The sequence below is a fragment of the Microbacterium sp. MPKO10 genome, from assembly GCF_026107415.2.
GTDB lineage: Bacteria > Actinomycetota > Actinomycetes > Actinomycetales > Microbacteriaceae > Paramicrobacterium.
The window spans coordinates 683606-740460 of sequence record NZ_JAPCHX010000001.1; the positions used below are offsets into that span (position 1 = coordinate 683606).

Consider the following 56855-nt stretch of genomic DNA (forward strand, 5'->3'; position numbering starts at 1 on the left):
GGCGCCCGCACCCTCGACGCACACGCGACCACCGGCGGTCGTTCAGCAAACCGGCTCTACGCTGACGGCATGGCACGGCGTCCCGACCTCACTTCGCTCGAGCGGCGCATCGATGACGCGGCGAACCGCCTTCTGGAGCGCGCTTCCGACAACCGGCTGTGGGGCGCACTCGTCGAGTTTCTGGTGTTCGGCGCGAAGCAGGCGTGGGCGTGCATCTTCGGCGGGCTGCTGCTCGCGGTGATCCTCGTGGCCCGCGTGGCGTATCCCGATGACGCGTGGCTCGCCCGCAATGACGCCCTCACAATTGCCGCAATCGTGATCCAGATTGCGATGGTCTGGTCGGGCCTCGAAACGTGGCGCGAACTGCGCGTCATCGTCCTCTTCCACGTCGTCGGCACGGCGATGGAACTCTTCAAGACCGACGTCGGATCGTGGGCGTACGATCCGGGCGGGGTGCTGCGCGTACTCAGCGTGCCGCTGTTCACCGGGTTCATGTACGGCGCTGTCGGCTCGTACATGGTGCGCGTCTACCGGCTGTTCGACCTGCGGTTCACGCGCTACCCTCCGATCTGGCTGACGGCAGTGATCGCGGGCGCGATCTACGTCAACTTCTTCTCGCACCACTACATCGTCGATCTGCGCTGGGTTCTCCTGGCCGCCGTGCTGCTCGCGTTCGGCTTCTGCACGATGCACTTCCGTGTGTTTCGGCACACGCTGAGGATGCCGCTTGTCATCGCATTCGCGCTCGTCGCGTTCTTCATCTGGATCGCCGAGAACATCGGCACCTATTCCGGCGCCTGGCTCTACCCGGGGCAGGTCGATGGCTGGCACATGGTGTCGATCTCGAAGCTCGTGTCGTGGTTCTTACTGATGATCATCTCGGTGGTGCTCGTCACGTGGGTCTATCCACCAAGACGCCCGGATGCTGTCGCGGCAGCGCCCGCGCCCGCATCCTGATTTCACCTCGAGTGCCTTCGTCTCCGCTCTTACTGGCGAAGGCCTGACCCGTCTTCACCCCTCAGACCAGATCGTAGGTGGGGATCCGGTCGTCGGTCGCGAAGCGGTCTGTCATCCACAACATCGACCGATACAACAGCGGATTCGTGAAAATTCGATTGCGCATTCGGATGCCTGCCTCTGTGCGCGGTGCCAGAAACAGTCCGGCGTTTCCACTGCGTGCGGCCTTGGCCGGTTTGGCCATGCGTCGGTTGTAGCTGGCGAATGCTGCCTCATGGTCCCCGCGGTTGCTGGCCAACTCACCGGCGAGCACGTACGCGCCGACGAGAGCGAGCCCGGTGCCGAACCCACCGAGGGTGTTCGCATAGCCAGCATCTCCGACAAGAGCAGACCGTCCCGTCGTGAACGAGCGCATCCGCGAGCGTGTCAGTGAGTCGAGATAGAAATCGGATGCTGTGAGGGCCGCATTCAGCGCCGCCGGTACGCGCCACCCGACATCGCCGAACGCCGCTTCGAGCAGGGCTCGCTGCGACTGTTCGTCACGGCGATCGTAGGTGAGGTCTCCCGCTCTGAACACGAACAGACTCGGCGCCTTCTGCCCGCCCAGAAGGGCAAACCTCCCCGGTACGTTATAGCCGTACGCAATACCCCGGTCGCCTCGAGTGGTCTCCAGATCATCCAGCGGCGCACGTCCGCCGGCCACGGCGTAGCAGTACCCGAGGTTCTCAACGAACCGCTCCTCCGGCCCGAAAGCCAGTCGTCGCACCGCTGAATGCACGCCGTCGGCGCCCACAACGATGTCGAAACGTTGGCTCGGACTCTGGGCAAACGACACATCGACCCCGTCGGTCGTTTCGCGCAGTGCGACAATCTCATCGTCGAAGATGTACTCGGCAGCGTTCTCTGAATGTCGATACAAGATGTGCGCGAGGTCTCCGCGCAGGATCTCCAGGTCTCCTCCAATGAACTCGCCACCGATCACGGCCTTCACGTGATCCGTCTCGTCAACGATTCGCCAGTCCGTCCGCCCGGTCTCGTGCGCCACGAGTTCGTCCCACAGCCCCATGTGGTCAAGAATCTGGCGATGTGTCCGTCCCTTGACGTCGACGGCTTGTCCGCCGGGGCGGAGTTCGGCTGCCTTCTCCACTACCGTGACGTCGAAACCGTTGTGTCCGAGCCATCGTGCGAGGGCGGGACCGGCGATGCTCGCTCCCGAAATCAGTACCCGTGTAATTGCCATGTCACTGTCCTTTGTTATTTGCGTCTCTTGGACACAATACACAAACGCGTACAATGGACACAATTCACGAGGAGGGTCGCATGACAAATCCGGATGCCGCGTCAGGAGCCGACGCGGCAGCGCTGCTGTGGGGCGCCCCGGGTGCAGCCGTGAAACGCGGGCCGAAGCCTCGATTCACGCTCGAGGCCATTGTCGACGCGGCCCGTCAGATCGCCGACGAAGACGGACTCTCACAGGTCACGATGCAGAACGTCGCCGATCGGCTCGGGGCGGCGAAGATGGCGCTCTACCGATATGTTCCCGGTCGGGCCGAGCTCGATGCTGTCATGCTCGACACGGCGTTCGGCAGCCCCGATGAGCTCAACGCTGGCGATTGGCGCGCCGCTCTCACCGCATGGTCGCTCGCTCTCTATGACCGTGCCCTGCAGCATCCGTGGGTCGTCGAGCTCGCGGGCAGGCCGCACACTCCCGGACCCGCCGAGATCGGGTGGTACGAGGCGGGCCTCGAGGCGCTGTCATCGCTTCCGCTGGCAGAGGCCGACAAGCTCGACGCACTTGCCCTGTTGTCTGGTCATGCGCTGTCGATGGCTCGCCGGGCCGCGGATGCAGAGAACACGGAGGAGCTCCTCGCGGTCCGGCTCTACCCTCACCTCATGGCAAACGCCCACCGCTTTCCGCGCACCGCGGCGGCATTCGCTGCCTCCTCATCGGGCGACCGCGATCATGCCCTGCGGTTCGGCATCGACCGCATCATCGATGGCCTCGCGGCCCACGCATAATGGGTGGCGCGAGGGTTCTCAGGCGGGCACCCCCTCGCCTCGAATGAGCGAATCTTGCGCCCGGGGTTCGCGTCACGAGATTCTGGAAGGTACGCCTCACGAATTCGTCACCGCAAGGAGCCGCCATCATGGACTTAAGAATCGGAATCATCGGCTTCGGAATGCGAGGAACCGAGCTCACCCGCGAAGCACATCGTCCTGGATCCGGCAGCCATGTCGCCGCCGTGTGCGAGGTGTCCGAGCGCGGGCGCGCCGCCGCAGCATCCGCGTACCCTGATGCACTCATCACCGCCGATCTCGACGAACTGCTCGCCCACGACCTCGACGCCGCCATGGTCTTCACACCTGACGACATGCACGCGCGCACGGTGATTCCCGCTCTCGATGCTGGGCTCGCGGTGTTCAGCGAGAAGCCGCTCGCCACGAGCATCGCCGACTGCGACGCGATCCTCGAAGCCGCGCACCGCAACAAGAGCCGCCTGTACGTCGGGCACAACATGCGGCACATGCCTGTTGTCACGCTGATGCGCGACATCATCGCCCGCGGCACGATCGGCGAGGTCAAAGCCGTGTGGTGTCGGCACTTCGTGGGGCACGGCGGCGACTACTACTTCAAAGACTGGCACGCCGAACGGTCGAAGTCGGTCGGGATGCTGCTGCAGAAGGGTGCCCATGACATCGACGTGATCCACTGGCTCGCGGGGCGCTACACCACGCAGGTGCAGGCCATGGGCGAGCTCGCGGTCTACGGCGACGTCACCGACCGCCGCGACCGCTCGGGCGAACTCATGGGTGATTGGTTCAGCGTCGACAACTGGCCACCGACCGCGCAGACCGGACTCAACCCGGTGATCGATATCGAAGACATCTCGCAGGTGAACATGCGCCTGGGCGGCGGCGTGCTCGCCTCGTACGAGCAGTGCCATTTCACCCCCGACTACTGGCGCAACTACACGGTGATCGGAACACACGGGCGGCTCGAGAACTTCGGCGACGAATCGGGCTCCGAGGTGGGCGTCTGGACGCACAGACTGCGAGGGTCTGGTTCGCCAGACGAGACACACGTCGTACCGGATGCTGCCGGCGGGCACGGCGGCGCTGACGCCCTCATGATTGAGGAGTTTCTGCGCTTCGCACGCGAGGGCGGCCCGACGACAACGTCGCCCGTTGCGGCACGCAATGCTGTTGCAACAGGGGTGGTTGCGACGCAATCTTTGCGCGGACGTGGCGAAACCCTTGCTATTCCGCCCATTGACGCTGATATTGCCGCATACTTCGATGCGGACCACTCTGTCCGCACCGCACCATAGCCGCGGAGCCCCACAAGCGTTCCGCGCGCACACCACCCCACAAGGGAAAGGAGCGAGGACGCCAATGAAGGCACTCTACAAGTCCGCCCCCGAGGCCGGATTCGACCTCGTCGACAGGCCAGAACCCGAACCGGCACCAGACGAAGTGAAGATCCGCGTGCTCCGCACGGGCATCTGCGGAACCGACCTGCACATTCAGCGATGGGACGACTGGGCAGCATCCGCCGTCACTCACCCACTGATTCCCGGCCATGAGTTCTGCGGCGAGGTCGTCGAGGTGGGCGACCTCGTGAAGGGCGTCGCGGTCGGCGACCTGGTCTCCGGCGAGGGCCACATCGTGTGCGGTGTGTGCCGCAACTGCCGCGCCGGGCGCCGACAGATGTGCATTCGCACACAGGGCATCGGGGTGAACCGCGACGGCGCCTTCGCCGAGTACATCACCCTGCCCGGCACCAACATCTGGACGCACAGCTCCGACATCGACAAGGACGTCGCCGCCATCTTCGACCCGCTCGGCAACGCTGTGCACACCGCCCTGTCGTTTCCCGTCGTCGGCGAAGACGTGCTGATCACGGGCTGCGGCCCCATCGGACTCATGGCCATCGCCGTCACCCGCCACATCGGGGCACGCTTCATCGTCGCTACGGACGTCAGCGACGAACGCCTCGACCTCGCCCTGGCGATGGGCGCCGATCGCGCCGTCAACCCGGCTCGCGAGTCGATCCACGACGCCTTCACATCCCTCGACATGCACGAGGGGTTCGACGTCGGGTTTGAAATGAGCGGAGCATCCGCCGCCATGCGCCAGATGATCGACAACATCAACAACGGCGGCCGCATCGCCATGCTGGGGCTGCCAAGCGAACCGTTCGCGATCGATTGGGGCTCCGTCGTCACCCGGATGCTGACGCTGAAGGGCATCTACGGCCGCGAAATGTTCGACACGTGGAACGCGATGACGGCGATGCTGCAGAGCAGCGAGACTCTCGCAGCATCCATAGGTTCGATCGTTTCTGACCGCTTCGACGCCCGCGACTGGCAGGACGCGTTCGACACCGCGGCGAACGCGGGTGGTGGCAAGGTCGTCATGGACTGGACGGAGGTCTGATGTACACGTCGTTCAAGAATCATCTGCAGGGCGAACTCGACGCGATCGACGAGGCCGGGCTCACCAAACGTGAGAATGGTATCGCTGGCGCGCAAGGGGCTCGCGTCGAGACCGGCGGGCGCGAGGTGCTGAACTTCTGCGCCAACAACTACCTCGGGCTCGCCGACGATCCTCGTGTGCGGGATGCCGCACGCGCGGCACTCGAGGAGTGGGGGTTCGGCATGGCCAGCGTGCGCTTCATCTGCGGCACGCAGACGCAACACCTCGAGCTCGAGCGCCGCATGTCGGAGTTCCTCGGCACCGAGGCGACGATCCTGTACTCGTCGTGCTTCGACGCGAACGGCGGGCTCTTCGAGGCTCTGCTCGGGCCGGACGACGCCATCATCTCCGACGAGCTCAATCATGCGTCGATCATTGACGGCATCCGCCTGTGCAAGGCGCAGCGGTACCGCTACCGCAACCGTGACCTCGCCGATCTCGAGGAACAGCTGCGTGCAGCATCCGGCGCCCGCTTCCGCGCGATCGTCACTGACGGCGTGTTCTCGATGGACGGCTCCATCGCGCCGCTTGAGGGCATCTGCGACCTGGCCGAAGCGTATGACGCACTCGTGATCGTCGACGATTCGCACGCGACAGGGTTCATCGGCGAGCACGGCCGCGGCACGCCCGAGCTGTGCGGCGTCGAGCGGCGCATCGACGTTTACACCGGAACATTCGGCAAGGCGCTCGGCGGTGCATCCGGCGGGTATGTGTCGGCGCACCGAGAGATCGTCGACCTGCTTCGGCAGCGCTCGCGCCCCTACCTGTTCTCGAATTCGCTCGCGCCGTCGGTGGTGGCGGGAACGCTTGCCGCGCTCGATCTGGTTCAGGATGCTGGTGAGCTGCGTTCTCAGCTCAGGGACAACGCCGCCGAGTTCCGTCGCCTCATGACCGAGGCGGGCTTCGACCTCGTGCCGGGGGAGCATCCGATCATCCCTGTGATGCTGGGCGATGCGAAACTGGCCGTCGACATGGCTGCGCATATGAATGCCGCGGGGATCTACGTGACGCCGTTCAGCTTTCCCGTCGTGCCGCGGGGGAAGGCGCGCATTCGCGTGCAGCTGTCTGCCGCGCACACGATTGAGCAGGTGCGCCGCTGCGTCGACGCCTTCGTTGCGGCCCGGGATGCTGTGGCCCACAGCTCCTCCGCCGAGTAGCGAAGCGCTGCGGGAGCGCGCGCCGCTGCCCTCGCCCGGTGTCTCGCCAGCGGCACGAACCGCCTTCCCGACACCTCTGCAACCCTCCGGCACCTCTGCGCCTATCCGGCACCTCTGCGCCCATCCGGCAGCGCTGCGCCTATCCGGCACCGCTGCGCCCATCCGGCAGCGCTACAGTTTCGGACCTGCGCTCCTGAATTTTCTGTAGCTCGGGGCCGAAACTGTAGCCCACCCGCCATTCAGCGTCGCGAATCAGCCGGTGATGGCTTTCAGTGCTGCGACATGCGCCTGAAGCACCTCGCGGCCGCGCGCGGTGATCGACAGCCACGTCTTCGCATACCGCCCGGCGCGGCCCTTGGCGATGTCGACGTAGCCGGCGTCCGAGAGTCGCGTGATCTGCCGTGAAAGCTCGGCATCGGTAGTGTCCACGGAGTCGCGGATGGCCGAGAACTCGGCCTTGTCCACACCCGCGAGAGCAGCGACGATCGAGAGTCGAAGCGGAGAATTGAGTTCTTTGTCGAGTCCTGTGCGCGGGTGGCTCATTTGACGGCCTTCCCCGACGAGGTGATGGCGAACCATGCTCCCGGCACCGCAACGAGCACGGCACCGATGATCCAGACCACGGCTGGTGCCTGTTCAAAAGCGACCCAGCCGACGAGCAAAGCGGCGACGTAAATGATCGCCCAGCTGAAGATCGCGATCAGGTAGCGGCGGGTGAAGTCGCGCGATCGGGCCCTGGCTGTGACACCGACAATCGAGAGGCTCACTGCCGCCCCGACGGCGAAGAACGTCCCGCCGATGATGCCACCGGGTAGGGGAACGAATCCGAACATCAGCATTGCGATCGCCGAAGCCAGAGCGAAGCAGGCCATAGCGACGCGGACTCCGATCGTGTGTTTGCGCAGCGCGGCAGAACTTGACTCTGCCCGCTCAAGCGCGGCTGCGGCATCCTGACTCTGTGGGTTCTGCGTGTCATTCATCTCTCGTCCTCCTCGTGCTGTGTTGTGATTTCTTGTAAGTAGTTACAACTATCGCATCTACTTGGCAAATATGCAAGTAGCTAGAAACTACGCATTTGGAGGAAGTCCCCGCCCAGGTCTTCGTGCCAAACTGGGGTGATGATCTCCACGCCGCTTGCCCAGCAATTGCGCGAGGCCGGGTTGACGTGGACGCCTGTGTCGGGCGATGCCTTTCAGGTCGCTGGGCACGAGTTCGAGGGCGACGTGTTCACGGTGAGTGACATGACCATCGAAGCGCACACGTTCTCGACCGGTACAGTCTTGGGCTTCAATGGCACAACGGAATGGGCCCTCGACTCGGTCGCTCTCGATGACGTCGTGTGGCTGCCGCGCGAAGACCAGCTACGTGATGCGCTTGGCGCCGCGTTCGTCGCGATGGAGCGCGTCGATGGCGCGTCGGGAGTGGAGTACGACGTCACCGTCACGGTCGACGGCGACTCGGTGATCTTCGTGAGCGAAGACCCCGCCGAGTCGTACGGCATGGCGCTGCTCGCGCTGCTGCAGAGCGTGCGCTGAGCGACACCCGATGCCGCGCCCGACGGGGGCATCCACGAGTCAGGATCCTCGGCCCGGTCCGCGCTTCTCATTCTTCGGCTGCCGACCTGCGCACCTGAATGCGGTTCAGCGCAATGTGGTGCGGTTTAGTGCAGCTCAGATCGGTTCAGCGCGTTGGGGAGGCACGACGTCCAATGTCGAGTCGGCGCGACGTCATGGCGCACGCGCCGGCTCGACTCTGCCAGCGGTTCAGGCGGCACGTGCAGCAACCGCCGCACGCGCCTCCGCCATCACCAGGTCGCCGTTGATCGCGCCACCGGCCATCGTGCCCTGCGCCGCCGCGGCCGCCACAACAGCGCCGAGTTCGCTCACGTTGCCCGCCGCCCAGACACCGTCCAAGTCGGTCTTGCCGGCGAAGTCTGTCTCGACGAAGCTGCCCATGGGGTTCTCGCTCAGCGTTCCGCCCAACTGCTCGTAGATGTCACTATTGGCGACAAAGCGCGGCGCCACCGTCAGAGCATCAATCGCGAACTCGTGGCCGCCCTCGAGCACGACAGCGTCAATCTCGCCGCCCTTCGCCCGCAGCTCAGCAACACGCCCCGAGACCACCTCAACGCCCAGTGCCGCGAGGGTGTCCCAGTCATCGTCCGACAGCTCAGGCATGGTGTGTGTGAAGAGGGTGATGTGCTCGCTCAGCTGGCGGAACAGCATCACCTGGTGCACCGCCATAGACGTCGTCCCGAGCACGCCGATTCTCTGCCCGCGCACCTCCCACCCGTGGCAGTACGGGCAGTGGAGCACGCGGGTGCCCCACAGGTCGGCGACGCCGGGCACGTCGGGCAGCTCGTCATGCAGGCCGGTGGCCAACAGGATGCGGCGAGCGCGCAGCTCGCCGCCGCCAGCGAGCTCGAGCACAACGTCGCCCCCGTCACGTCGCGCGTGTGTGACGCTGTCTGACAGCATCCGGGTGCCGTAGCCTTCGGCCTCGGCACGCCCCTGAGCGATGAGGTCGCGTGGGGAGATTCCCTCGCGCCCGAGCAGGTTGTGCACGCCGGGCGATGGCGCGTTGCGCGGCTCGCCCGCGTCGATGACGACGACAGATCGCAGTGACCGTGAGAGTGCGACAGCGGCGCTCAGGCCAGCGGCTCCGCCGCCGATGATGGCGACGTCGGCCCGTGATTCGGCGGTGGTTGCTGCACCTGTGGTCTCGGTGAGTGAGGTGTGATCGTTTGTCATGATCGTCTCCTTCGTGATGTTTCGTGTGCGCCGCTCGCAGCGGCGATTGATGGCTGAGTGGGCGGTGTGAGATGCCGGACGGCGCCCGCACACTGATGGCCGCCTGTGCTGTGTTCGGTTGTCGGAATTCGGGTACCGGTCATGGTGTCCTGAGGGCGGGAGCGTCCGTCGCGGGGCGGCGGGCAAGCAGCGCCGCACGAACCCCGCGCACCGTCGTCGCGACGCGTTCGAGCTCGCCCTCGTTTGAGAGAAGCGCCTCCAGTGCCGTGGCGTCGCGGGGGTCGAGGGGCCCGGCCGGTGCTGCGTCGCGGGCATCGAAGGGCCCGGTCGGCGCTGCCTCGCGGGCGTCGACATCCTCAATCGACGCCTCCTGCGGCACGTCGATGCCCCCAGCCAGTGGTTCCTGCCGCGCGTCGACCCGTCTGACCTGTTTGGCGGCGCCGGCCTGTTCTGGGGCTCCGGTTCGTTCTGCGGCACCGGTCTGCTCTGCAAGCTCGGTCTGCTCTGCAAATCCGGTCTGCTCAGGGCGCCCGGCGTCCGTACGACTGATCAGCGCGAAGGCCACCTTCGACAGCCACGATCGCGCATACGTAACGACGTCGGCACCACTCGCCTCCGAGGTGAGACGCGCGCGTTCACGCAGATCGAAGCCGACCTCGCCGAGGACCGGCTCCCAGTCATGGTGTGGATTCCAGCCGAGCGACGCGAGCGCGGCGCGCAGTCGCTCTTCGAGTCCGGGGCGCTCAGACGGGTAGTTCGCGGGGAGGAAGCTCGGAAGTACATCCATCTCCAGCACCGCGATGAGGCCAGAGGGCCGAAGCGCTGCATACGCGTCACGCAGCACACGCTCCGGATGTCGAAGTTCGTGTAGTGATGACGAGGCCCAGACGAGGTCGGCTCCGGCGACAGCATCCGGCCATTTTTCATTCAGATCGCACTCCACTGTGCGCACGCGGGACGCGAGCCGTTCGTCGTGGGCGCCGCGAGTCACGTGCTCCAGCATCGTGGGCGAAGCGTCGACAGCGATGACCTCGGCTTCGGGGAAGGCCCGGGCGAGCGCGAGTGTGCCCGCGCCGGTGCCAGCCCCGAGGTCGACGATCGTCTGAGGTGCGCGGTCGTACTCTGCCGCGATCATGCGCACCGCATCGTCGAGATAGGAGCCGGCGAGCGCCGCGTCGAGCGCGAGCGTCTCAGCGAGCGTCGCGGCATCGTGGTGCGCGTGTCGTTGGTGCGCATCGTGAGCGTCGTGGGAGTGCTTGGCTGTGTGAGGTGCGTGTGGTGCGGGCATGCATTCATGGTAGACGCGTTATGCGTGGATAGCATACACTTTTGCTTATGAAGCAAGACGATGCAATTGAGCCCGACGTCGATGTGCTGATCCGCCGCCGCATCCGCGGCCTCAGGGCAGCACGTGGTTGGTCGCTCGACACCCTGGCCGAACGTTGCTTCATGAGCCCCTCCACGCTCAGCCGCATCGAAACCGGGCATCGCCGCATCGCCGTTGATCAGCTCGTCACGCTGGCGCGGGCGCTCGGCACCTCTCTTGACGAGCTCGTGGAATCCCCCGACGCTGGCGACGTGGTGATCCGTCCGGAGCCGGAGGAGACTCCGGGCAGGACGACCTGGGTTCTCTCGCGCGAGAGTCAGGGCGTCACGGTAGCGAAGATGCGCATCACTCCCGAGTTCGACCCGGGCGACGAGCCACGACTGCATCCGGGAAGCGACTGGTTCACGGTCCTCGAGGGTACGGCGACGCTGTGGCTCGGCGACCACACGCACGTGATTGAGACGGGCGAAGCCGCCGAGTTCTCAACGATGGTGCCGCACGCGATCACCGCGCCCGACGGCCCCATCGAGATCCTCTCGATCTTCGACAGAGACGGCGAGCGCGCTCACCTGCACGAGGGCTAGGTGCCGGGGGCACGCGAATGCGGGATGCTGCCACGGGTCTACGCTCGTGGGCAGCATCCTCGTTGGCTGTGGCCTACCAGGGCACCCGCGTGCCGTCCCACGACCAGAGCGCACCGGTCGGGCCGTCGTCCGGAAGCAGTGCGAGTCGCAGTGCTCCTGTCGCGGCCTCGGCTGGGTCGCCGCCACCTGTCATTCCAGCAATGAGGTTCGTCTGTCGCCGGCCGGGCGCGAGCGCATTCACTCGAACGTCGTCGCCTAGAGTCTGAGCCATCAAAAGAGTGACGGCGTTGACCGCGGTCTTCGAACTCCGGTAGGCGATTCCGCCGCCCTGCACGCGCTCCCATTCGAACTGCGGGTTCGGGCCGCTGTTCCACGTCAGTGACGCCGTACCGCTCGATACGTTGACGATGCGCGGATGCTGGGAGCGACGAAGCGCCGGTAGCAGTGCCTGGGTCACCGCGATGAGGCCGAAGACGTTTATCTCGTAGGCAATCCGCAGCTGCTCGAGGTCCGTGCTCGTGATGTCTTCGCCGCCGGGGTTCACCCCCGCGTTGTTGACGAGAATGTCGAGGTCGCCGATCTGGGATGCTGCCGCCGCGATCGACGCCGCATCGGTGACGTCCAGCTGAACGACGTGCACACTCGGCCCGAGCTCTGCCGCCGCCCGCCGACCTTTGTCGATGTCGCGCGCTCCGATCCAGACGTCGACGCCGAGATCGAGCAGCTGCCGAGCAATGTCGAATCCGATCCCGCTGTTTCCTCCGGTCACCAGTGCGACCGTGGGCGATTCGGGGGATGTGATCCTCGTGGGGAGACGGTCAATCTGTGTCATAGGCAAAATCTCCAACTCCAACGGTGTGTTTGTAATACCGTACACCCCGCGACTCTCAATTCCAACTCTTAAGTTGGTACCTTGGGTTCATGGCTTGGGACACAGAGGGAACGCGGCGCCGACTGCGCGATGCCGCTTTGGTCGAGTTCGCCGAACGAGGCTTCGACGGCACGACTGTCGCGGCAATCGCGCAGCGTGCCGGCGTGAACAAGGAACGCCTGTACAGCTACTTCGGCGATAAGAAGGCGCTGTGGGAACTCGTTCTCGCGACCGAGCTGGAGCGGCTCGCCGCATCCGTCGGTCTGACCGGTGTCGGCCTGAACGACATCGGGGAGTTCGCCGGGGCAACGTTCGACTATCACGCAGCGCACCCCCAGCTGGGCCGCCTGCTGCAGTGGGAAGGCCTGCAGGGCGGCCAGCCCGCCGATGCCGCGCAGCGAACGACGCACTACCGCGACAAGGTCGACCGGTTCGCCGCCGCCCAGCGCGAAGGGGTTCTCGATGACGGCCTCGACCCGGCCCACCTCGTCTTCGCACTCATCGCCCTCGCCGCCTGGTGGCAGACGGTTCCGCAACTCGCCGAGATGATTACCGGCGCCGGGGCGAACGACACACACGAGCGGGCCCGCCGCCGCCGGTTCGTCGTCGAGGCAGCGCGCCGCATGGCGTCGCCGGGTCGCGCCTGAGCAGGGTCTCGCACATAATCAGGATGCTGACGCGCTGCGTGCGCGACAGCATCCTGATCACCTAGCTGAACAAGCCGACAATGATGTCAGCGAGCTTGTAGATCGCCAGGCAGATGAAGAGCACGGCCGTGATGACCAGCGCCACGTTCGTGTACCACTTGTTGCGCCATTCCTTCGGCACGCGGTCGGTGTTGAGCATCGGCAGAAGTGTGATCGCGAGGAACGGCAGGAACAGGGCGCCCAGAACCCCGTAGGCGATCACGAGCGCGATCGGCTTGCCGATGAGCAGGAGCAGCATCGGCGGGAACGTCAGCCAGAGCAGGTAGAAGCGGAAGTACTTGCCGTTCTCGCGGGAGTCCTTGTGGTCGGGGCCCTTGCCACGCACATTTCCCCAGAAATCGGCGAACATGAGCGACACACCGTTCCAGACGCCGATGAGCGACGAGAACGACGCCGCGAAGAAGCCGATGAGGAAGGCGACGCCGATGACGTCGCCGTACTTGTCTTTCAGGACGTCGGTCAGCTGCAGCAGCCCCTTCGAGTCCGCGCTCAGTGTCACGCCCGCCTCGGCGACGACGGTCGCGCCCACGATGAACATCGAGATTACGAAGATGCCGGTGATCACGTAGGCCATCGTGTTGTCGATGCGCATGACGCGCATCCACGACGGGTGCGACCACCCCTTCTCACGCAGCCAGTACCCGTAGGCCACGAGGGTGATGGTGCCGCCGATGCCGCCGGCCATCGCCAGGGTGTACAGGACTGAATCGCCGGGGAGCCGCGGGACCAGGCCGGCCAGCAGATCGGGCAGACTCGGAGCCGCGATGATCGCGAGGCCGACGATCACGACGAACATGATGCCGACAAGCGCGGCGGTGATCTTCTCGAACACCGCATAGCGGTTGAACCACACAAGCACGAGGCCGACGAGACCGCAGATGACGGCGATCAGATTCAGCGGGACACCGGGCAGCAGCGCGGCGATCGGCATCGCCGTCGTCACCATTGCCGTTGCCCCGTAGATGAATCCCCAAATGATGATGTAGGGCGCGAAGTACCACACCGGCCACCGTCCGAGCGAGCGCCAGCCCTCGAAGATCGTCTTTCCCGACGCGAGGACGTAGCGGCCCGCGCCCTCGACGAGCACGATCTTCAGAATGACGCCGACGATGATCGCCCACAGCAGGGCGAACCCGAACATCGACCCCGCGACGAGCGTCGACACCATGTCGGCTGCACCCACGCCGGTTGCGGCGACAACGAGCCCTGGCCCGATGACCTTCCATTTCTTACGCGGTTCTGCTGTGAGATCCGGTGCTGCATTTGCCATCGGTTCCATCCCCTCGAGTGCGCGTCACTGCGCCATGTGCATCAGCGTTTTCACGGTAAACCCACGCGTGCTGATTTCGGAGGATTTGTGCGTGACGGGTTCACCACGTTTATCAATAGGTGTTTGACTCCGCACAGCGTATGGTGAGGCCACGGGGCCATTCGGGCTCCCGAACAAGGGAGCGGACCATGTCCGACAAATCGCCCAAGAAAAACGGCCAGAAAACCGCCGCCACCCGCACTCTCAAAGAGAAGCGCGCAGACAAGAAGTCGAAGGCCAACGACCGCGCACAGAGCGATGTTGTCGACGCGATGAAGGGCAAGAAGCGCTAACAGGCTGACCCGGCAGCTGCGCAGTCAGCCAGCTCTGCGCCCGGGCGGCATAGGCTGAGGACATGTCCGTCAGTACCGTCGGCGTGCCGCAGCATCCTGCCCGCGCCCAGTTGCAGGCGCTGTGCACGCGCGTCATCGATTGGCAGCGCGGGCTTCTGCCCGCAGCATCCGACGACGTGCGGTCCGCGGCCGTTCTGATCCTGTTCGGCGTGCTCGACAACGCGCCCGCCGACTCTGATGGGCCCGTGTCCGCCGACCTCGACGTTCTGCTTCAGCGCCGCGCCGCGACCCTGAGATCGCATCCGGGCCAGATCTCGTTTCCCGGCGGGCGGATCGAGACAGGCGACACGGATGCTGTCGATGCAGCGTTGCGCGAGGCCCGCGAAGAGACGGGGCTTGACCCGGCTGGCGTCGAAGTTCTCGGGACGCTGCCCGAGGCGCCGCTCGCCGCGAGCAGTCACGTGGTCACTCCCGTGCTGGGCTGGTGGCAGCATCCGTCACGCGTCGCGGCCGTCGACCACGCCGAGACCGTCGAGGTCTTCCGTGTGCCGGTCGCCGACCTTGTGAATCCCGCGAACCGCATCACCTCGGTGCGGCACTACGGCGCGCGTACGTTTCGAGCACCGGCGTTCACCCTTGCGGCATCCGACACGCTCTTGTGGGGCTTCACCGGCGTGCTGCTGTCGCGAATCTTCGACGAGCTGGGCTGGGCCGAGCCGTGGGATGCCGCACGCGAGGTCGAGGTGTAGCGGCCACGCGCACGCATTCGGAGACATGCCTGCACCCGTGATCTCGGGACTCCCAAACCGCGGATCTCCACGCGCAGAACCCGTGCTCGCGCCGAGATCTCCGAAAGTCGGGCACGCTCCCCCACCAGCACCAGTGCCAGCACCAGTGCCAGTGCCAGTGCCAGTGCCAGTGCCAGTGCCAGTGCCAGTGCCACCAGCATCAGTGCGACACACGCTCAGGCGGGGCGACGCACCTCAAACAACTCGCACACCGTGTCGTAATAGGCATCGCTCTGCCCCAAGTGCGTCATGCCGATGCGCCGGCATACCGCCATCGACGCCGCATTCGCGGGATTCGTCACGGCGACGATCCGGTCGAGCCCGGCCGCCCACGCGTGGTCGAGCACGCGTCGCGCCGCCTCACTGGCAAAGCCATGCCCCCACGCGTCCGGGTGAAGATGCCAGCCAATCTCGGTTTCTCCTGAAGGAACACCGCCCGTGCCCGAAGCCGGAATTGACTTGAGCAGCAGGGCGCCGAGCAGCTGCTCGTCGTCGGTGCGCTCAATGGCCCAAATGTGATGAACCGGATGCTGCAGGTCGCTCCAGCGCTCAAGCAGCTTCACCGCTTCGTCGCGCTCTTGCATCACCTCGCCCTGCCCGATGTAGCGTCGCACTTCGTGTCGCGAGTACATGTCGAACACGAAGTCGGCGTCGCGCACGGTCCATGAGCGGAGGGTCAGGCGATCTGTGGTGAGGTCGTGAAGCACGTGGTCAATGGTTTCACACCGTATCTTCATGGGTTCTGAGGCCTGCGTGCGGGCTACAGGGTGCCGGCACCGCCTGCGCGTTGCGTGCGGAAGACCCCTCGCTCCGCACTCCGCACTGCGAACTGCGCGGGTCGCGACGTGCAGCACGCGCAGCTCACGGCTCACCGGTGGGCGGCACGCAGCTCAGAGAGTACGCGGTCAGAGCCAGTCGATGAACCGTTGGAGCTCATCAGGGATGCTGACGGAATCCGGGTCGTACAGCCACTGAATCTGCAGGCCGTCCCAGAGGGCGATGAACCAGGCCGCGCTACGCACCGGATCGACCACGTGCCGCGAGTGCTTCCGCAGAAGATCGGCAAACTCGATGATTCCCCGTCGATAGCGCTGCTCAAAGTACTGGTGAGCGGGGTGCCCCTGGCTCATCGCCTCGCAGACGAGAACGGTATACAGCTCGACGAGCCCCGACTGCACCGCGTTGTCGCGCGCTCCGTCGAGAAGCCCGTCAACGCTGTAGAACTCCGGGCCGGCGAACGTGGACTCGATCCGCCGGTCACGCTCGGCGATGACGGACCGCAACAGGGAATCCTTCGACCCGATGTGATGCAGGAGCGTTGACTTCGACACACCGACGCGCGCAGCGATCTCGCTCAGGCTGGTCGCGAGGAATCCGCGCTGCGCAAACAGCGTCGTTGCTTCCTCGACGATCTGCGCGCGCTTTTGCCGCCCGCGAGCGTAGCCAAGGGGCGTCGGCTCCTGCCCCAGCTGAAAGTCACCGGGGTCTGGATCCTGCCAGGGCCTCGGCTCCGCAGCATCCCGAGCGAAGAATGCCTCGAGTTCAGCGGCGACGTCGATCTCTGTCAGGTAGAGCGACATGATCTGCAGTCCGTCCCAGAGACCGGCGACGACCTTCGAAGCATCCCGGCGCGACGCCGACACTTCCTCACGCAGGTCACGGTACCGACGGACGAAATGGCCGTGGGCCGGATGCTGCTCGGGCGTCGCCTCCCCCGCGAGCGCCGAGAACAACTCGCCGTATCCAGGGAGGCTGGCATTGCGGTGCGCGAGGGCGACGACAAGTTCTTCATAGGTGAGTTCCGGATGCTCGTCGGCCCAGTCGTGGTTCGCGCGCTCCCACCGGTCGAGCAGCGCAAGCAGAATCGCGTCCTTCGACGGGTAATACCGCAACACGGATGCGTGCGAGATCCCGACCCGCGCGGCAATGTCACGCACGGAGACGCCGTTGAAGCCTACCTCGGCAAACAGCGCGTATGCGGCATCGAGAAGCTCTTTCTCACGCGCTCGTCCCGGTGCGTACCGGCGCACAGCAGTGTCGCTCACAGCACCTCCCTGACGCTTCAACAATACGTGACCTGTAAAGCTAACCACTCGGTCGAGTTTTAAGCTACAGTACTTCTCGAGCAATGATCGCTCGTCCCGAAAGGAACCCTCATGACAGAGCCGTCATCCCCTCCCGGCGTCGAGGCGCTTTCCGCCCAGACGGAGAACCTCGCAGCGGCAGCATCCGGCCCCACCTCCCCCGGCCGCGAGCCACGCGGCTACGTTGCAACGCTTGGTGCCGCGAACTTCGGCATTTTCGTCTCGCTGCTCACACCCGTCTTGGTCTCGATGGCCTTCAAAGTGCAGCACCTCACCGACAGCGCAGCCGAGGCCACCGGGGCTCTCGGACTTGTCCTCGGCGTCGGCGCGTTCTTCGCGCTCGTCGCCAACCCGCTCGTCGGCCGACTCTCAGACCGGACCGTCTCACGCCTCGGAATGCGTCGCCCGTGGATCATCGGCGGTGTCATCGTGGCGTTCCTCGCGTTTGCGCTGATCGGCGTCGCCACCTCGGTCTGGATCGTTCTGGTGGGCTGGTGCCTCGCCCAGTCAGCCATGAACGCCGTGCTTGCAGCCGTGCACGCGACCTTGCCCGACCAGGTCCCCTCCGAGCGCCGCGGCAAAGCGTCAGGCATCGTCGGAATCATGACGCCACTCGGGATCCTCGGGGGGAGCTTCATCGTGAACTTTCTCGACAGCGATGTCACGCGTTTCGTGGTTCCCGGTGCCGTGGCGCTCGTACTCTGCCTCCTCTTCGCGATCACGCTGAAAGACCGCGTGCTCACGACAAAGCCCGCTCAGCGACTCACTCTCGCCCAGTTCTTCGGCTCATTCGTCTTCAACCCGGTGAAGCACCCAGATTTTGCTTGGGCGTGGATTACGAAGTTCCTCGTCATGTTCGGCTATGCCGGCATCGCCACGTTCCTGCCGTACTACCTCACCGAGAAGTTCTCGCTGACCGAGCAGGACGCCATCACCACGATCCTGCTGGCCAACATCTCCTCGATGATCGCCATGGCTGTCTCGAGCCCCATCGGCGGCATCCTCTCCGATCGCTGGGGCAAACGCCGCCCCTTCGTCACCTTCGCCGGTGTCGTCATGGTCATCGGGCTGGTCATTCTGTCATTCGCCCCGAGCATCGGTGTGCTGATTGTGGGCCAGACGATCATCGGCTTCGGCGCCGGCGCCTTCTTCTCTGTCGACCTCGCACTCACCACCGAGGTGCTGCCGAACCCCGACGACACGGCGAAGGACCTCGGGGTCCTCAACATCGCCAACGCACTGCCGCAGTCGGTCGCCCCCGCAATCGCCCCCGGCGTCATCGCGCTCGGCGCGCTCACGCCACTCGGCGGGTACACGGTCTACTACCTGTTCGGTGGCCTCGTCGCACTTGCCGGTGCCGTGCTCGTCTACCGCATCAAGTCCGTCGCGTAATCAGCGGCCCGCCTCATCCAGCTCGCTCACGACACAAGGACGACCATGACAGACACCACACGACAGGATGCTGCCGCTGTCACAGCATCCGGAATCGACCCCGCTTTTCGCGACAGCGATCTGCCGCTCACCGACCGCGTTGAGAACCTTCTCGGGCAGATGACACTTGACGAGAAGGCCGGGCTCTTCTTCCACACGATGATCACGATCGGCGAGGGTGGGGAGCTCGCCGAGGCCGACGCGGCATTTGGGCTGCCCGCGACGCGCGAGTTCATTGACGACAAGCTCATGACGCACTTCAATGTGCTCGGCGCGGCACCGGACGCCGCGACGATGGCGCGCTGGCACAACCGGCTGCAGGAACGCGCGTCGGCGACGCGGCTCGGCATCCCCGTGACCCTGTCCACCGACCCACGACACTCGTTCACCGACAACCCGGGCGCAGCACTCCTCGCCGGGGCGTTCTCGGAATGGCCCGAGATGCTCGGCCTCGCGGCGATCGGCGATGACGCGCTCGTCGAGGAGTTCGCGCGAATCGCGCGCGTCGAATACACAGCGGTCGGGCTGCGCGTGGCGCTGCACCCGCAGATCGACCTCGCCACCGAACCGCGCTGGGCGCGCCAGCTCGCCACATTTGGGGAGGATGCCGCTCTCACATCGCGCCTGGTGCCGGCGTATATCCGCGGCTTCCAGGGCGCCGAACTCGGGCCGGATTCCGTGGCAACGATGACGAAGCACTTCCCCGGGGGCGGTCCGCAGAAAGACGGCGAAGACCCGCACTTCGCGTACGGGCGGGAGCAGATCTACCCGGGCGGGCAGTTCGAGCACCACCTGAAGCCCTTCGAGGCGGCCTTCGCAGCGGGCACGAGCCAGATCATGCCGTACTACGGGATGCCGGTGGGCACTGATTACGACGAGGTCGGATTCGGCTTCAACAGGTCTGTCATCACGGGGCTGCTGCGTGAGCGCTACGGCTTCGACGGAATCGTCTGCACCGACTGGGGGCTGCTCACTGACGCGTCGATCATGGGTCAACCATTCCCGGCCCGAGCCTGGGGCGTCGAGCACCTGTCACCGCGCGAACGCATGCTCATGGCGCTCAACGCCGGTGTCGACCAGTTCGGGGGCGAGGCGTGCCCTGAGCTGCTGATCGACCTCGTGCGATCGGGCGACGTCTCCGAAGACCGGCTTGATACCTCTGCCCGCCGTCTGCTGCGCGAGAAGTTCCGTCTCGGCCTGTTCGATGCCCCGTTCGTCGACGTGCAGCACGCCGACGCGGTTGTCGGTTCTCCTGAGTTCCGTGAGGCGGGCGAGCGCGCACAGCGCGCCGCGATCACGGTACTCACCAACAAGGGCGCGGCTCTGCCTGCCCGCCGAGGACTGCGCCTCTATGTGGAGGGCATCGATCGGGAGATCGCAGCTGAATACGGCAATATCGTGAGCGCACCGGAAGACGCGGAGCTCGCCGTGCTGCGACTCCAGGCTCCCTACGAGCAGCGCGAGACGATGTTCGAGAACTTCTTCCACGCCGGCTCGCTCGAGTTCGACAGCACTGTTCTCGACCATGTCGCCGCTGTCGCAGCATCCGTCCCCACCGTTGTCGACGTCTTCCTTGACCGCCCGGCAATTCTCGAGCCGATCGTCGAATCAACGGATGCTGTCGTCGCAAACTTCGGCGCGAACCCGCGGGCACTGCTCGACGTACTGGTCGGAGACGCAACGGCGAGGGGCCGGCTGCCATTCGATGTTCCGCGCAGCATGGACGCGGTGCGGGCCAGCCGGCCCGACGTGCCGTTCGACACGGAGGACCCGTTGTTCCGGTTCGGTCACGGCCTCACGCTCTGATACCGGACTGGCTCGCCGACTCACACGGGCGCCGCATCGACTGACGTATCGATGCGGCGCCCACGCTCGTCATTGCGGCAGCATCCATCATTCGTTCAGGCTTACGATGTTGCATAGCGTGGCAGGCACATGATCATCGGGGAGGTCGCCATGAAGTTCAGAACACTCGTATTCACGGTCATCGTCGGAGCGCTGTTCTTCAGCCTCGGCGTGCGCAGTGAGCGTGGCGAGTTTGACGACGCCAAGAAGCGTGTCAAGGCGTGGTCAAGCCCCGCCATTAAAGAGGCCCGCAAGCGCGTCAAGAAGCTCGACAAGCAGCTCGCGAAGAAGCTGAAGTAGCCGATATGGGCCTCTTCTCGCGCACGCCCCCGCCGGCGCCCGCGCGCCCCCTCCGCACGCTGTGGACCGACGGCTTCGGCAGCATCGCCACGCGTTGTGTGCAGATCATCGCCGTGCTCGCCGTCGTCGGTGTCGCCGTCTACGGTCTGATGCAGCTGAGCCTCGTGCTCATCCCGGTTATTCTTGCGTTGATCTTCGCGTCGGCGTTCAACCCGCTTATGTCATTCATGCGGCGCAAGGGCGTTCCGAGTCTGCTCGGCACGATCATCGCGCTGCTCGGATCCCTGGCGATCATTGCCGCCGTCGTGTGGCTCATCGTCTGGACCGTGCGATCGCAGTGGGACGAGCTCATTGACTCGGCAAACAACGGCATCTCACAGCTGCAGACTTACTTTGAGCACCTGCCGTTCTCTATCGACCAGGAACAGATCGACTCCGTGCGCGACACGGTCGTCGACTTCGTGACCAGCAGCCAGTTTGGCTCCGGAGCCATCGCGGGCGTCTCAGCGACCGCGAGCTTCTTCACGGGCCTCGTGCTCATGATGGTCGTGCTGTTCTTCTTCTTGAAGGACGGGCCGGCGATCTGGGAGTTCGTGCTGCGTCCCTTCGAGGGTGAGCACTATGAGCGCGCTCGTCGCATCGGCGACAAAACGGTGTCGACGCTGGGCGGCTACGCTCGCGGAACGTCGATCGTGGCGGCGGCGGATGCCATCGGTATCGGCATCGGGCTTGCGATCCTTCAGGTGCCGCTCGCGATTCCGCTCGCCGTGATCGTCTTCCTCACCGCGTTCATTCCGATTGTCGGAGCGACGCTCGCCGGCATCCTCGCCGCTCTGGTTGCGCTCGTGACCAACGGGCCGCTCGCCGCGGTGATCGTGATCGCGATCGTCGTCTTGGTCAACCAGCTCGAGGGCAACTTCCTGCAGCCGGTCGTGATGGGCCGCTCGCTGAAGCTGCACGCTCTGGTCATCCTGCTTGCTCTGACAGTGGGTACGATCCTCGGCAACATCGTCGGCGCGGTGCTCGCGGTGCCGATCGCAGCTGTCGCTTGGGGCATTGTCACGGTGTGGAATGGTGAGGACGAACCGGCGAAGCCGTTCAAGCAGAAGCGTCCAGAGGTGGCGTAGTACGTCACATCAATGCTGGCTCATGGGACCGCGAGGGTCGGAATGAGGTGGATTCGAGCTGCACCGTGCGCCGAACGCACCCGAACTGGGGGTACCCAGCGGGTGGGTCAGGCGTGCTAGCCTCCCCGGACCAGACACCCGTCAGCTGAGAGGCACCCCGTGACAACGTCTTCAGTCCGCCGTCGTGCTGGACGTTCAGCAGATCTCGCGCGCATCGTATTCCTTATCGTTGCCACGACGCTTGCGTTGATATTGATTCGGCCAGTCTCCGCGGAGGCCGCAGTTTCCGACGTGACGCCACCAGCAGATGGTTGCCTTGCCTCCGACATGGGTGCCGTCTCGATGGCGGAAACCATGGACGTTCAGTCTCTCACCCTTACACTCGACGGCCCTGTCGTCCATGCAATCATCGAGTGGTCCGGGGTCTGGCAGCCTGCGCCTCTCGACCCGGCTATCGGCGTCGAGGTGACCGGCCCAAACGGCACTGCCACAGGCGTGTTCGCTGGCTCCGAGTCAACGGACGCAACCGGCCTGCCGGTCACCCCAGCAGCCACCGCATATGGATACGTTGCCGATATCACCAACCTGTTCAGCGGTAATGCGCCGGGTACGTACACAGTCAACGTGACACCACCGGTCGACGGGATCGATGGAGGTGAGAACCATTGGGGCGGCGCCACCATCACGGCGATCTACAATGACTCTCCCTGCAGCGTCGACTCCACGACGGTCTGGCAGACAGGTGTCGATTACTACTACGGCGGAAACTCCAGTTCTTCGCCCACCACCGATCTCATCATCTACGACTGGGGCTATCCGCTTCTCGAGGACTACACAGCTTCGTTTGCAACATCGGTGACAGGGATGGATTATGAGGCGTCAAATTGCCGGGCTTCGTCGATCTGGGTAGCCGCGGGCTCTGGAACAGCGCCGCCGACAAGCGCCGATCTCGTCGATGACGTCGGAGTTCCAAACCCCGACCTGGGTGGCGTTGAGGGCATCACCAACCCGTTTTCACCGCCGAGCCAGCCCTGCCCTCCGGCGGCCTCCACCGCACCCGTATCCTTCTTCATCCCCGGCAACGTTGGCCCGGAACAGGCGCTGGTTCAGTTCGACATGACGATTCCCGCGGGGTCCACCTGGGCCGCGATCCAACTCGAATCGCCGAGCGACAATGCCGGCAACCCAGGCTCGCCCGACGAGGGCATCTGGAGCGGTGCTGGTCTGCTGATCCTGCCCGCATTCGTTCCGCCCGAGCCCGACATCGCATTGGAAAAGACGATTCTCGAGGGCACGGATGCGACGTGCCCCGGTATCGAAGGCTCTGACGAATTCGTCGCCGGCGATTTTGGAACCCCCATCACCTACTGCTTCACGGTCACAAATACCGGAGAGGTGCCGTTGAAGCCCGTCGAGCTGTCCGATCCGGGCCTGGGCATCACCCAGGACGACATGACTCTGGTCTCCGGTGACGATTCCGTTGATCTGAAGCCCGGAAAGAAGCTCGTCTACTCCTACTCGTCGACAATCACCGCCAGTCTCGTAAATACGGCCACCGCCACAGGACACCCCATCGACAACGGTGCCCCGGTGACGGCGAGCAACGACGCTGAGGTTCAGAAGTACGTGATCAGCGGAACCGTCACACCGTTCTGCGAGGCCGATGCCCCCTACCTCGGATACGACATCCGAACCACCGCCCCAGGAACGACCGCCACCATCAAGTTTGCCGGCAATGGCGGCTCCGAGACGGTAACCGTGCCGGTCGGGAAAGACGAGATCCTCTGGCCCGGGGCAAGTGTTGGCCCAGATGGCGTCGGGGCCGACTGGCCGGGTTGGGATCAGGATGCTGACGGAAGCTGGTTCGAGAACCCGGACAACGCTTATGCGTGGGCGCAAGGGAACGTCACCGTCACAGTCACTGTCAATCCCAGCACCGATCCGGTCGTCGTCGCTTACCCGCCGGGCACAGAGACCTGCGCGACGGCACCGCAGCCCGCTGACTCATCTTCTGGCGTTCCTCCGGCTGTGGATAATCCGGCCACGTCGAACAACGATGCACTTCCGCTGACCGGCAGCGCTGATCCAATCGGCCCCGTCGGCCTGGCTACGGCAATGCTGCTGGTCGGAGCTGCGCTCGTGCTGTTCTCGCGCAGACGTACTCGCCGCTCGTAGCACTGGCGAGCACTAAGCCCGTGCGCGTCGCATCCGCAACAACACGGTGTCGACGCTTGGCAGCTTCGCGCGTGGAACGTCGATCGTTGCGGCGACGTGCGCGATCGGCATGGGGCTCGTGACTTGCAGGTGCCGCTCGCCGGCAGCCTCGCTGCCCATCGCGCAAGAATTGGGGACCAACTTTCACTATGAAATGAGCGTTGGTCATAGTGAAAGTTGGTCCCCAATTGCGCACCGTGGCACGGACAGGAGCGCGAGGTGGCACGGGGCAGCAGCAGCGTCAATCGGCACGGGAGCAGCGCCACGTGGCGTTAGGTGGCGACGCGAGGTGGCACGGCAGCAGCATCACGTTGCGCTGACAGCAGCAGCGTCACGTGGCACTGGGCAGCGGCGCAAAACGCGGGCCATAGGATGCTGCCAGCGCAGAGGCCCGCGACGCGAAGCCCTCAGCGCCACCCGGGTACGTGTGGCGGAACCGCGCCGCCCCGCCGGTCGCCGCCGGGAAGCCCGCGTCAAGCGATGCGACGTTGACATCTTCGTCGCTCAGGGCCTCGGCCGCCTGCACGCGGGACGCGGCGAGCGCGGGGGCGAACAGCATCCGGTCGACCAAGTCGGCAAACGGAACGTCCATCCAGTCGCTCTCGCTGGGCTCAAGCGCCCGCGTGTCGATGCGCTTCAGCACGCCCTCACGCCAGCCCGCGCACCGTGCGGCCCGGTCGACGACATCCGGGTCGGCACCCGCGCGCACCGCGGCAACCGCCTCACCGAGCACAGACTCATCGACGACAGCACTCACGTCGGCCCGAGCATCTTCGCTGTCTTCCGTCACGCGCTGGCGGTCGAAGAACGCGTCGATCAGATTGCGCGCCTCGTCTGAATGCGACAGCTTCACGAAGTACCGCGTCTCGATCTGCGAGGCGGTGTCGGCGTCGACGAGCGACCCCTCAACGACGGAGGCCATCGCCGCACGTGGAGCCGGAAGGTTGCCCGCCTCGGCGTGGGCCGTCGCGATCCACCCGGGCAGCGTGTCTGCGAGGCGCGGGTCACTGCCGTCTCCACCCGGAATCCGGAATCCCCGCTCGTCCCAGGGCTTGACCGGTGCGGGGTGAGCGGCGATCCATTCGCGAGCGGATGCTGTGGCAGCATCCACGTCTGGCACGATTTGGCCGATGATGCCGAGCTCATGCGCGGTCTGAGCATCCATCGTCTCGGCGGGAAGGATCACGCGCAGCGCCGCCTCGATGCCGATCATGCGGGTCAGACGCACGGTGCCGCCCGCGCCGGGCAGCAGGCCGAGCCCCACCTCGGGCAGCCCGACACGCAGACGCGGATCATCGACGGCGATCCGCCGGTGGCAGGCCAGAGCCAGCTCCAGCCCACCGCCGAGCGCAGACCCGTTCAGCACGGCGACGACGGGAAGTCCGAGCGTTTCGAGGCGCCGCAGATCGCGCTTGATGCCGTCAAGCCGTTCGGTCTCGTCATCGACGCGCTCGGGGTCCGCCTGACGCAGCAGCGCGAGGTCTCCCCCGGCGCAGAACGATCGCTTGCCTGAGGTCACGATGACCCCGCGCAGGCTCTCGCGGTCGGCCTCGAGACCGTCGACGGCGGCGCGCATGCTTGCGACGTACGCGTCGTTCATGACGTTGACCGGCGCGTTCGGGTCGTCAAGCGTCAGCGTCGCGACGCCGTCGGCATCCGCTCGCGTCACAACGCTCGGGGCAGAAGTCTCGCTGTTCGCGCTCATGGTGTTCTCCGTTCAACCTCGCGTGTCAGCATCCGGTGTCACACTCTCTCGATAATCGTGGCGATGCCCATTCCCGAGCCCACGCACAGCGTCACCAAGCCGCGGTGCAGGTCGCGGCGTTCGAGCTCGTCGAGCAGCGTGGCCACGAGCATTGCACCGGTCGCGCCCAGCGGATGACCAAGTGCGATCGCGCCGCCGTTGACGTTGACCTTCTCGTGGGGCACTTCCATCTCGCGCATCCAGCGCATCACGACGGAGGCGAATGCCTCGTTCACCTCGAACAGGTCGATATCGGATGCTGTCAGGCCAGCGCGCTCGAGCGCCTTGCGTGTTGCCGGGCCGGGGCCCGTGAGCATGATCGTGGGGTCGCTGCCCACCACGGCGGTCTGCACGATGCGCGCCCGCGGTCTGAGGCCGAGCTCGGTGCCGGTCGCCCGGCTGCCGATGACGGCGAGCGCTGCCCCGTCGACGATGCCCGAGGAGTTGCCCGCCGTGTGCACGTGGTTGATGCGCGGCACCTCGGGGTAGCGCGCGAGTGCCACCTGGTCGAAGCCGAACTCGCCGATGCGCGCGAAGGCGGCGGGGAGCGCGGCGAGAGACTCGGCCGTCGTCCCCGGGCGTCGATGCTCATCGGTGTCGAGCAGCAGGCGCCCGTTGATGTCTGTGACGGGCACGGTCGATCTCGTGTAGCGGCCGTCCGCCCACGCACGCTCGGCGCGGCGCTGCGACTCGGCGGCATACGCGTCGACCTGCGGGCGTGTGAAGCGCTCGATCGTGGCGATGAGATCTGCGCCGATGCCCTGCGGCACGAAACCGGTATCCCACGCGATCGCCGGGTCGTGGGCGATGGCACCGCCGTCGCTGCCGAGCGGCACGCGCGACATCGACTCGACACCGCCGGCAAGCACGAGGTCCTCGAACCCGGACGCCACCTTCTGCGCAGCGACGTTCACTGCCTCAAGGCCCGAGGCGCAGAAGCGGTTCAGCTGCACGCCGGGAACCGTCTCGGGCAGGCCTGCGGCGAGCGCCGTCGTGCGCGCAACGTCGGCACCCTGCTCCCCCACGGGAGACACGACGCCAAGCACGATGTCGTCGACGAGCGCGGGGTCCAGACCAGGATGCCGCTCGCGCAGCGCCGTCACGAGGCCTGTAACTAGGTCAAGCGGTTTCACGCTGTGCAGGGATCCGCCACGGTTTCTGCCGCGTGGCGTCCGAATGACGTCGTAGATGAAAGCTTCGCCGGGCATTCTCACCTCACTGAACGTCGACGGCATTCCACACCGCTGTGGAACACCTCTCTGATTCTCCACCCTACGCATGCGGCAGCGGATGCTCCAGCTATCTGTCGCGAAGCGCGCCTGGCTTGATGCGCCCGTGCCACTCTGCACGAGGTCCCGTCACATCGATGTCTCACTCCGCCTGTCTACGACCGCTTCACCATGCAGCCAGCCAGTGCCACATCGCACCCACAGCTCGTCACCGCCATTGCTCCCCCGCAGCCGTGCCCGCACCCGCCGAGGCTGCTCTGGGCGATAATCCGCGTCCCGGCATTCGGAGATATGGCTGCCCGATCAGCGTGTCGGACGTTCGAGCGCGGCGTGTCGCATCGCATCTCCGAATTCCTGAACGTGCACGAGCACGTTCACGTGGCGGATGCTGTCTCGGCCTCGTGCTCCGCAGCATCCAGCGCATCGAGCACGCGACGCCGCAGCGCGTTCGACCGCTCGGCGAACCCGCGCTGCTGCCGCACGTACTCGGCCTTGCCCTCGGCCGTCTCAATCGCGACTGGCTCCGCACCCCAGTCGCTCACGTCATACGGCGATGCAGCCATGTCGAGCCACCGGATGTCGCGCGCCAGCTCGAACGCATCGAGCAGAACCTCACCCGGCACCAGCGGGCCGAGCTTGATCGCCCACTTATACACGTCCATTCCCGCGTGCAGGCAGCCCGGCTGCTCCAGCTGCGGCTGCGACTCCCGCGTGGGCTGCACCCGATTGAGCGGTGCGGCGTCTGGCGTGAAGAAACGGAAGGCATCGTAGTGAGTGCACTGGATGCTGTGGCTGTCGACGACAGCATCCGTGCCCTCTTGTCCCAACCGAAGCGGAGCCTCGTGCCTGTGCTCGCCCTGCCGGTACACCATGGCCCACTCGTGCAGACCGAAGCAGCTGAACTGGCCGGGACGCGACGCCGTGCGCTCGAGAATCCGCCGAATCAGATCGACGCCTGCACGCTTCGCCGCGAGGTACGCAGCGGCATCGACACGCAGCGACCCAGGCTCGGCGCCTACGACGTACCACTTCCATTCCGCGCGCGGCATATGCGCGGCGCCCTGCAGCTCCACGCCCGCTCCGGGGTGCCAGCGCCGCAGAATGCTCGGCTTGTACGAGTAGTAGGTGAAGAGAAAATCGTCGATCGGATGCTTCGCGCCACTGATCTTCCGAGCGCGCCACCCTGCCGTGAAAGCATCCGCTCTCTGTTCGTGCTCGCGTGCCCGTGCGCACCACTCGTCGCGCGCCAGCACCCGGGTGTCGGGCGCGGTGTCGAGAGTGGATGTGGTCACCCTTCGAGGGTAACCGGCGAAGTGTCGCGCGAGCATCACGCGTAGGCGCCGTCACGTCAGCGCCCCGGCGCCCCGGAACGTCCACCCTGTCACCGCCCATTGCCGAGAGGCGTAGCATGGCGGCACCAACACAGTCCCCTACGTGGAGGTGACATGACGACGACGTCGCGTGCACTGAAGTCCATCATCGGTGCCGGTGCCGGAGCGGTTGCCGCTTTGGCCGCCTACGACCTCACCCAACGCAAGCACTCGGTTCTGCGCAACTACCCGGTGATCGGGCACATGCGGTATCTGCTCGAGGGCATCCGGCCCGAGATTCAGCAGTACTTCATCGAACGCAACTGGGACGGCCGGCCGTTCGACCGCGATACCCGCTCCATCATCTACGAACGCTCGAAGGGGACGCACGGCGAGCAGGCATTCGGCACCGAGCGCGACGTCAACGCCGACGGCCACGAATGGCTCGTGCACTCGTCTGCTCCGGCACCCCAGCCTGACACGACTCCTCGCGTCACGCTCGGCGGTCCGGATTGCACGCAGCCGTACTCCATGGCGCTGATGAACGTATCGGCCATGAGTTTCGGCGCGCTGTCCGCAAACGCGATCCGCGCCCTCAATCGCGGCGCGCACGATGGCGGATTCGCGCACGACACCGGCGAAGGCGGCCTGTCCGACTACCACCTCGAGAACGGCGGCGACCTCATCTGGGAGATCGGCACCGGGTACTTCGGCACTCGGACGAAAGAGGGCCGCTTCGATCCGGAGCAGTTCGCTGAGAAAGCATCCGACCCCCGTGTTCGCTGTGTCTCGCTCAAGCTCAGTCAGGGCGCGAAGCCCGGCATCGGCGGCGTACTTCCCGCCCCCAAGGTGTCGCCAGAAATCGCGAGCGTGCGCGGCGTTCCGGTGCACGAGAAGTGCGTCAGCCCCGCACGCCACAAGGAGTTCGACACCCCGGCAGAGATGATCCGGTTCGTCGCGCGGATGCGCGAGCTGGCCGGCGGCAAACCCGCGGGCATCAAGCTCTGCGTCGGTTCGCGCATCGAAGTCCTGGCCATCTGCAAGGCGATCCTCGAGGTGGGCACAGCACCAGACTTCATCATTGTGGATGGTGCCGAAGGCGGAACGGGAGCCGCGCCTCTGGAGTTCGAAGACCACGTTGGGATGCCGCTCACGCAGGGTCTCATGATCGTTCACAACGCGCTCGTGGGCACCGGGTTGCGCAGCACCATCCGCGTGGGTGCCAGCGGCAAGATCGCGGCGGGCAACGACATCGTCAAGCGCCTCATTCAGGGTGCAGACTTCACGAATTCAGCGCGGTCGATGATGATGGCGGTCGGCTGCATTCAGGCGCAGCGCTGCCACACCGACCGGTGCCCCGTGGGCGTCGCCACGCAGAATCCGCGGCGCGCTCGCGCCCTCGACGTCGACAGCAAGAGCACGCGCGTGACGAACTATCAGCAGGCCACCGTCGCTGAGGCGGTTCGCCTGATGGCTTCCATGGGCGTGAGCGATCCTTCACAATTGACAGCCCGGATGCTGCGCCGCAACGTCGACGTTCACGAGAGCCAGTCGTATGAAGAACTGTACGAATGGCTGCGCCCGGGGGAACTGCTCGACAGCGCCCCCGAGTCCTGGGCGGCCGACTGGAACCGCGCTCGCGCAGACAGCTTTCCGACTCCGTAGCGAAAACACCCAGCCAACATCCTGCAGAGCAGCATGTTGAGGGACCACAATGGAGTTATGGTGCGCAAGATTGTGGTCGTGACGGGCATCGTCCAGGGCGTTGGGTTTCGGTTCTCAGCGCAGCGTGAAGCCGCTCGGCTCAACGTGACCGGGTGGGTGCGCAATCGCCCTGACGGCTCGGTCGAAGCGGCGGTTCAGGGCGACGAAGAACCGGTGACGGATATGCTCCGGTGGCTTCGCACGGGCCCGAACTCGGCAAACGTGCGCAGCTTCGAGGTGACAGACGTCGTCCCCGTCGATTCCGAGACCGAGTTCTCGATCACGGGCTGATAGTCCGCGAGATGACATGCGGCCCACCGTCTTTGCGGTATATATTGTCAGTACATATTAAGGGCCGATGATGGAGGTGCCCACGTGGCGCAGCTGGAAGAGAAGACGTTGCCACTGAGCGTCTTCGTCGATCTCGACCGCAATGGCCCGGTTCCGCTCTACTACCAGATCTCGCAGCGCCTCGAAGCGGCGATCCGCGATGAGGTGTTGCCCGCCGGCTCCCGGCTCGAGAACGAAGTGGCGCTCGCACAGCGTCTCGGCCTGTCGCGGCCCACGATCCGTCGCGCCATCCAAGAGCTCGTCGACAAGGGTCTGCTCGTGCGCCGTCGCGGCATTGGCACGCAGGTCGTTCATGGACGAGTGACGCGCAACGTCGAGCTGACGAGCCTCTTCGACGACCTCGAGCGTTCAGGCCAAACCCCCAAGACGGTGGTTCTCTCCAGCGAGCGCGCCACGGCGGATGCTGAGACAGCAGAGGTTCTCGGTGTCGAAACCGGCAGCCCTGTGCTGCACATCACACGACTGCGCTCAGCCGATGATGTTCCCCTCGCGATTCTGGACAACGTCCTGCCCGAGGAGTTCATCGACCTCAGCATTGATGATTTGGCGAAGTACGGTCTGTACCAGATGCTGCGCACCCGCGGCGTGACAATGCGCGTTGCCAAGCAGACGATCGGCGCCCGGGCCGCGTCGCAGCGCGAGTCTGAGCTGCTCGACGTCGACAAGGGTGGCCCGGTTCTGACGATGTCGCGCACCGCATTCGACAACTCGGGCAAGGCCATCGAGCACGGTCGCCACTGCTACCGTCCCGACCTCTACTCGTTCGAGATCACGCTTGTCGACCGCTGACGCCTGGCGATTCTCCACGGCATCCTGAAACTCGTCGCTGTCGCGCTGAGGAGATGCCCCGTTGACTCCCGAGCAGACACCACACAGATCGTGCTCTTGAGATGCGCAATCTGTACAGCATCCTGCTTGAAATGATCAGTGTCTTCTCTTGTTGCTGTACATCCGCGCTGTCTAATGTGGAGATGCTGGCATGCGGGAGAAAAGTGGAAGGTGCTTCATGGTTCGATTCGTGGGTGTTCAGAACACAGTTCGGTGGATTCGGTCCACGGGACTTGAGACGATTCTCGGTGAGCTGAGCGACTACGTGGCCGACGACTACCGCCGCTGGGAGTCTTTCGACAAGAGTCCACGCGCGGCCAGCCACTCCCCGATCGGCGTCATCGAGCTGATGCCGACGAGCGACGGCCAGCTGTACAGCTTCAAGTACGTGAACGGACACCCCTCGAATCCAGCCAAGGGCCTGCAGACGGTGACCGCATTCGGCGTGCTCTCTGACGTCGACAGTGGCTATCCCCTCCTCGTTGCCGAGATGACGCTTCTGACCGCGCTGCGTACCGCTGCCACGTCCGCGATGGCTGCGAAGTATCTGGCACAACCCGACTCGACGACCATGGCGATGATCGGCGCGGGCACGCAGGCCGAGTTCCAGGCGATCGCGGTGCGCGAGGCACTCGGCATCCGCTCGCTTCGGGTCTTCGACACCGACCCTGCTGCCTCGGCGAAGCTTGTACGCAACCTCACTCCTTTGGGCTTCGACGTGTATGTTGCCGAGGATTCCGCTGACGCGGCATCCGGTGCTGACGTGATCACCACCTGCACTGCAGACAAGGCGAACGCCACCGTGCTCACCGACGACATGGTGGGTCCCGGCGTGCACGTGAACGCCATTGGCGGGGACTGCCCGGGCAAGACCGAGCTGGATGCTGCGATTCTTCGTCGCGGTGACGTCTTCGTCGAGTTTCCGGAGCAGACGCGCATCGAGGGTGAGATTCAGCAGGTTGAGGCCGACTTCCCGGTCACCGAGCTGTGGGAGGTCGTCTCCGGAAAGACCGTTGGCCGCTCGTCAGCTGATCAGGTCACCGTCTTCGACTCGGTCGGCTTCGCCATCGAGGACTTCTCTGTGTTGCGCTACCTGCACGACAAGACGAACCATTCGGCGTTCTCGGTCGACATCGACCTGGTCGCCGACCCAGACGATCCCAAGGATCTCTTCGGGTTCGCACAGGGATCCGACGCACCCGTTCCCGCCCTGTAGAGCAGTGCGCATGTCTATCCAGGCGCCACGGGCTGTGGTGCTCATCCGACCGCGCCACTTCACACCGAACCCGGCGACGGCAACCGATAACACGTTCCAGTCACCCGCGATCGGTGACGCAGAGACGATCGCGCGGGCGGCCTGGCACGAGGTGACGGATGCTGCCGCCGAGCTCGAGCGACACGGGGTCACTGTTCATCTGTTCGATGATGAGCGCGACGATCGTGCTGACGCCGTGTTTCCCAACAACTGGTTCTCGACTCATTCGGGCGGTCATGTCGCCGTCTACCCGATGCAGTCGCCGAGCCGTCGCGGCGAGCGCCGCGAAGACGTCATCGAGCTGCTGAAGCGCGAGTATCGGGTTCAGGATGTCATCGACTACTCGGGCCTCGAGTACGACGATGTCTTCCTCGAGGGCACAGGAGCAATGGTTCTCGACCACCTGAGCCGAATTGCGTATACGGTGCGGTCAACGCGGGCCGATCCGATTGCCCTTGAGCGCTTCTGCACGAACTTCGGCTACGAGCCGATGGCGTTCGACGCGGTCGACGAGCACGGCTGCCCGATTTATCACTCGAACGTGCTGATGTGCGTGGCCACAGACTTCGCGATGATCGGCCTCGATTTCATCGCCGATCAGAAGCGTCGGGCTGAGGTCGTCGATCGGCTGGGCGACCATGGCCGCGACGTCATCGAGCTGAGTCGCGAGCAGATCCGCGAGTTCGCGGGCAATGCCATCGAACTGCAGGGCCGCGAGGGCCGCATCCTGGCACTGTCGACGCGAGCGCTGGCATCGCTGACAGCGCAGCAGAGGTCAACGATCGAGAAGAGCTGCGCGATTGTGCCGTTGAGCGTGCCGACGATCGAGCTCGCGGGTGGTTCGGTGCGCTGCATGTTGGCGGGAATCCATTTGGACCCGCGCACCCGCTGAGCCGACTAGCGCAGTACGGAACTGAGCAGCAGGCTCGTCTCGCTGTTGATGACGCCCTCAACGCCGCGGATGCGCGCGAGCAGACGGTCGAATGAGGCGAGGGTGTCGGTGCGGAGATCGGCGACGAGATCCCAGCCCCCGTTCGTGGTGTGCAGTGCATGCACTTCGGGAAAGCCGCGGAGCTTGTCGATGACATCTGAGGTCGTGCGCCCTTCCACCTCGATGAGCGTGACGGCACGCACGACGTCGGTGCTGATGTCTTCGCGGACGCGCACGGTGAACCCGAGCACGATGCCGTCGTCGACGAGCCGGTTGATCCGGTTGTTGATTGTGGCGCGGGTGACGCCGAGGCGGTGGGCCAGTGTCGCCACGGGCTCGCGGCCGTTGAGCCGTAGTTCGGCGATCAGGCGTTCGTCCAGCTCGTCGACGTCTCTCATATGCCGAGTCTACGAGCGATCGGCATCGTGCCCCCGCCAATGCACTCCGCGCAGCCACTTTCTGGCACGACACTCCTTTTCCCGATGCGCTCGCGACCCCCGCCCCAATGTCCGCCAGACAACGGGTGAGGTGGGCACCTGACGACGAGGTCACTTTCAAATTGACGACTGAATCGCTTCTGAATTGGCGACTTCGCTTACCACGATGGTTTCAGAGCGCGACAGCGTAATGCTCGGCTGCGCTGCGGCGCGCAGCATCCAGAACCCGCAGCACCGTCACGCCCTGTTCGGCCGGAACCGGTCCGGCCTCGCCACTCTCGATCGCGCGAGCGAACTCATCGTAGTAGCGCGTGTAGTCGCCTTGCCGAGACGGGATGCTGCGAGAGCCCGCACTCGTGCGAAGCGTTCCCCACCGTTCTTCGCGCTCGAACCCCCAGCCGGCGCGGTCAGTGCCGGGCCGAGCCCCGGCAAAGATGGCCTCCGCCTGCACGTCGCTGTAGTCAGAGCTGTAGCTGCCCTCATCGCCCAGAAGAGCCAGCGCACGAGACTCGAGCCGGTAGGCCTTGGATGCCGAGACCAAGGAATACGTTCCCGACTGGTGCTCAATCCCGATCGTGAATCCGACATCGGTAGGCCCCTGAGGCAGGTCCTGCCATTCGAGGTGCGCGGTTACAAAGCGCGGCTCACCGCCGAGTAGGAGCGCTTGGTCAACGACGTGACTGCCGAGATCTCGCAGCAGCCCACCCTGTGGGCCGGCTTCAATCGACCCGGGATCATCTTGATCGCAACGCAGTTCCACACGCTGCAGCCGACCAAGGTTTCCCGATTGAAGGACTGCGCGAGCCGTCACGATATCCGTGTCGTACCGGCGGTTATGGAAGACGTTGAGAAGGACGCCCGCGTCGCGTGCGCTGTCGGCGAGAAGCTTCGCCGTAGCAGCATCCGGTGCGAACGGTTTGTCTGCAACAACGTGTAACCCCTTCTGCACAGCCTCAAGGACGAGATCACGGCGCGTTTCGGGCGAAGTCGAGATGACAACCGCATCCACACCAAGCGAGATAAGGTCGTCGATCGAGCCCGCCACCTGCACGTGAGGAAAGTCAGACCCCACCTGTTCACGCCGGGAGCCCGACGAGGTGACTACCGCGACAAGCTCGCACTCGGCCGATGCCTCGATGAACGGGGCGTGGAAGTACCGGCCCCCGGTTCCGTAGCCAATGAGGCCAATACGGACGCTCATGATGCCTCCGGAACGCCGAGCTCACCGGTGAGGTACTGGGCACGGCCGAAACCGAAGCTCCAGTCCTGCGCGCCATTCTCCATATAGCCGAGAAAGATGTCTCGTCCGAGAACACCGACAGCCTCAAGGCGCTGCGCGATTTCCGCGTAGAGCGCCCGCTTAGCAGCATCCGCTCGGCCAGCCTGAGTAAAGATCTGGATCATCACGACGCCCGTGGTGCGCTCGAACCCGAGGCCGGCGTCTTCAGCAATGATCTGCCCCGGCCGGTGCTCTGTGATGATTTGGAAGCGATCACGGCTCGGGATGCCATACTCGGCAACGATCGCGTCATGGATGGCATCAGCAATGGCGCGCACCTGCTCGGGACTGCGACCGACATTGATGTCTATGCGGACGAGCGGCATGCGGACTCCGTCCCTCGCGCGTCACGTGCGCGTGACGATGGGGACACGGGGTCAAGGTGCTGAAGTTGCGTGATCGTCCTCGTCTGGTGGTCGAATTCGAACAACGCAACCCACTCCGGCACGCCCTGCCCGTATCTTCCGCGAGCGTAAACCGGCACCCCATCGATGCAGAACTGGTCGGCACGATGATAGTGACCGTGGAAGCTGGCGCAGGGCTTCAGGAGCGTCAGCAGTTCGCGAACCCTCTCGTCGCCGACGAGACTCGTCTTGTGCACGAACCCGCTACCGGTCGGCCATTCGTGGGTGAGCAGAATATCCACCGATTCCAACGCCCTGACAGCCCGAAGTTCGTCTGCACAGTAGTAGTTGTTCTCCTTGATGGAGTTGAGCTCTCGTCGTTCAGCCGCGTTTCCCAGCATTCCATCCGCGCGCGCGATCCCCGAGAGAAATGCGATGTGAATTCCCGCAATCGTGATTGAACCGGCACGGCCCAAAAAATACACTCCTGGAGCGATCGGCTCGCCTCCGGAGCCGACACCTCCGTTGCGGTCGAGTGTTGCCCACGGCTCGTGGTTCCCTCCGATGAAGTAGAGGGGTGCACCAAATTTGATATCCCTATCAACGACAAGACGGAAGTCGCTCAGCCGATGCCTCTCCGGCTTTGCAAAGACTTCTTCAAGTTCGACAGCGTCTCGTGTCGGCTCAGCATCCCCGACCTGGAGAATCGCCTCAATTCGCTGGCCGGCGGGAAGAAATTCCCGCACGCGATCAAGTTCACCAGCGAGCTCTTCCCAGCGCCCATGAACATCTCCGACAACGGCAAAAATGGTCCTGCGGCCTCGTGAATCATCGGAGTCTGCGACAGGGGAGGCGAATTCCTGTTCCATGCCACCGTCCCTTTCTCTCTGAGCCTCGTCTCTCAGAGACGACGAAAAAGTGCATTATGTAAAGACATTTTTGCTTAATCGTTGAACTCACGATCAAGCGTAGATATCCTTGATTATATGTCCTTACATTTATTTGTCCACGAGACGTTGTTACCCATAACGCCTCCTACAGAGGTGGAGGTCGGCATACGCATAGCCTTCAGCCTGGCGATGGGGGCGTGTGTCGGGCTGGAGCGTCAGTGGCGTGCAGGGCTCGCTGGTCTCCGTACCAACGCACTTGTTTCTGTCGGTGCGGCGCTTTTTGTCGTCATGGGCGCTTACGGATTCACGCCGGATGGCAGCGCGGATCCCACCCGTGTCGCCGCCCAGGTTGTCTCCGGAATCGGGTTTCTCGGTGCTGGCGTCATGATTCGCGAAGGCCTCAACATCCGAGGCCTGAATACCGCCGCAACCCTCTGGTGTTCCGCAGCCATTGGCTGTCTCGCCGGCACCGGTATGTATGTCATCACCCTGATCGGCACTGCTGTGATTGTCGCCGCCAATACTCTGCTTCGGCCTCTTGGTCGCGCGGTGAACCGCAAGACGGGTCGCCTGCCCCTCCCGACCGCGACTCCGTCCGGCGCCGACTTTGCGTTCGAGGTCATGACAAGCGATAAGGCCGAACCTCGCGTCCGCGCGCTGCTCTTGCAGACACTCAGCCGCCCGGAGTACCGGCTGAAATCGATCACGGCCTCTCACAACAAACAGGGAAACTCTGTTGCTCTGTTGGCGGAGATACATTCAACCGACCCTGATGCTTCTCCACTGGAGAGGGCGGTCAGCCGTATGACCCTGGATCCCAAAGTCAGCTCCGCTCGCTGGTGGCCTGACGACGAAGGAGAAGAGAACGAAGAGGACGAATTTTAGAGTAACGCCCTCCCAAGTCGTGGCCAGCTGGCCCGGCACAGAACGTGTACACGAGGAGAACATCAATGCTCAGTGGGTATAAGCACTCAGTTTCACAGCGCAGACGCAGGGTCGCGCTCCCCATTCTCATCACCGCCACATCACTCATGCTTGTGGCGTGTTCGCCATCGTCTGCGCCGAGCTCACCGGAGTCATCGGACCTGGGCATCTCAGACGATGACTATTCACTCGATGCGCTCATTGCGGCAGCGAAGGAAGAAGGCCCGATCACTGTTTACGACGTCACGGGAAAGATCGTCGACACAGCCAAGAATTTCACGAAGAAATACGGCATTAAAGCAACCGGCGTCAAAGCCAAAGCGAACGAGCAGCAAGAAATTCTCATTCGTGAGGCACAAGGCGGAAATGTCCAAAGCGACGTATTCTTCATGACCGACGCACCCACCGTGAGTGCGCAGATACTGCCCGAAGGAATGGCCACGAGCTGGTTCCCGCCCGACCTCGTTGACGACGTTCCTGAGGAATTCCAGAATCCAGTCTCGGTCTCAACGGAAGTCGACGCCTGGACATACAACACGGAGGCCTACGGTGACACCTGTCCGATAGACAACGTCTGGGCGCTGACGACGGATGACTGGCAAGGCAAAGTCGCGCTCTCCGATCCTCTCCTTCGATCTGACTTCCTTTACTGGATCAATCAGATGCAGACCCACGCGGATGAGCAGTTGGCATCCGCGTACGAAGAATTCTTCGGTGAGGCACTGGACACGTCGGACGAGAGCGCTGCCGAGCAATGGCTGAAGGGTCTCGCCGCAAACAAGCCGATCGTCAAGAAGTCGGGCGGCGACGTTGCAGAAACGATAGGCGCATCGGGTCAGAGCGAGCCTCCCATGGGAATGGTCAGCACCGCTGAGTACCGGACAAACGAGGATTCCGGGTTCAACTTGGGCCTCTGCGAGGGGATCTCGCCCTGGCTGGGACGCTCGTATACGAAGGTTGCGGTCATCGCGAATGGGACAGCGAGCCCGAACGCGGCCAAACTGTTCGTCCATTACCTGCTGACTCAGGAGGGCATTGAACCGCAGCTCGTCGACGGAAAGTTTTCAACGAACTCGACAGTAGCTCCGTCACCGGACGAACCATCGGGAATCGAAGAATTCCAAGACGCCGTATTCGATCCGGATCCCTCGACAGCAGCGGACGACTTCGATTCGCTTCCTGAGTGGCAGGATCTGTGGACACTTAGTTCACACTGACACCTTCAGATCCTTCATTTCAGGCCTGGCCCCCGTCCCGACGGGGGCCAGGCTTTTCTCGTGCGGCCACTTGTCGGCGACCCGCAGTTCCGTGATGACCTCAACCGGAGCGAGAGGGCCGGGGATTCGCGCGCAACACCTTTCGCAGACGAAAAGCTTGAGAGTCCCTCTTTCCGTCGTAAACGATGCGCGACCAGCTCAGAGGTCATCTCCCGGAGACCCGTGGCGACGGGACGTCAGGCCTCGTCACGCGGACGCTCCTCCCCTGTGCGGCAACACGCCGAGTCTCGCTCACGGAGGCCACCGGTAGCGAGAGTTCCGAGTTCAGCTCAGGCAGGGCTTTCAACAGACGAATTCACAGCAAAAATCCCCGGGAGACACAATGTCTCCCGGGGATTTTCTTGATGTTGTTAGCCGCGAGCGGCGATATCCCGTGCGATCGCCATCAGCTTCGGATACGTAGCGTGTCCCGCCGTGGCGACATATCCCTTATGGAGATAGCGAGCGTCGAGCTTCTCACTCTGCCCGACGGGCAGAGGAACATAGGTTCCTCCAGCCTGTCGAACAATAAGGTCGGCGGCACAGATATCCCACGGGTTCACATTGAACCCTGCGGCAGCATCCGCCCAGCCTGCCGCGACGTGCGAGAGCGTGAGTGCAGCACTTCCCGGCCGTCGAAGAGCTCTGAAGGTGAGCACGAGCTGCGCGAAGTCGCCCAGTGCCGGCGCTCCCTGCGCTTCGAGCTGTCGGGCATTAGGGTAACCGGTGATGAGTGTGGCCTCAGCCTCTGTCGGTGCGCCGACAGAACGCAAGGTTTCACCGTTCAGCCACGCGCCGTCAAGGTCAGCCGAGAAGAGATCGTCCGCCATCGGGTCGAGGATCGCGCCCGCGACGACCTCACCATCGATCGCTGCCGCAACAGAGATGCACCAGAATGCGATGCCGTCAACGAAGTTGCTCGTGCCATCGATCGGATCGACGAACCACGACACTCGGCCCTCTCCCACCGAACCCCCTTCTTCTCCGAGGAGACGGGAGTCGGGGACATGCTCGAAGATATAGGCAGAGATCGTTGCTTCCGCGCGCTTGTCGTGCTCGGTCACGACGTCGCGAGCGTCCCGCTTGTGCCCGATCGACATCGACGTGCGAAAAGCCGCTTTCAGCTGCTCTTGGACCGCACGCGTTGCCCCTTCGGCGACGCCCCGGAGCCGTTGCGCTTCGCCTCGCTGCTCGGGCGTCGGGAGCGTCGTGGGTGCCTGCGCAGCCTTGGCGTTCATGCGACCTCCCGGCTCGTGGCCTTTTCGAGGAGGTCAAGTAACCCCCATGGGTCAGCCACGATTGCATCGGCGGTCACCGGGAGATCGTAGGGAAGATCATAGGTGCTGCGTGCCTCCATCAGAATGTTGCCTCCGACGTGAGCACGAGCTCCACACAGAACGTCACGGTCGAAGTTGTCCCCGACATACCAGCACTGCTCCGCCGTCTTGCCGACGGCCTGAGCACCGAGATGAATCATCTCGGGGTTGGGCTTGCGGACTCGGACCTCATCGCTGTAAATCTGCTCGGCGAACCGTTCCGTCAGACCCACGCGGTCAAGATAGTCACGGTGCACGACGCCCATGAGCGTATTGCTCACGATCACGACCGGGACGCCGGAGGCCTCCGCAGCGTCGAGCACCTCGATGAATCCTTCACGGGTCTTTCGCTCTTGCTTGACCTCGCCCATCACTCGGCACAGTTCACGCGCGTTGCTTTCGACGAAGTCACGTGCCGGGGCCGGCCAGTCGCCGCCTACGAAGTCCACCCAGAACTGCTCGTATCGCAGCTCGACCGGTGCGAATGGCCGAGACATGGCGTCTTTCCACTTCGAATCGGCCTTTCCGCCCGCTCGAATGTCACGCTCAACATCGTCGACCGTGAGACCGTCCGGATTGACGGCGGCAGCAGTGAACTCTTCGAAAACGTGTTCCGCCATTCGCCGTTGCCAATTGGGTCGATTACGGGTTTCCACAATGACACCGCCGAAATCAACCAGAAGTGCCTGTGGCCTGATCAGCCCGCTCATGTCTTTCTCCTTGTTAGTCATTCTTCCGTTCTCTGTCCGAAACAACGGCTTTCTCGAATCCCCGCACAACGCAGGCTGCGCCGTGCCGCGGGAGGATCATGCTTGCGCCTTCATCTCGGCGGGGACATATCGCGCCGACCACTCCTGCATCATGGTGCTCAGAGTCTCGTAGGCCATGCCGCCCCCGATGGCGTAATAGTCTGGGGCGCTGAAGTATGGCTCGACGGGCAGCCCTCTCTCAAGCGCGTAGAATCGTCCGCCTGCTTGCTGCAGGATGAACCCTCCGGCCGCGATGTCCCAGGAGTTCGTGTAGAAGCCCATCGTGGCATCGGCCCAGCCCGCCGCGACGTGGGCGAGGTTCAACGCCCCGCTGCCGAGGTTCCGCACGGCCTGGAATGCCTCGATCAAACGCGCCTGCGCGTCGAATGCCGACGGGCCGAACAGCCACGTGTCCTTTGCATTGGGAAAGCTCGAGACGATCGTCGCTCGCATCTCATCGTCGGCGGCTTGCACGTGAATCGGGTCGTCACCGAGCCATGCACCCGTGAGATCCGCCCGGAAAAGGTTGTCGGCAACCGGGTCAAAGACAACGCCCGCGACTGTCTCGTTGTCAACGACGGCAGCGATCGAGACACACCACAGCGCGATGCCTCGCGCGAAATTGGACGTCCCATCAATCGGGTCGATGTGCCATTCCACGCGGCCGGCACCTCGAGTACCGCCCTCTTCGCCGACGATCACGGAGTCAGGACATTCGGCGAGAAGAAGCTTGACAATTTTTTCCTCTGCCGCTTTATCGTGAAGCGTCACAATATCGTGTGCGTCGCGTTTGAAGTCCTTGTCCATAGGGCTTCGGAAGGCGGCGCGCAGTTGGTCGCCGACGCTGCGCGCCGCCCGTTCCGCCAAAGACCCCAAGTGGCGCGACTCGTCAATCTTGCCATTCATCGTTATTTTCATTTCCTTTCAATTCACGCCGACGTGTCGGGGTCTGAGGCGGATGGTTCTGCTATTTGTGACTGTTGATTGTCCAGAAGTCGATCCAGTCGGGCAGAGCGCTGAAATCGCTATCCAAAGTTGACCGGTCAGGTACGTGGACCTCGTCCCAAATGTCTGCGATGCCAGACGGTTCGGTGGGATCCAGCGGAACGTCTGGGTTAGACGAAAATTTTCCATCCGCCACCTGAGGCGCGATGCCGTCTTCAGTCAACATGTAGTGAAGAAACAATTTTGCCGCGTTCGGGCTTTCGGTACCGTTGGCGATCAAACCAACTTTTGTGTAGCCAATCGCAGAGATCGGCGCAATGTGCTTGCAAAGTCCAAGCTTGTAACCGCTGTCCTCATTCTCGCGGAACTTGGCCGTGCTCATCAGCCCCATAAATGGCTCGGTTTGCCCCGGGGCCCCCACAGCATCGGCTGCGTCACCGTCGCTCTTGACGAGCAACGGGTTATTTCCGGCGATTCTCTTCAGCCACTCCGCGACAGCAGAATCTTCCTCACTTGCGAAGTCTTCACCGAAGAAGTCCTCGTATGCGGTAACCATTTCATCATCATCATGATCGGCCACTTGGTTAGCCCAGTAGAGAATTGCTGTCTTCAGCGTCGGGTCTTCAAGGACGATCTGGCCATTCCACTTGTCTGTCGTTAGAGCCCACAAGTTGGTAATAGGACACTCTTCACCGTATTTCTCCGTGTTATACGCCCATGCAAGGACACTAGTAGTGATGACCTGAGGGTCCTGAGAGTCGGCTGGGATGGTGTCTGCCAGGTCTGGGGGTGTCCAGGTCGAGGTAATTCCTCGTTTGATCAACACGCTCTGTGCTGCTGGAGCGTCGCCCAGTATGAAGACATCCGTTTTGATATTGCCGGCCTCAGACTCACGGATGGCGACCTCTTGAGCGTCGCCAGCTTTCATCTTGACGCCGGTCGTCTCGATCCCATACTCACTCGTAAAGTTCTTCGCGATGTCCTTGATCTTCCCTGTGCTGTCAGAGACGGTCAGCGGACCCTCCTTCTTCGCCGCTTCGATCAACTTATCCAGCGAGTAATCATCGTCCGAGATGCCGAGCTGCACAGATTCTGCTGCGTCATCCTTGCCCTCAGATTGCGCCGATGAGGGCGTACACGCGCTAACGCCCAAAGCGAGGGATGCTGTCATGGCGATCAGGCACACAGATTGCGCCCGGAACGCCTTTTTATTGGAGAACTTCATTGTTCCTTCCTCCGGTTGTGTTGGTGCATGGGGTTTGCGCACATGTGCGCTCTAATCTCTGACGTGGATACGCCAGAAGTCTTGCCAGTCCTGCAGAGCATTGAAATCCTCCTCCGCAGTCTCAGAATCGAATGCAAGAATCTGATCCCACACAAATTTCGGGGCTTCAGACAGATGAAATGAACTACTTGTGGTTGTTGATTGTCCAGAAGTCGATCCACTCGGGAAGAGTGTTGAAGTCATTGTCCAGAGTGGCCCGATCGGGGAGATAGACCTCGTCCCAAATGTCCGCAATTCCAGACGGCTCTGACGGGTCGATCGGAACGTCCGGGTTGGACGAGAACTTTCCGTCTTCGACCTGCGGCATGATTCCGTCTTCCGTCAGCATGTAGTGCAGGAAGAGCTTGGCAGCGTTTGGGCTCTTCGTGCCGTTAGCGATCAGCCCAACCTTTGTATACCCGATTGCAGAGAAGGGAGCGATGTGCTTGCAGAGGCCCAGCTTGTACCCGCTGTCCTCATTCTCGCGGAACTTAGCCGTGCTCATCATGCCCATAAACGCCTCGGTTTGCCCGGGAGCACCAGCCGACTCGGCCGCGTCGCTCCCGCTCTTGACGAGGAGCGGTTTGTTGAGCGCAAGCCGCTTCAGCCATTCTGCTGACGCCGAGTCCTCATCGGTCGAGAGGTCCTCACCGAAATAGTCTTCGTAGGCTTCAGCCATGGCGTCATCATCGTGCTCTGCCATCTGGTTGACCCAGTAAAGGATGGCGGCCTTGATGGTCGGGTCTTCCATCACGACGTGGCTCTTCCACTCGTCGTCTGTCAGGGCCCACAGGTTGTCAACGGGGCATTCATCACCATAAATATCCGTGTTGTATCCCCAGGCGAGGACATCGGTCGTGATGACCTGAGGATTCTGATATTCATCGGGAATCGTGTCTGCGAGATCTGGGGGTGTCCAGGTCGACGTGATCCCACGCTCGATCAAGGCACTTTGTGCTGCTGGAGCGTCGCTCAGTATGAAGACATCCGTTTTGATATTGCCTGCCTCAGACTCACGGATGGCGACCTCTTGAGCGTCGCCAGCTTTCATCTTGACGCCGGTCGTCTCGATCCCATACTCACTCGTAAAGTTCTTCGCGATGTCCTTGATCTTCCCTGTGCTGTCAGAGACGGTCAGCGGACCCTCCTTCTTCGCCGCTTCGATCAACTTATCCAGCGAGTAATCATCGTCCGAGATGCCGAGCTGCACAGATTCTGCTGCGTCATCCTTGCCCTCAGATTGCGCCGATGAGGGCGTACACGCGCTAACGCCCAAAGCGAGGGATGCTGTCATGGCGATCAGGCACACAGATTGCGCCCGGAACGCCTTTTTATTGGAGAACTTCATTGTTCCTTCCTACGGTTGTGTTGGTGCATGGGGTTTGCGCACATGTGCGCTCTAATCTCTGACGTGGATACGCCAGAAGTCTTGCCAGTCCTGCAGAGCATTGAAATCCTCCTCCGCAGTCTCAGAATCGAATACAAGAATCTGATCCCACACGGACTCGAGGCCACTCGGCTCATCGGCGGGGAAGCTGATCGTGGAGTTGGTGGATTTCTTCCCATCGGCGACCTGAGGCCCGACGCCCTCTTCGGTAAACATGAAATGCACGAAAAGTTTCGCCGCGTTGGGACTTGCTGTGCCGGCCGCGATGAGCGCTGTCTTCGTGTACGCACGCCCAGCCCACGGCTCAAGATCTGCGCAGATGCCCAGCTTGTATCCGCTTGCCTCATTGTCGCGGAACTTGGCCGTGCTGATGAACCCCATAAAGGGCTCGTCCTGTCCCGGGGCACCCACCGCCTGAGCAGCGTCGTCGTCCGAGTTCGTCAAGACGACGTCATTTGAGGCAAGTCGTTTGACCCATTCAGCAGTGGCGCTGTCCTCATCGGTCGTCAGCGGCTCGCCGAACTCGTCCTCGTATGCATCGGCGACGAGATCGTCACCTTGACTCTGCATCTGATTGAACCAGTAGGGGTAGTCAGCCTTCAGCAGTGGGTCCTGGAAGCTGATACGTCCTTGCCACTCGTCCTCAGTGAGCTGCCAGATGTTGTCGACGGGGCAGGTGTCGCCGTAGACCTCGGTGTTGTATGCCCATACGTTCGTCTCCTGCGTCACAATCGCTGGGTCCTGAAACTTTTCCGGGACATCTGACGCCATATCCGGCGGGAACCAGGACGTGACGTATCCACGAGGCATGAGATCAGCAACGGCTGTCTGTGTGTCCGGCATGAGGATAACGTCGTTCTTGACGTTCCCCGCCTCGCCTTCTCGAATAATGACCTCGGCCTGCTCACCGGCCTTCATCTTGACGCCTGTGGCCTCAATACCGTATTTCTCGGTGAAGGTCTTGGCGATATCCACGATCTTGCCCGTCGTGTCAAGAACAACGATCGGGCCTTCGTCTTTCGCCGCTTCCACAAGCTTGTCGAGGCTGTAGTCGGCATCGGATATACCAAGGTCATCGGCGTCGACGGTTTCCGGCGGTGCCGAAGATGGTGAGCACGCGACAAGAGTGAGAAGCGAAGCCGCGGCAAGCGCAATTCCCGCGACGCCCTTGTGGAGCCTCGCTCGTGAAGAGAATTTGCTATTCGTCATTTGACGAGCCCCACTTCGGTGAGAACCAGGTCAGCTTGAGGTGCACGGTTTCCATCGATGTCGAACAGATGCAGGTCCCCTGGGCGCACCCAGAAATAGACCTCGTCTCCCGCGTGAACGCTCGGCAGCTCACTCGTGACCGAGAAGATCTTGCGCCCCGCGACTTCGAGCTCGATGATCCAGCTGCCGCCTGTAGGAAGGACACCTGTCACCCGCGAACGTGCCTTGAAGGAGTCGTCGGGTACATCGATTTCATGCGCGGCAACGTGAACGGTTTCCGGGCGAATTCCGAGCGAACCGAGCGAATCGATCTTCGCGTATCGCCGTGTCAGGAACTGCATCGCCCACAGGGACAGTCCGCCGGCCTCATCGTCAGCCAGCTGGATGATGTTAATGGGAGGACTGCCCACGAATTCTGCGACAAACCGGTTGGCAGGAGCACCGTAGATCTCGTCTGGCGTCCCGAGCTGCTGCAACTCGCCGTCGCTCATGACGCCAATCTTGGTGGCCAACGTCATGGCTTCCCACTGGTCGTGGGTCACGAAGACGATCGTGGTGTTGAACTCTTCGTGGATGCGCTTCAGCTCAGCACGCATTTCCAGACGGAGGCGCGCATCGAGGTTTGACAGCGGTTCATCGAGAAGCAGAACGCCCGGGTTCACAGCGAGCATGCGCGCCAGCGCAACCCGCTGCTGCTGACCACCCGAAAGCTCGGAGGGGTACCGCTTACGGTACTTCTCGATGCCCATCTTCTCCATGACTTCTGTGGTCCGCGATTCGCGCTCCGCGCGCGGAATCTTTCTCAGGCGGAGGCCGAAATCGACATTGTTCTCAATCGAGAGATGTGGCCACAGAGCGTAGCTTTGAAAAACGAGCCCGAGTTCACGCTTCTCCGGCGGGACGAAAATCCCGTCCGAAACAGAGTCGACAACGCGATCTCCGATCGTGATCTTCCCGCCCGTGGGATGCTCGAGCCCGCTGATCATGCGGAGAGTTGTCGTCTTGCCACACCCCGACGGACCGAGGAGGCACATGAACTCTCCGTCGCCGATCTCCAGATTAAGATTCTCGACGGCATTCGGGGAACCCCCACCGTAGTTCTTCTGGATGTTGCTCAAATTAATGTTCGGCATTTCTAGCCACCTAGTCCTTCTGCCAAGTTGCTCTTTGTCAGTTTCTGCCCGAGGAGCGTTCCGAAGAACGCAATCGCTGCGACCATGAGTACAGCGGCATTTGCAGCCTGGTCGTATCCGTAGTCCACCAATTGAAGCGAATACGTGGTCAGAACGTTTGTTCCGGGAACCGCAAGGATCACGACGAGACTCAGTCCCTTGACACCCGAGATGAACGGGAGCAGAACCCCTGTGGTCAACGAGCCCTTCTGAATGGGTATGACGACTCTGGTCATACGCTTCCACCAGCCAGCACCCGCAACCTGCGCCGCCTCTTCTGGATCTTTGCCGAGCTGCATCATCGCCGAAATTCCAGCGCGAGAAGCGTAGGGCATCTGCTCAGCGATGAATGCGAGCACCAGGATCGCAGCCGTCCCATACAGTGCAGGAACCGGGCCCCGTTGCACGGCGAACAGTGAAAGATACGCCACGGCGAAGGCGATGCCCGGAACCAGGTAGGGGAAGAACGTGACTTGCCTCAAGAAAGAGCCGACGAATTTCACCGGAGTACGAACGACGACGTAGCCAACCAGAAGTCCCAAGATTCCCGATGTAACGGCGGCGAGTCCGACGATCCATAACGTGTTCCATGCCGCTGCCCAGAATTCCGGCGTAAAGAGGATTCCCTGTCGGAGTGCAACAGTGTCCAGGTTCTGGCCGATCCAGAAGTCCAGCGTGAAGTTACTGGCTTCGAATACCCCGGGGAACCGCATGATCGTCGAGAGGAACAAGGTGCCCAGCGGAAGCACGACGCTCACGAAGAACACCAAGCCAGCCCCGATCGTTGCTGGCAGACGCCATTTGCCCAACTGCGACAGGCGGTTCATCGAGCCCTTCGAGCCCACGGTGACGAACTTTTTACCTTCTTTCACGAGTCGCGCATCAATGAGGAGAGAAATCACGCCGATCAGGATGATGGCGCCGGCGAGGACGGCGGCGACACCCGTCTGCCGCGATGAGATGTTTCGGTAAAGGGATGTCGCAAGCACCTCGTACTGCACGGGCATACCCAGGACGTAGGCGACACCGAACTCGCCAAGACACTTGGCGAACACCAGGATGGTCGCTGATACGAGCGAAGGCTTCATCAGGGGAAGAACGACTCGCCATGTGACGAGGAACCTCCGGGCACCGAGCACTCGGGCGGAGTCTTCCAGCTGGGAATCGAATCGCCGCAACGCATTACCGAAGAGAAGAATGACGAACGGTGCGTAGTGCAGGGCAAGAACGATCGTGATGGGGATCTGCCCGTACGAGAGCCAGTCTGGCGGCTCAAACCCCAAAGCCTCAAGCCATCCAGCCTGACCGCCCACCTTCCGGTTCTTGAAGAGGTTCGTCCACGCGAGGGCGAACGTCCATGCCGGCAGCATGTACGGCACGATGAGTGCGGTTGCGAACCACTTGCGGCCCCAGAGGTTTGTACGACTGAGCAGCCACGCCATAGTTCCACCGATGATCAGTGCAAAGAAGATCGCCCCAATCGCGATAGAGAGCGTGTTTCCGAGAGGCCGCCAAAACACATCAACGGACAGCGGCGACGCGAACACCCGATGGAGATAGTAGAGCGTGAGCTCACCGAAATTCTGGTCCGCTCTGCGCTCGTCACCATATTGGACCATCATCGCGTCGCTCAGCATCGTGATGATCGGAACGATGATCAGATAGGTGAACAGAATGGCTGCGAGGATGCCAACGATCGTCGTTGGCTCTCGTAGCGCAATCTTCAGCTTGTAGGCGAATCGCTTGCCGGCACCGACCTGAGGCTCTATGCCCTTCGGCTCGGGGCGAGGCTCGCTCTTCTCCCGTTCAAGGAGCCCGTTGCTCATCGAGTTTCTCCTCTGCAAATTCGCGACGTCATCGTCTTCCAAACTCTTGTCGGGTTGGGGTCGGCGACGCGGTGCCGCCGACCTTGTATTCAGATCACTGATGTTCTGCGTCTGATGGTTTTTATGGTGGTTGAATGAGGTTCATATCGTCGTGCGTTTCACCCGCGAAGTGGTGCCAGGCAGCTCTCTAGTTCGTCTGCTTCGTAGAAATAGCTGCCGTCTTCAATCGGCGTGCAATCGAACCCGAAAGCGGTCTCAGCTTCGTTGTAGAGCATCCGGATAATGACATTCCCGTCTGAATTCTCGAACGCGTCCCACTGAATATTGGCCGCCATGGGCGCTACCTGTGCTCCGCGCCACGGGTTGTTGTCGTATGTATACGGGTCGTCTTTGGCCGCTGGCTTCGTACTGCCGGGGAGCTGGAGCAGGGTCGCGAAAGGAATCACTTCTTCTGCGTGTGCGAATCGGAAGTCTGCCGCTTGAGTGGTCTCGCCGGTAGAGATACCCGCGATGGCGTCCAGGAACGCATCGAGAAGCACGGTCGACATCCGGTAGGTGACGTCACGGCCTTCGAATCCCGGGCCTTTCTCGTAGAAGTCATTAGCATCGGATATATACGCGAGCACTTCGGCGTCTTCTTCCGAGATGTAGGCATCGAAGTCAACATCGGCCTCTTCCGACATCAGCGGTGCAATCACGTAGAGCTCGTAAAGATAGCTCGCTGTGTCTACAACGCTCTTCAGATGCTTCTTGCCCTTTCCGTTATCGACGAGGTCGAACTCACCATCGTCAATACGCGTGACAAAATCTTCGGTGAACAGCTGTGACACGATGTCTTGTGCCACTTCCTCGACCTCCGGACCACTCTCAATCTCGTCGAGGACGTCACTGAGGTCTTCGTCGTTCTCCTTGTACTCAAGGTATTCGGGGTCAGACTTGTGGAAGTACAGTAGATCGGGATCATCGACTCGCGGTGCAACGACCTGCTCGATTGAGCCGTTCTCGGATTCAAAACCGATGAAGAAGTTGTCACCACTCGCTGTCGCGCGATCCTGCCCGGAACTGGTGAATGTGATCGAGCCCTGATTCTCGGCAGCATTATCGAAGAGCGCTTGCATTCGCTCGTACGCGCGCTGCCCGATGTTCTGCTCTTCCGTCGCACCCAGACCGCTCAGCGTGCCGTATCCGACCTCGTCGTGCACCGCGATGATCGTTTCGAGGTCCTCGCCGAGCTGCTCACCCAGTTCCGTCAGGCCATCAGACTCATCCGCGATCTGCCAGAGCTGGTAGAGAAGGTCATCATATTTCTTGCTTGAGAGAAGTCGTGATCCGTGACGGCCGAGATGCTCCACAAGCACGGGCTCGTACCCGTCAGGCACAGGAGCGTAATCGTCCATGTCTTCAAAGGGCGCGTAGGGCGCCTTTGTTCCGTATTGATTACCCGTGGTCCTGACGTCTGTTGCCGCCTCGTCAGCGGCTGCTTCTGCGCTGTCAACCTCAGGTGACGAGCAGCCCGCTAGCATGATTGTGAGGGTTGTTGCCGCGCCGAGCGCGGTGAGCCACGGGCGTGATGATCGCCTCGTTGCTGTGATTGTCATCGTGCGTCCTTCTGCTTCATTGCCCGGAACGCGACTTCACGGGTCGTGAACTGCGCACCGAAGGAATCGGAATGTAATGACAATAACACAACCGGTGCAATTTGACGAGAGTCCAACGGCGGATTGTGCTCAGCTCGGGGATGACGTGAATTGCGAGCGCGGTTGTGCGCCCGTCGACTCTGCGGTCATGTCGCTTCGATCATGAAAGATGGATCTGAGCTCACCGTCGAGGACCGTGGACGGCGCGATCTGCGCCCGGTGTACGTCATCACTTAGACTCCGTCCCGCCCCACCGAGGAGTGCGTAACGCTCACTCGCGCCTTCAGCTGGGCGGAGCGCTCCACAGCATCCACAACGCGCGCTGCCGCGAGCCCGTGCTGTGTCGAGGGACCACACTGTTCGCCAGTGAGAACGGATGTGAGGAACTTCGCCGCTTCAATTGTCTTCAGATCGTCAAAGCCCATGGCGGTGCCGGCCCCGGGTTGAAAGCGCGCATACTCCCCCATCCCGGGTTCCATATAGAGAGTCAAGTATCCGTGATGGGCCTCGCGACGGAGGCTCACCTGGAGTTCATTCATCCGTTGGAAGTCCCACCTGAGGGAGCCTTCGGTGCCGTACACCTCGATGACATACTCGGCACGCGGGCCGACCGCGATGCGACTCGCCTCGAACGCCCCGATCGCGCCCGACGCAAACGTGGCGATGACCAGGGCGACATCCTCGTTCTCGACGGGCTTCTTCTCGCCTCCGGCAGATGTGCTGAAGTGGCTGGCGTTTGCCGAGGCCGGCTTCGCTCGCTCGGTGATATAGGTACCCGTGGTCGCCGACACCGCATCGATATCGCCCACCAGGTGAGTCGCGAGGTCGAAGCCGTGTGAGAGCAAGTCGCCAAGCACTCCCGACCCCGCGCGATCGCGCTCAAATCGCCAGGTCAGTGCGCCCTCGGGATCTGACGCGTAATCGGCAAGGAACGAAACGCGTACGTTCGTGATCGTGCCGAGCTCACCACGCGCAATGAGATCACGCGAATACGCAATCGCTGGCGCATTGCGATAGTTGAAGCCCACCGAGGTGACGAGACCGACATCGGATGCTGCCCGTGCAATCTCGGCACTTTCGGCAAGGTTTCGCCCCATGGGCTTTTCAATCCAGAACGGCTTTCCCGCGGCGGCGGCGGCAAGCGCAAGCTCCTTGTGCAGAACGTTTGGGGCACAGATCGACACGACATCGACCTCTGGGTCAGCGAGAACCTCTCGATAGTCGGTCGTGGCTCTCTCGTAGCCCAGATGATCGACAGCCTGCTGTGCAACATCGGCGACAGCATCCGCTGCGATCACCAGTCGCGGCTCAACGCCGAGCTCAGGAAACCGCTCGGGAATCGCCTTGTACGAGCGCGTATGGAGTCGCCCCATCCAGCCCACGCTGATGAGGCCGACGCCGAGACGGAGCTTCGATGTCGCCATAGGACACGCTCAGGCGTAGAACGCCGGGCGCTCCTCGTGCGGGATCTCCACAATGCCGCCCTCGTTCAGCGCCGTCACGCCGGCCTCGCACGCCAGCGCCACCTTGTAGCCGTCCCATGCGCTCGGGCCGTCGACGTTCGTGCCGTTCTGTACGGCACGCACCCACCGCTGCACCTCGATGTCATAGGCATCGGCGAAACGCGTCGTGTAGTCGGCGTGCTCGCCGCGGAACACACGGCCCTCCTGCCACCGCTCGATGCCCGTGGGCTGGCCGATGCGGGCCGTGCCCTTCTCGAACACCGCCTCGGTGGCCACCTGGTAGCCGAACTGAATGCTCACGTTCATCTCGACGTCGACGAGCACCCCGTTCGTCAGCTCGATGATCACGAGGATCGGCTCTTTCAGACGCTCCGGCGCAAGCGAGTTGCGACGCGGATGCTTCACCTCGACGCTCTTGACGTCGCTGCCCGCAAGCCACGGTGCCACGTCGAACTCGTGAACCACCGAATCGGTGATGAGCATGTTCTGGTGATACGCCTCCGGCACGCTCGGGTTGCGGTGCACGCAGCGCAGCATCACGAGCTCACCCGCGTCATGCGAGGTCACGAGCTCGCGGAGCTGCTCGTACTCTCTGTCGAATCTCCGCATGAAACCCACCTGAATAAGCGGCGCGTCCAGCTTCTGCTCCGCCTCGAGCACGCGCCTCGACGACTCCGGCTCCTGCGTGAGCGGCTTCTCGCAGAGAATCGGCAGCCGAGCGTCGAGCGCCGGCATGATCACCGTTTCGTGGAACTGCCCCGGCGTCGCGATGAGCACGGCGTCAAGCGCGTCGGCGGCGATCGCATCCTCAAGACGCGCGAACGTGCGGGCACCGGGCGCGTTCGCTGCCGCGGCTTCAGCGCGACCAGCATCCGGTTCCACAATGGCGGACACGTGCGCGCCGGCGACTCTGTTGGTCAGGCGGTTGATGTGGTCGGCGCCCATCATTCCGGCGCCGACGACGGCGACGCGAATATCGTTGGTGGTCATGAGATTTCCTTCGCTTGTCGGTGTGTGAGGGTGCGCGCCCGTTCGTGAGGGGCATCTGCCGTGTCGCGCGTGGAACGCCAGCCGGACGGCACGCCCACGATGCTCATCGGGGCAGCTCAGTCGATACGCGCTGCCGGTGTTGACCCCAGCAGGTGCTCGCGCGTGCGCTGGGCGATCGGGAACGGACGATCGGCAGCGCAGCCGTACATGTCCTGCTCCACGATGCCGAAGATATTCGGGTCAAGGGCGGCGACCTTCTCGATGATCGGCGCGAGCGGGGGCACGCCATTCGGGGGTTCGATCATGATGCCGTCTGCGACAGCATCCTTGAACGAGACATCGTTCTTCAGCACGTCGAACAGCTGCGTCTGGTCGACCTGCTTGAGGTGCAGGTACCCGATGCGCGACGGATAGGCGTCGATGAGCTTCAGGTTGTCTCCGCCGTAGTACGCGAAGTGGCCGGTGTCGAGGCACAGGTTGGTGTAGCGCTCGTCGGTCTCGGTGAGAAAGCGCTCGACCTCGCGGTAGGTGCCGATGTGACTGTCGGCGTGCGAGTGGAATTGCTGGGCCATGCCGAACTCATCGAGAAGCGCCTTGCCGAGCCGGTCGTGCGCCGCGGCAAGTTTCGCCCACTGGTCGGCGTCGAGCGTGCGCGGTTCGAGTGCCTCACCCGTCGCATCGCTGCGCCACAGATCGGGGATCACAACCAGGTGCTCAGCCCCCAGCTTCGAGGCGAGTCCCGCGACGGCGAGCGCTTGATCCCACGCGCGCTTCCACTGGTCATCCCCCTTGTGAAAACCGGTGAATACTGTGCCAGCCGAGAGCTTCAGCCCGCGCTTACCGAGCTCGTCCTCCAGCTGGTGCGGGTCGGTGGGCAGGTATCCGTACGGGCCCAGTTCGATCCACGTGTATCCGGCCTCGACGACCTCGTCCAAGAACCGCTCCCACGGAACCTGGCCCGGGTCATCCGGAAACCACACACCCCACGAATCGGGGGCGGTGCCGATGCGAATTCCGTTCGACATGTGACGTGTCCTCTCTGACGTTCTGGCGTGTGCGCCTGTTCGTGTTGTGCGTGTGTGCGATTCCGGATGCTGTCAGCCGAGCAGCCGCTCAACCCTGCATTGGTCGGCCAGCATTGCTCAGCCCAGCAGAGGTTTCTGCCGCGCCTTCTGCGTCTGGTACTCGGTGTAGGCGCTGCGTGTGGACTCGAGCTCGGCGACCGGGGCAACGGGAACGTCCCACCAGCCCTCGCCGTCGGGCGCGTAGTCGAGCGGATCCGAGTTGATGTGGATCACCGTCGAGGCATCCGAGGCCTTGGCCGTGGCGATCGCCCTCTTCAGGTCATCGATCGCGGATGCTGCGGGTGCCACCTCGATCACATCGACACCGTAGCTGCGCGCGTTCGCCGCCAGGTCGACAGGCAGCACATCGCCGCTTTGGAAGTTGCGCGCCTGCTCGTCGAGCGTGCGGTATTGGGTGCCGAAGCGCTGCGATCCGGTCGTCTCCGACAGGTGGCCGATTGATGCGTAGCCGTGGTTCTGCACGATGATCACGATGATCTTGAGCCCTTCGGCAACAGCGGTGACGAGTTCGGTGTGCAGCATGAGATACGACCCGTCGCCGACCATGACGATGACGTCGCGGTCGCTTTCGCCGGCAGCATCCGCGCCCCGTCGCACGCCCAGCCCGCCCGCGATCTCGTAGCCCATGCACGAGAACGCGTACTCGACGTGGTAACCGAGTGCGTCGCGCACGCGCCACAGCTTGTGCAGGTCACCCGGAAGCGAGCCTGCCGCCTGAACGATCACGTCACGCGGGTCGCTTGCGCCCTGCACGGCCCCGATGATCTCGGACTGCCCGGGAAGCGCGCGCCCGGTTGGCTCGAATGCGGCGTCAACGGCGGCATCCCAGGTCTGCTTTTCGGATGCTGTGCGCGCGGCGACTCCGGCGGGCACCGTATACCCGGCGAGCAGATCGCTCAGGCTGCGCAGCGCCTCACCCGCGTCGGCGATCACGGGCAGCTGACTGCCGTGCTTGTACGCATCGAATGAGGCGACGTTGATGTTCACGAACGTCACATCGGGGTTCTGGAACGCCGTGCGGCTCGCCGTCGTGAAGTCGCTGTAGCGCGTGCCGATGCCGATCACCACATCGGCGTCTGCCGCGAGGCGGTTCGCCGCCGTGGTGCCCGTCGACCCGATTCCGCCGAGGTACTGCGGGTGATCCCACGGCAGCACTCCCCCGCCGGCCTGTGACGTGCCGACCGGGATTCCCGTCTGCTCGACAAACTCTCGCAGGTCGTTCTCGGCATCGGCGTACAGCACGCCTCCCCCGGCGACGATGATGGGCGCCGCCGCGGAGCGGATCGCCTCGGCCGCGCGCTCGAGAGGGCCGCGCTCGGCCGGTGGGCGCCGAATGTGCCATTCGCGGTCGGCGAGGAACTCGTCGGGAACCTCGAGCACCTCGGCCTGAACGTCTTCGGGCAGCGCGATCGTCACGGCACCGGTCTCGGCCGGGTCGGTCAGCACACGCATGGCGGCGAGCGCGATCGAGAAGAGCTGCTCGGGCCGGTCAACGCGATCGAAGAACTTCGACAGCGGTTTGAAGGCGTCGGTCACCTGCACCGACGTGTCGTGCGGCATCTCCAGCTGCTGCAGCACGGGGTCTGCGACCCGCGTCGCGAACGTGTCGCTCGGCAGCAGCAGAGCGGGCAGCCGGTTCGATGTGGCGAGGGCGGCGCCGGTGAGCATGTTTGCCGCGCCGGGCCCCACGGATGCTGCGCACGCGAACGTGCCGCGACGCCGGTGCATGCGCGCATAGCCGACGGCCTGGTGCACCATCGCCTGCTCATTGCGCGCCTGATGGTAGGGAAGCAGGTCGGGGTCGAGGGCGTTCGCCTGGGCGATCGCCTGCCCGATCCCCGCCACGTTTCCGTGCCCGAAGATGCCGAAGATTCCCGGGATCGTGCGCTCGCGCACGTCACCGTCAACGGTCCACTGGTGCCCAAGAAATTCCACGAGTGCCTGGCCCACCGTCATTCTGCGTGACACGGTCACTGCCCTTCGTCGTCGCGGTACGGGAGGCGCGCGTCAAACTCTTGGCCCTCCCAGCTGGCGCGCACCCATCCGTGCGCGGGGTCATCTGTGATGTTCCAGACCCGCTCAGAGTCGGGCCCGGCCATCACATTCAGGTAGTACATGTCGTACCCGGGTGCCGCGGCAGCTGGGCCGTGGTAGCCGTAGGGAACGAGCGCGATGTCGCCGGTGCGTACGATCGCGTTGATGTCGATGTCGCCCGCGTTCGACGAGTACGTGGCGAACAGCCCGAAAGGGTCGGCCTCGGGCGGTGCGGCGAGGCCGCGAGAGACGGCGGTCTCGAAGTAGTAGATCTCCTCGAGGCGCGACTCCGTGCCCGGCACGGCGGTGTCGTGCTTGTGCGCGGGGAACGACGACCAGTTCTCGGCCGGTGTGATCACCTCGCACACGATGAACTTCGAGGCAGCAAGCGCGGCGGGTGTGCCGTAATTGTGCACCTGCCGGCTCGAGCGCCCGGCGCCGCGCAGCTCGACGGGCACCTCGGCCTTCGGGATGTACGTGACCGGATGCTTCTCGGCAGCCTGCTCGGCGGGAACCGGAGCCTCCGCGACAGCCACACGGCCCTCCCCCGTGATCGTCGCCGACGTGCCCACCGGCAGGTAGAGCACGTCGGGTGGCCCATCGAACACCGAACGGCGACCTTCAAGGTCGACGGCGTCTGTGGTGAGTGTGCCTGCTTCATCAGCATCCGATTCGCGCCTCGCTGTGTATTCGACGCGGAACGAACCGGCGAGCGGGATCACGAGTCGTTCGACGTTGCTTTCCTCGAGGGCCGCGCTCTGGCCGGCGGTGATCTGCGCAATGCGCAGGCCCGTGTGCTGCCACCCGTCGAGGCTGGCGTCAACGACGCTCTGCCAGCTGTCGCGGGCAAGTTCGCCATTGCGAAAGAACCACTGCGTCATGTGTCTGCTCCTTTGCGCGATTCGGGATGCTGCGAGGCGACCGACCCGGCGATGCCGCCGCTCTGTGGCTCGGCGTGGCTGAGCCGCCTGCCGGTCGCCCCGCGTGCTTAGTCGTTTTCGGGGAAGCCGAGGTTGATGCCGCCGTGTGTGGCGGGATCGAGCCAGCGGGACGTGATCGCCTTCTCCTGGGTGAAG

General features: G+C 63.4%; 54 protein-coding genes (1 of these 54 cut by a window edge). 22 read left to right on the forward strand and 32 right to left on the reverse strand.

The genetic code is table 11. From position 1 onward, the window contains the following. Positions 1-69: 69 nt before the first annotated feature. Complete coding sequence (locus OK352_RS03255; RefSeq protein ID WP_265139955.1) at positions 70-957, forward strand: DUF817 domain-containing protein; 888 nt, start codon at positions 70-72, stop codon at positions 955-957. A gap of 61 nt (positions 958-1018) precedes the next feature. Here OK352_RS03255 and OK352_RS03260 read toward each other — a convergent pair whose 3' ends face one another. Beyond that, positions 1019-2197, reverse strand: a complete 1179-nt coding sequence (locus OK352_RS03260) for an FAD-dependent monooxygenase (RefSeq protein ID WP_265139956.1) — start codon at positions 2195-2197, stop codon at positions 1019-1021. Between the two features lie 80 nt (positions 2198-2277). Between OK352_RS03260 and OK352_RS03265 the strand changes: the two genes are divergently transcribed. The 4 genes from OK352_RS03265 (at position 2278) to OK352_RS03280 (ending at position 6590) form a co-directional block, all read left to right on the forward strand. Next, the gene (locus OK352_RS03265; protein WP_265139957.1) at positions 2278-2976 is read left to right on the forward strand and encodes a TetR/AcrR family transcriptional regulator; all 699 of its coding nucleotides are present in this window, start codon (positions 2278-2280) and stop codon (positions 2974-2976) included. Between the two features lie 128 nt (positions 2977-3104). Next, positions 3105-4286, forward strand: a complete 1182-nt coding sequence (locus OK352_RS03270; protein WP_265139958.1) for a Gfo/Idh/MocA family protein — start codon at positions 3105-3107, stop codon at positions 4284-4286. Positions 4287-4350: 64 nt separating this feature from the next. Next, positions 4351-5394 carry an L-threonine 3-dehydrogenase gene (gene tdh, locus OK352_RS03275; protein WP_265139959.1) on the forward strand — a complete coding sequence of 348 codons (1044 nt, stop codon included), beginning with the start codon at positions 4351-4353 and terminating at the stop codon, positions 5392-5394. Further along, positions 5394-6590, forward strand: coding sequence for a glycine C-acetyltransferase (locus OK352_RS03280; protein WP_265139960.1), 1197 nt, complete (start codon positions 5394-5396; stop codon positions 6588-6590). The genes tdh and OK352_RS03280 overlap by 1 nt, the downstream gene beginning before the upstream one ends. Positions 6591-6842: 252 nt before the next feature. Here OK352_RS03280 and OK352_RS03285 read toward each other — a convergent pair whose 3' ends face one another. Then, positions 6843-7133: a transcriptional regulator gene (locus OK352_RS03285; protein WP_265139961.1), complete on the reverse strand. Its 291-nt coding sequence runs from the start codon at positions 7131-7133 to the stop codon at positions 6843-6845. Beyond that, positions 7130-7570, reverse strand: coding sequence for a hypothetical protein (locus OK352_RS03290; protein ID WP_265139962.1), 441 nt, complete (start codon positions 7568-7570; stop codon positions 7130-7132). Before OK352_RS03290 ends, OK352_RS03285 begins: the two co-directional genes overlap by 4 nt. Before the next feature lie 138 nt (positions 7571-7708). Between OK352_RS03290 and OK352_RS03295 the strand changes: the two genes are divergently transcribed. Continuing rightward, positions 7709-8125, forward strand: coding sequence for a pilus assembly protein CpaE (locus OK352_RS03295; protein ID WP_265139963.1), 417 nt, complete (start codon positions 7709-7711; stop codon positions 8123-8125). A gap of 228 nt (positions 8126-8353) precedes the next feature. Here the strand turns inward: OK352_RS03295 and OK352_RS03300 are convergent, their stop codons facing one another. Both OK352_RS03300 and OK352_RS03305 read right to left on the reverse strand, forming a co-directional pair. Beyond that, the gene (locus tag OK352_RS03300; protein WP_265139964.1) at positions 8354-9340 is read right to left on the reverse strand and encodes an NAD(P)/FAD-dependent oxidoreductase; all 987 of its coding nucleotides are present in this window, start codon (positions 9338-9340) and stop codon (positions 8354-8356) included. A 139-nt stretch (positions 9341-9479) separates the two neighbouring features. Beyond that, positions 9480-10628: a class I SAM-dependent methyltransferase gene (locus OK352_RS03305; RefSeq protein ID WP_265139965.1), complete on the reverse strand. Its 1149-nt coding sequence runs from the start codon at positions 10626-10628 to the stop codon at positions 9480-9482. 47 nt (positions 10629-10675) lie between these two features. Between OK352_RS03305 and OK352_RS03310 the strand changes: the two genes are divergently transcribed. Next, a complete protein-coding gene (locus OK352_RS03310) occupies positions 10676-11251 on the forward strand; it encodes a helix-turn-helix domain-containing protein (protein ID WP_265139966.1) in 576 nt (191 codons plus the stop codon). Positions 11252-11324: 73 nt separating this feature from the next. On the opposite strand, the gene OK352_RS03315 is transcribed toward OK352_RS03310, so the two are convergent. Beyond that, positions 11325-12083, reverse strand: coding sequence for an SDR family NAD(P)-dependent oxidoreductase (locus tag OK352_RS03315; protein ID WP_265139967.1), 759 nt, complete (start codon positions 12081-12083; stop codon positions 11325-11327). 89 nt (positions 12084-12172) lie between these two features. Here OK352_RS03315 and OK352_RS03320 point away from each other — a divergent pair, with 89 nt between their 5' ends. Further along, on the forward strand, positions 12173-12769 hold the full coding sequence (locus OK352_RS03320; RefSeq protein ID WP_265139968.1) for a TetR/AcrR family transcriptional regulator: 597 nt from the start codon (positions 12173-12175) through the stop codon (positions 12767-12769). Positions 12770-12830: 61 nt separating this feature from the next. Here OK352_RS03320 and OK352_RS03325 read toward each other — a convergent pair whose 3' ends face one another. Then, positions 12831-14099 (reverse strand): Nramp family divalent metal transporter, encoded by a 1269-nt coding sequence (locus tag OK352_RS03325; protein ID WP_265139969.1) that lies wholly within the window; start codon positions 14097-14099, stop codon positions 12831-12833. 188 nt (positions 14100-14287) lie between these two features. Between OK352_RS03325 and OK352_RS03330 the strand changes: the two genes are divergently transcribed. Further along, positions 14288-14431, forward strand: coding sequence for a hypothetical protein (locus OK352_RS03330; RefSeq protein WP_265139970.1), 144 nt, complete (start codon positions 14288-14290; stop codon positions 14429-14431). A 62-nt stretch (positions 14432-14493) separates the two neighbouring features. Beyond that, positions 14494-15180 carry an NUDIX hydrolase gene (locus OK352_RS03335; protein WP_265139971.1) on the forward strand — a complete coding sequence of 229 codons (687 nt, stop codon included), beginning with the start codon at positions 14494-14496 and terminating at the stop codon, positions 15178-15180. Between the two features lie 215 nt (positions 15181-15395). Here OK352_RS03335 and OK352_RS03340 read toward each other — a convergent pair whose 3' ends face one another. Together OK352_RS03340 and OK352_RS03345 are read right to left on the reverse strand one after the other, a co-directional pair. Then, positions 15396-15926, reverse strand: coding sequence for a GNAT family N-acetyltransferase (locus OK352_RS03340; protein ID WP_306387767.1), 531 nt, complete (start codon positions 15924-15926; stop codon positions 15396-15398). Between the two features lie 198 nt (positions 15927-16124). After that, the gene (locus OK352_RS03345) at positions 16125-17264 is read right to left on the reverse strand and encodes a TetR/AcrR family transcriptional regulator (RefSeq protein WP_265139973.1); all 1140 of its coding nucleotides are present in this window, start codon (positions 17262-17264) and stop codon (positions 16125-16127) included. A 111-nt stretch (positions 17265-17375) separates the two neighbouring features. On the opposite strand from OK352_RS03345, the gene OK352_RS03350 reads away from it, so the two are divergent. The 5 genes from OK352_RS03350 (at position 17376) to OK352_RS03370 (ending at position 24181) form a co-directional block, all read left to right on the forward strand. Next, on the forward strand, positions 17376-18695 hold the full coding sequence (locus OK352_RS03350) for an MFS transporter (RefSeq protein WP_265139974.1): 1320 nt from the start codon (positions 17376-17378) through the stop codon (positions 18693-18695). 45 nt (positions 18696-18740) lie between these two features. Then, positions 18741-20540, forward strand: coding sequence for a glycoside hydrolase family 3 protein (locus tag OK352_RS03355; RefSeq protein ID WP_265139975.1), 1800 nt, complete (start codon positions 18741-18743; stop codon positions 20538-20540). Between the two features lie 150 nt (positions 20541-20690). Beyond that, complete coding sequence (locus tag OK352_RS03360) at positions 20691-20879, forward strand: hypothetical protein (RefSeq protein WP_265139976.1); 189 nt, start codon at positions 20691-20693, stop codon at positions 20877-20879. Positions 20880-20884: 5 nt separating this feature from the next. Then, entirely contained in the window at positions 20885-22006 is a 1122-nt protein-coding gene (locus OK352_RS03365) for an AI-2E family transporter (RefSeq protein WP_265139977.1), read from the forward strand. A gap of 354 nt (positions 22007-22360) precedes the next feature. Further along, positions 22361-24181, forward strand: a complete 1821-nt coding sequence (locus OK352_RS03370; protein WP_265139978.1) for a DUF7507 domain-containing protein — start codon at positions 22361-22363, stop codon at positions 24179-24181. Between the two features lie 12 nt (positions 24182-24193). Here the strand turns inward: OK352_RS03370 and OK352_RS03375 are convergent, their stop codons facing one another. The 4 genes from OK352_RS03375 to OK352_RS03390 form a co-directional block, all read right to left on the reverse strand. Next, positions 24194-24340, reverse strand: coding sequence for a hypothetical protein (locus tag OK352_RS03375; protein WP_265139979.1), 147 nt, complete (start codon positions 24338-24340; stop codon positions 24194-24196). 211 nt (positions 24341-24551) lie between these two features. Further along, positions 24552-25925, reverse strand: coding sequence for an enoyl-CoA hydratase/isomerase family protein (locus tag OK352_RS03380; protein WP_265139980.1), 1374 nt, complete (start codon positions 25923-25925; stop codon positions 24552-24554). A 38-nt stretch (positions 25926-25963) separates the two neighbouring features. Then, on the reverse strand, positions 25964-27172 hold the full coding sequence (locus OK352_RS03385; protein WP_265139981.1) for an acetyl-CoA C-acetyltransferase: 1209 nt from the start codon (positions 27170-27172) through the stop codon (positions 25964-25966). Positions 27173-27567: 395 nt separating this feature from the next. Continuing rightward, positions 27568-28521 carry a 3-methyladenine DNA glycosylase gene (locus OK352_RS03390; RefSeq protein ID WP_372338075.1) on the reverse strand — a complete coding sequence of 318 codons (954 nt, stop codon included), beginning with the start codon at positions 28519-28521 and terminating at the stop codon, positions 27568-27570. Positions 28522-28638: 117 nt separating this feature from the next. Between OK352_RS03390 and OK352_RS03395 the strand changes: the two genes are divergently transcribed. The 5 genes from OK352_RS03395 to ctlX all read left to right on the forward strand — a co-directional run bounded on the left by OK352_RS03395 (position 28639) and on the right by ctlX (position 33533). Further along, positions 28639-30168: an FMN-binding glutamate synthase family protein gene (locus OK352_RS03395; protein WP_265139983.1), complete on the forward strand. Its 1530-nt coding sequence runs from the start codon at positions 28639-28641 to the stop codon at positions 30166-30168. A 57-nt stretch (positions 30169-30225) separates the two neighbouring features. Then, positions 30226-30498 (forward strand): acylphosphatase, encoded by a 273-nt coding sequence (locus OK352_RS03400; protein WP_265139984.1) that lies wholly within the window; start codon positions 30226-30228, stop codon positions 30496-30498. A gap of 84 nt (positions 30499-30582) precedes the next feature. Further along, a complete protein-coding gene (locus tag OK352_RS03405) occupies positions 30583-31347 on the forward strand; it encodes a GntR family transcriptional regulator (protein ID WP_306387768.1) in 765 nt (254 codons plus the stop codon). 217 nt (positions 31348-31564) lie between these two features. After that, positions 31565-32602, forward strand: coding sequence for an ornithine cyclodeaminase (locus OK352_RS03410; protein WP_265139986.1), 1038 nt, complete (start codon positions 31565-31567; stop codon positions 32600-32602). A 10-nt stretch (positions 32603-32612) separates the two neighbouring features. Next, the gene (gene ctlX / locus OK352_RS03415; protein WP_265139987.1) at positions 32613-33533 is read left to right on the forward strand and encodes a citrulline utilization hydrolase CtlX; all 921 of its coding nucleotides are present in this window, start codon (positions 32613-32615) and stop codon (positions 33531-33533) included. Between the two features lie 5 nt (positions 33534-33538). Here ctlX and OK352_RS03420 read toward each other — a convergent pair whose 3' ends face one another. From OK352_RS03420 to OK352_RS03435, 4 genes are all read right to left on the reverse strand, one after another. Beyond that, entirely contained in the window at positions 33539-33970 is a 432-nt protein-coding gene (locus OK352_RS03420; protein WP_265139988.1) for an Lrp/AsnC family transcriptional regulator, read from the reverse strand. 211 nt (positions 33971-34181) lie between these two features. Next, positions 34182-35210, reverse strand: a complete 1029-nt coding sequence (locus tag OK352_RS03425) for a Gfo/Idh/MocA family protein (protein ID WP_265139989.1) — start codon at positions 35208-35210, stop codon at positions 34182-34184. Beyond that, complete coding sequence (locus tag OK352_RS03430; RefSeq protein WP_265139990.1) at positions 35207-35614, reverse strand: tautomerase family protein; 408 nt, start codon at positions 35612-35614, stop codon at positions 35207-35209. Before OK352_RS03430 ends, OK352_RS03425 begins: the two co-directional genes overlap by 4 nt. After that, positions 35596-36501, reverse strand: a complete 906-nt coding sequence (locus tag OK352_RS03435; protein ID WP_265139991.1) for a metallophosphoesterase family protein — start codon at positions 36499-36501, stop codon at positions 35596-35598. The genes OK352_RS03430 and OK352_RS03435 overlap by 19 nt, the downstream gene beginning before the upstream one ends. 81 nt (positions 36502-36582) lie before the next feature. On the opposite strand from OK352_RS03435, the gene OK352_RS03440 reads away from it, so the two are divergent. Beyond that, positions 36583-37407, forward strand: coding sequence for an MgtC/SapB family protein (locus tag OK352_RS03440; protein ID WP_265139992.1), 825 nt, complete (start codon positions 36583-36585; stop codon positions 37405-37407). 65 nt (positions 37408-37472) lie between these two features. Then, positions 37473-38663 carry an ABC transporter substrate-binding protein gene (locus tag OK352_RS03445; protein ID WP_265139993.1) on the forward strand — a complete coding sequence of 397 codons (1191 nt, stop codon included), beginning with the start codon at positions 37473-37475 and terminating at the stop codon, positions 38661-38663. Positions 38664-39073: 410 nt separating this feature from the next. Here OK352_RS03445 and OK352_RS03450 read toward each other — a convergent pair whose 3' ends face one another. The 15 genes from OK352_RS03450 to OK352_RS03520 form a co-directional block, all read right to left on the reverse strand. Beyond that, positions 39074-39940 (reverse strand): inositol monophosphatase family protein, encoded by an 867-nt coding sequence (locus tag OK352_RS03450; RefSeq protein ID WP_265139994.1) that lies wholly within the window; start codon positions 39938-39940, stop codon positions 39074-39076. Further along, on the reverse strand, positions 39937-40728 hold the full coding sequence (locus OK352_RS03455; RefSeq protein WP_265139995.1) for an HAD family hydrolase: 792 nt from the start codon (positions 40726-40728) through the stop codon (positions 39937-39939). The genes OK352_RS03450 and OK352_RS03455 overlap by 4 nt, the downstream gene beginning before the upstream one ends. A 96-nt stretch (positions 40729-40824) precedes the next feature. Then, a complete protein-coding gene (locus OK352_RS03460) occupies positions 40825-41673 on the reverse strand; it encodes an inositol monophosphatase family protein (protein WP_265139996.1) in 849 nt (282 codons plus the stop codon). 61 nt (positions 41674-41734) lie between these two features. Next, a complete protein-coding gene (locus OK352_RS03465; RefSeq protein WP_265139997.1) occupies positions 41735-42937 on the reverse strand; it encodes an ABC transporter substrate-binding protein in 1203 nt (400 codons plus the stop codon). A 184-nt stretch (positions 42938-43121) separates the two neighbouring features. After that, the gene (locus OK352_RS03470; RefSeq protein ID WP_265139998.1) at positions 43122-44324 is read right to left on the reverse strand and encodes an ABC transporter substrate-binding protein; all 1203 of its coding nucleotides are present in this window, start codon (positions 44322-44324) and stop codon (positions 43122-43124) included. 51 nt (positions 44325-44375) lie between these two features. Then, positions 44376-45572 carry an ABC transporter substrate-binding protein gene (locus tag OK352_RS03475; protein WP_265139999.1) on the reverse strand — a complete coding sequence of 399 codons (1197 nt, stop codon included), beginning with the start codon at positions 45570-45572 and terminating at the stop codon, positions 44376-44378. Beyond that, on the reverse strand, positions 45569-46705 hold the full coding sequence (locus OK352_RS03480) for an ABC transporter ATP-binding protein (RefSeq protein ID WP_265140000.1): 1137 nt from the start codon (positions 46703-46705) through the stop codon (positions 45569-45571). Before OK352_RS03480 ends, OK352_RS03475 begins: the two co-directional genes overlap by 4 nt. 2 nt (positions 46706-46707) lie before the next feature. Beyond that, positions 46708-48570 (reverse strand): ABC transporter permease, encoded by a 1863-nt coding sequence (locus tag OK352_RS03485; RefSeq protein WP_265140001.1) that lies wholly within the window; start codon positions 48568-48570, stop codon positions 46708-46710. 158 nt (positions 48571-48728) lie between these two features. Continuing rightward, the gene (locus OK352_RS03490; RefSeq protein ID WP_265140002.1) at positions 48729-50168 is read right to left on the reverse strand and encodes a histidine-type phosphatase; all 1440 of its coding nucleotides are present in this window, start codon (positions 50166-50168) and stop codon (positions 48729-48731) included. A 272-nt stretch (positions 50169-50440) separates the two neighbouring features. Further along, positions 50441-51631, reverse strand: a complete 1191-nt coding sequence (locus OK352_RS03495) for a Gfo/Idh/MocA family protein (RefSeq protein ID WP_265140003.1) — start codon at positions 51629-51631, stop codon at positions 50441-50443. Between the two features lie 9 nt (positions 51632-51640). Next, on the reverse strand, positions 51641-52660 hold the full coding sequence (locus OK352_RS03500) for a Gfo/Idh/MocA family protein (RefSeq protein WP_265140004.1): 1020 nt from the start codon (positions 52658-52660) through the stop codon (positions 51641-51643). 116 nt (positions 52661-52776) lie between these two features. After that, the gene (locus tag OK352_RS03505) at positions 52777-53685 is read right to left on the reverse strand and encodes a sugar phosphate isomerase/epimerase family protein (protein WP_265140005.1); all 909 of its coding nucleotides are present in this window, start codon (positions 53683-53685) and stop codon (positions 52777-52779) included. A 117-nt stretch (positions 53686-53802) separates the two neighbouring features. Continuing rightward, positions 53803-55701 carry a 3D-(3,5/4)-trihydroxycyclohexane-1,2-dione acylhydrolase (decyclizing) gene (gene iolD, locus OK352_RS03510; RefSeq protein ID WP_265140277.1) on the reverse strand — a complete coding sequence of 633 codons (1899 nt, stop codon included), beginning with the start codon at positions 55699-55701 and terminating at the stop codon, positions 53803-53805. Positions 55702-55715: 14 nt separating this feature from the next. Next, a complete protein-coding gene (iolB, locus tag OK352_RS03515) occupies positions 55716-56660 on the reverse strand; it encodes a 5-deoxy-glucuronate isomerase (protein ID WP_265140006.1) in 945 nt (314 codons plus the stop codon). 107 nt (positions 56661-56767) lie between these two features. Continuing rightward, positions 56768-56855, reverse strand: partial view of a CoA-acylating methylmalonate-semialdehyde dehydrogenase gene (locus OK352_RS03520; protein WP_265140007.1) — the end only. The gene runs 1424 nt beyond the window's last position; the window shows 88 of its 1512 coding nt (coding positions 1425-1512); its start codon lies off the right edge, out of view — the gene reads right to left on this strand; the stop codon is at positions 56768-56770.

Bases quoted from the DNA above. Each gene is read 5' to 3' on its own strand.
- OK352_RS03390 (WP_372338075.1), bottom strand. From the start codon at position 28,521: ATGCTCGCGCGACACTTCGCCGGTTACCCTCGAAGGGTGACCACATCC.
- OK352_RS03365 (WP_265139977.1), top strand. From the start codon at position 20,885: ATGGGCCTCTTCTCGCGCACGCCCCCGCCGGCGCCCGCGCGCCCCCTC.
- OK352_RS03425 (WP_265139989.1), bottom strand. From the start codon at position 35,210: ATGAGCGTCCGTATTGGCCTCATTGGCTACGGAACCGGGGGCCGGTAC.
- OK352_RS03270 (WP_265139958.1), top strand. From the start codon at position 3,105: ATGGACTTAAGAATCGGAATCATCGGCTTCGGAATGCGAGGAACCGAG.
- OK352_RS03360 (WP_265139976.1), top strand. From the start codon at position 20,691: ATGAAGTTCAGAACACTCGTATTCACGGTCATCGTCGGAGCGCTGTTC.
- OK352_RS03395 (WP_265139983.1), top strand. From the start codon at position 28,639: ATGACGACGACGTCGCGTGCACTGAAGTCCATCATCGGTGCCGGTGCC.
- OK352_RS03320 (WP_265139968.1), top strand. From the start codon at position 12,173: ATGGCTTGGGACACAGAGGGAACGCGGCGCCGACTGCGCGATGCCGCT.
- OK352_RS03355 (WP_265139975.1), top strand. From the start codon at position 18,741: ATGACAGACACCACACGACAGGATGCTGCCGCTGTCACAGCATCCGGA.
- OK352_RS03280 (WP_265139960.1), top strand. From the start codon at position 5,394: ATGTACACGTCGTTCAAGAATCATCTGCAGGGCGAACTCGACGCGATC.
- OK352_RS03505 (WP_265140005.1), bottom strand. From the start codon at position 53,685: ATGTCGAACGGAATTCGCATCGGCACCGCCCCCGATTCGTGGGGTGTG.
- OK352_RS03460 (WP_265139996.1), bottom strand. From the start codon at position 41,673: ATGAATGGCAAGATTGACGAGTCGCGCCACTTGGGGTCTTTGGCGGAA.
- OK352_RS03325 (WP_265139969.1), bottom strand. From the start codon at position 14,099: ATGGCAAATGCAGCACCGGATCTCACAGCAGAACCGCGTAAGAAATGG.
- OK352_RS03430 (WP_265139990.1), bottom strand. From the start codon at position 35,614: ATGCCGCTCGTCCGCATAGACATCAATGTCGGTCGCAGTCCCGAGCAG.
- OK352_RS03500 (WP_265140004.1), bottom strand. From the start codon at position 52,660: ATGACCACCAACGATATTCGCGTCGCCGTCGTCGGCGCCGGAATGATG.
- OK352_RS03490 (WP_265140002.1), bottom strand. From the start codon at position 50,168: ATGACAATCACAGCAACGAGGCGATCATCACGCCCGTGGCTCACCGCG.
- OK352_RS03350 (WP_265139974.1), top strand. From the start codon at position 17,376: ATGACAGAGCCGTCATCCCCTCCCGGCGTCGAGGCGCTTTCCGCCCAG.
- OK352_RS03285 (WP_265139961.1), bottom strand. From the start codon at position 7,133: ATGAGCCACCCGCGCACAGGACTCGACAAAGAACTCAATTCTCCGCTT.
- OK352_RS03370 (WP_265139978.1), top strand. From the start codon at position 22,361: ATGGACGTTCAGTCTCTCACCCTTACACTCGACGGCCCTGTCGTCCAT.
- OK352_RS03265 (WP_265139957.1), top strand. From the start codon at position 2,278: ATGACAAATCCGGATGCCGCGTCAGGAGCCGACGCGGCAGCGCTGCTG.
- tdh (WP_265139959.1), top strand. From the start codon at position 4,351: ATGAAGGCACTCTACAAGTCCGCCCCCGAGGCCGGATTCGACCTCGTC.
- OK352_RS03375 (WP_265139979.1), bottom strand. From the start codon at position 24,340: ATGGGCAGCGAGGCTGCCGGCGAGCGGCACCTGCAAGTCACGAGCCCC.
- OK352_RS03475 (WP_265139999.1), bottom strand. From the start codon at position 45,572: ATGACGAATAGCAAATTCTCTTCACGAGCGAGGCTCCACAAGGGCGTC.
- OK352_RS03495 (WP_265140003.1), bottom strand. From the start codon at position 51,631: ATGGCGACATCGAAGCTCCGTCTCGGCGTCGGCCTCATCAGCGTGGGC.
- OK352_RS03255 (WP_265139955.1), top strand. From the start codon at position 70: ATGGCACGGCGTCCCGACCTCACTTCGCTCGAGCGGCGCATCGATGAC.
- OK352_RS03470 (WP_265139998.1), bottom strand. From the start codon at position 44,324: ATGAAGTTCTCCAATAAAAAGGCGTTCCGGGCGCAATCTGTGTGCCTG.
- OK352_RS03315 (WP_265139967.1), bottom strand. From the start codon at position 12,083: ATGACACAGATTGACCGTCTCCCCACGAGGATCACATCCCCCGAATCG.
- OK352_RS03310 (WP_265139966.1), top strand. From the start codon at position 10,676: ATGAAGCAAGACGATGCAATTGAGCCCGACGTCGATGTGCTGATCCGC.
- OK352_RS03290 (WP_265139962.1), bottom strand. From the start codon at position 7,570: ATGAATGACACGCAGAACCCACAGAGTCAGGATGCCGCAGCCGCGCTT.
- OK352_RS03300 (WP_265139964.1), bottom strand. From the start codon at position 9,340: ATGACAAACGATCACACCTCACTCACCGAGACCACAGGTGCAGCAACC.
- OK352_RS03445 (WP_265139993.1), top strand. From the start codon at position 37,473: ATGCTCAGTGGGTATAAGCACTCAGTTTCACAGCGCAGACGCAGGGTC.
- OK352_RS03480 (WP_265140000.1), bottom strand. From the start codon at position 46,705: ATGCCGAACATTAATTTGAGCAACATCCAGAAGAACTACGGTGGGGGT.
- OK352_RS03465 (WP_265139997.1), bottom strand. From the start codon at position 42,937: ATGAAGTTCTCCAATAAAAAGGCGTTCCGGGCGCAATCTGTGTGCCTG.
- OK352_RS03260 (WP_265139956.1), bottom strand. From the start codon at position 2,197: ATGGCAATTACACGGGTACTGATTTCGGGAGCGAGCATCGCCGGTCCC.
- iolD (WP_265140277.1), bottom strand. From the start codon at position 55,701: ATGACGGTGGGCCAGGCACTCGTGGAATTTCTTGGGCACCAGTGGACC.
- OK352_RS03410 (WP_265139986.1), top strand. From the start codon at position 31,565: ATGGTTCGATTCGTGGGTGTTCAGAACACAGTTCGGTGGATTCGGTCC.
- OK352_RS03400 (WP_265139984.1), top strand. From the start codon at position 30,226: ATGGTGCGCAAGATTGTGGTCGTGACGGGCATCGTCCAGGGCGTTGGG.
- OK352_RS03420 (WP_265139988.1), bottom strand. From the start codon at position 33,970: ATGAGAGACGTCGACGAGCTGGACGAACGCCTGATCGCCGAACTACGG.
- ctlX (WP_265139987.1), top strand. From the start codon at position 32,613: ATGTCTATCCAGGCGCCACGGGCTGTGGTGCTCATCCGACCGCGCCAC.
- OK352_RS03295 (WP_265139963.1), top strand. From the start codon at position 7,709: ATGATCTCCACGCCGCTTGCCCAGCAATTGCGCGAGGCCGGGTTGACG.
- OK352_RS03330 (WP_265139970.1), top strand. From the start codon at position 14,288: ATGTCCGACAAATCGCCCAAGAAAAACGGCCAGAAAACCGCCGCCACC.
- OK352_RS03435 (WP_265139991.1), bottom strand. From the start codon at position 36,501: ATGGAACAGGAATTCGCCTCCCCTGTCGCAGACTCCGATGATTCACGA.
- OK352_RS03455 (WP_265139995.1), bottom strand. From the start codon at position 40,728: ATGAGCGGGCTGATCAGGCCACAGGCACTTCTGGTTGATTTCGGCGGT.
- OK352_RS03305 (WP_265139965.1), bottom strand. From the start codon at position 10,628: ATGCCCGCACCACACGCACCTCACACAGCCAAGCACTCCCACGACGCT.
- OK352_RS03385 (WP_265139981.1), bottom strand. From the start codon at position 27,172: ATGCCCGGCGAAGCTTTCATCTACGACGTCATTCGGACGCCACGCGGC.
- OK352_RS03485 (WP_265140001.1), bottom strand. From the start codon at position 48,570: ATGAGCAACGGGCTCCTTGAACGGGAGAAGAGCGAGCCTCGCCCCGAG.
- OK352_RS03335 (WP_265139971.1), top strand. From the start codon at position 14,494: ATGTCCGTCAGTACCGTCGGCGTGCCGCAGCATCCTGCCCGCGCCCAG.
- OK352_RS03450 (WP_265139994.1), bottom strand. From the start codon at position 39,940: ATGAACGCCAAGGCTGCGCAGGCACCCACGACGCTCCCGACGCCCGAG.
- OK352_RS03380 (WP_265139980.1), bottom strand. From the start codon at position 25,925: ATGAGCGCGAACAGCGAGACTTCTGCCCCGAGCGTTGTGACGCGAGCG.
- iolB (WP_265140006.1), bottom strand. From the start codon at position 56,660: ATGACGCAGTGGTTCTTTCGCAATGGCGAACTTGCCCGCGACAGCTGG.